Below are 55,077 nucleotides of genomic sequence, written 5' to 3' on the forward strand. Positions count from 1 at the left end.
GAATCCGCGCTATCTGTATCGCCAGCTGTTCGATGACGAGCAGGCGATGGAGCGGTTCCTGGCCGAGGTGTGCAATTCGCCGTGGAACGAGCAACAGGATGCCGGGCGTCCATGGGACGAGGCCATCCGGCTGCGCAGCGCGGAGTTCCCCGAACACGCCGCGCTGATCGCCGCCTACCGCACGCGCTGGGACGAGATGCTGCGTGGCCCGCTGCACGACAGCCTGGCGATCCTGCATGAGCTGCGTGTGCGTGGCATGCGCCTGTACGCCTTGACTAACTGGTCGCAGGAGACCTTCCCGCTGGCTTTCGAGCGCTATCCGTTCCTGCAGGTATTCGAGGGCATCGTGGTGTCCGGGGCGGAGCGCATGATCAAGCCCGACCCGGCGATCTTCCATGTACTGCTGAACCGTTACGGTGTTCAACCGGAACGCGCCGTCTTTATCGACGATGCCCCGCGCAATGTGGCTGCGGCGGCGAAGCTCGGCATGCACGCGCTGCACTTCCGTGATGCCGTGGCACTGCGCGCTGAACTGGTTGCGCTGGGTTTGCTCGACGCCGCATCGACGGAGCTGCGCGAGCATGGCTAAGGTGAATCCCGGCGAGATGCTGCCGCAGGAGCGCCAGCAATGGATACTCGATCGACTGCGTCAGCGCGGTCGCGTGGTGGCGGTGGAGCTGGCGACGGAATTCGCGGTGTCCGAGGATTCGGTCCGGCGCGATCTGCGCGAGCTGGCCGCACAGGGCTTGTGCAAGCGCGTATACGGCGGAGCGTTGCCCTTGTCCGCCGCCGTTGCGCCGCTCAAGCAGCGTCGTCAGGAACATGCCGGTCGCAAGCTGGCGCTGGCGCGCAAGGCAGTGACCCTGGTGCGACAGGGACAGGTGCTGCTGATCGATGCCGGCTCGACCAACGCGGCAATCGCCGCCGCGTTGCCAGCGGATTTCGGCCTGACCGTGGTGACCAATGCACCGGATATCGCACAGATCCTGCTGGAGCGCGAAGGCTTCGAAATCCTGCTGATCGGCGGTCGGATCGATGTGCGGATTGGTGCCGCCGTCGGCGCGCAGGCGGTGCAGGAGATCCAGCGGGTGCGTGCGGATCTGTGTTTTCCCGGCGCCTGCGCGGTCGATGCGAGCGGCGGGTTATGGGGTTTCGACAGCGAGGAAGCGCTGCTGAAGCGGGCGATGGTCGAGGCCAGTGGCGAGACCGTCGTCGTTGCCACCAGTGACAAGCTCGGTACGATGGCGACGCATCGGGTGGCCGGTATCGACGAAGTGCAGCATCTGGTGGTCGAACACGATGTCGGTCGTGCGCTACGCGCAAGTTTCAGCGCTCACGGTCTGGTGGTGCATCGGGCCGATCCGGCCACTGCATGAGATAGGCGTGCGCCGCCTGAGGCTTGCCCGCAGCTCATGAAAAACCCCATGCCAGGAGCGCTGGCATGGGGTTTGGTGCGACATGCAAAGACGAGTTGAGTCGACGCTTATTCCTGCCGCTCCCATGTCTGGCTGCGGCCGAGCAGGGAGAAGCCGATGTAACCGTGCACGTCGAGTTTCTGACCGCCGTCGGCAAGGGTGAGCTTGACCTTGTAGACCTTGCCGCTTTTGGGATCGAGGATCTTGCCGCCATCCCAGACGTCGTCGTCCTTGCTGACGCCCCACATGATGGTCATGCCTTCGATCGGCTTGTCCTTGCGCTCGCCATCGCACTTCCTGCAGATCGGGTGCTGCCCGTCCCGGGCGATTTCCTCCGGGCTCAGGTTGATCACCTTGACGACCTTGGCCTGCAGCTGGCCGTTGGATTCGGTGATCTCGATGATCGATTTTGCCTTGCCGGAAACGTCGTCGATCTGTTTCCAGGTGCCGACCGGCGTGTCGTTGGCGGCGAAGGCGGCGCTGGCACCCAGCAGCAGGCTGGCGGCGATGGCAAGTCGAAACAATGGCTTCATGATGACCTCCCGTACGAAAGCGTATGGATGGAGCCTGCCGGGGCCTGCCGGAAGCGTCAAGCTGCATTGCGCCATGTGCCGCGCGGCTGGCTGACCTGCGTCAGACGGTGTCGTGATGCGGGCTGGCATAATAGGCAGTCCCCTCATCATTCGAGTCCCCATGACACAGGCGAGCGAAGCCCTGGTCCGCCGCATTCTCGGCGAGCTGATCGACACCCATACCGGCGCACCGCTGGCCGAGTCCCTGCGCGCCGTGGGTGTGGACGGTGCGCGCGTGTCGGTGGATCTTCAGCTGGGCTATCCGGCGATGGGCGCGATCGACAGCCTGACCAACCGTGTCCGGCAGGCACTGCAGGCCGACCCGTCGATCGAGTCGGCCGCTGTCTCGATCACCAGCCGTGTCCATGTGCACAAGGTGCAGGGCACGCTGGGGCCGCTGCCGAACGTGAAGAACATCATCGTGGTGGCCTCCGGCAAGGGCGGCGTGGGCAAGTCCACGGTGTCGGCGAACCTGGCGCTGGCGCTGCAGGCCGAGGGAGCGAAGGTCGGCGTGATGGACGCCGACATCTACGGCCCCAGCCAGCCGACCATGCTCGGTGTGCATGGCAAGCCGGCCTCGCCGGATGGCAAGAGCATCATCCCGATGCAGGCGCACGGCATGCCGGTGATGTCGATCGGGTTCCTGGTGGAAGAGGACACGCCGATGATCTGGCGCGGCCCGATGGTGACGCAGGCGATGATGCAGCTGCTCACCGATACACGCTGGGAGCCGCTGGACTACCTGATCGTCGACCTGCCGCCGGGCACCGGCGACATCCAGCTGACGCTGTCGCAGAAGGTGCCGGTGGCCGGCGCGGTGATCGTCACCACGCCGCAGGACATCGCCCTGCTGGATGCGCGCAAGGCGCTGAAGATGTTCGAGAAGGTCGAGGTGCCGGTGCTCGGCGTGGTGGAGAACATGGCCACGCATGTCTGCTCGAACTGCGGCCACGAGGAGCACATCTTCGGCGAGGGCGGCGGCGAGCGCATGTCGGCGCAGTATGGCGTGCCGTACCTGGGCTCGCTGCCGCTGGACATCCGCATCCGCGAGCAGGCCGACGGCGGCAATCCCACGGTGGCGGCGATGCCCGATTCCGACCTGGCCGCGCGCTATCGCGAGATCGCCCGCAATGCCGCCGGCCGGCTGTCGCGGCAGCCGCGCAACAAGTCGCTGGGACTGGGCAAGATCGTGGTGCAGGGCGCTCCTGCTGCATGACGCCGCGGCGCGTACTGTGTCTGTCGGGCAGCCTGCGTCGGATCTCGGCGAATACGGCGGTGCTGCAGGCGGCCAAACAACTGGCGCCGGACACGCTTGAACTCGAGTTGTATGGTGGCCTCGCCAGCTTGCCGCTGTTCAATCCGGACGACGAGATCGAGCCGTTGCCGGCCGTGCAGGCGCTGCGTGGCGCGGTCGGTCGCAGCGACGCGTTGCTGATCGCCTGTCCCGAATATGCGCATGGCATCCCTGGCGCGTTCAAGAACCTGCTCGACTGGCTGGTCGGCAGCCTCGAATTTCCGGACAAGCCGGTGGTGCTGTTGAATGCCTCCGGCCGCGGTTCGTTTCATGCGCAAGCGGCCTTGCGTGAAGTTCTCGTCACCATGTCGGCGAAATTGCTGGAATCGGCCTGCGTCACTGTGCCGCTGCCGGGAGCCGGTTGCGAGGTCGGGGAGATTCTGGGCAACGAGATGCGCTGTGCCGAGTTACGCGTGATGCTGGCGGCATTGGCCACGGAACTGGCCACCGTGTGACATCCCGAAGGGGCTCCATGGACCATGCCGTGGTATTTTGAACATCTTTGGCCCGGCTCATGCCGCGGTCGCAGCCGATTCGAGACTGGAGACAGCGTGAGCATCAAATCCGACAAGTGGATCCGCCGCATGGCCGAAAGCCACGGCATGATCGAACCGTTCGAACCGGGTCAGGTCAAGCTGCGTGACGGCCAGAAGCTGGTGTCCTACGGCACCTCCAGCTACGGCTACGACGTGCGCTGCGCGCGCGAGTTCAAGATCTTCACCAATATCAACTCGACCATCGTCGATCCGAAGGCGTTCGATCCGACCAGCTTCGTCGACGTCGAGGCGGACGTATGCATCATCCCGCCGAACTCGTTCGCGCTGGCGCGCACGGTCGAGTACTTCCGCATCCCGCGCAAGGTGCTCACCATCTGCCTTGGCAAGAGTACTTACGCGCGCTGCGGCATCATCGTCAACGTGACGCCGCTGGAACCGGAATGGGAAGGCCACGTGACGCTGGAGTTTTCCAACACCACGCCGTTGCCCGCAAAAATCTACGCCAATGAAGGCGTGGCGCAGATGCTTTTCCTGGAATCCGACGAAGAATGCGAAACCAGCTACCGGGACCGCGGCGGCAAGTACCAGGGCCAGCAGGGCGTGACCCTGCCGCGAACCTGAGCCGAATCTGCCGGTCGAATCCAGGTGGCTGAACGGCGGACATCAGCCGGCGCCGCCCACGTGACGATCCGGCGTTACACTTCACCCGATTCTTGATCAATGCGTTTGACCCCCAGGAGACCTGCATGATTCGTTTTTCCACATGGCTGACGCGCGCCACCGTCGCGATCATGCTGGGCAGCACGCTGCTGCTCGCCGGTTGCCATTTTGGCGGCACCAAGGGCGAAGTCACCACCGCCTCGATGAAAGGCCAGTTCGACGCCACCATCCAGTCCTACAAGGAAGGTCAGTTCCTGGTCGACGGCGCCGTGCTGTCGGCGGTCGATCTTGGCAGTCATTTCGCCTACCTGAAGGACCAGGGCAAGTTGCCCAAGACCGTGCTGCTCGAGGGCAGCGATGATTCGAAAATCCGCAAACAGCACCTGCAGTACATGGCACGCCTGCAGCTCGATTACGGGTTCCGCACGTATTACGACGACAAGGGCACGCTGAAGGAGATCAATCCGCAGGACACCAAGGCGCGTGCGCTTGAGGATCATCACGAGCGGGCACCGACGGCAGCCCCGCCGGAACAGGATCACATGCCTGTCTCTGCCGGTACCCAGTACTGATCCGGGCAGAGCCGGACGCAACTGTTTCCCATCGACAGCCCGCGGAGCGATCCGCGGGCTTTTTCGTGGACAACCAGGACAGGTGCCGGCGAGGAGCCAGGTCCTCAGTCGAGCTTGCCGGCACCGAGCTTGTGGTCCAGCGGCGTGGCAATCGCCGTGCGCAACGCAATCTCCAGGCTTCGCACCACATCGGCCAGTGCCATGCTGGCGGCACCATGACGCCGTGCTGCCTGTGCAGGCAGGTACGGAATGTGGATGAAGCCGGCACGTACGCCGCGTCGTTTCGCCGCCAGATGCAGCGTGGCGTAGGCGATGTGGTTGCAGACATAGGTGCCGGCGCTGTTCGATATCTCGGCGGGCAGGCCGTGCGCATGAAGCGCCGCGAGCATCGCCTTGATCGGCAACGTACTGAAGTAGGCGGCCGGGGCGCCGGCAATCACCGGTTCGTCCACCGGTTGCGCGCCGGCGTTGTCGGGGATGCGTGCATCCTGCACGTTGATCGCCACCCGCTCGATCGACAGTTGCTGGCGACCGCCGGCCTGGCCGACGCCGAGCACGATCGCCGGCGTCAGCTCGCGCATCGCTGCCTTCAGCGCGCGCAGCGAGCCGGCAAATTCGGTCGGCAACTGCAGCGCACTGATCCGGTGCCCGCCGATGCGCTTGCCATGCAGTGCATGCACGGCCTCCCATGAAGGGTTGATGCTTTCGCCACCGAACGGATCGAAACCGGTCAGCAGGATGCGTGGCAGGGATGTACTCATGCTTGCCTCGTCGATAGTTCAGCGGAACACCAGCAGCCACATCATCACGATGGTGACGGCAAGAATCCACACCGCGCTCCATGCCTGCGCGCGTATCACGCCGTAAGGGTTGCGCAGTTCCAGCAATGCGGCAGGCACCAGGTTGAAGTCGGCCGCCATCGGCGTCAGCAGGGTGCCGCAGTAGCCGCACAGCATGCCCATCGAACCAAGTATGGCGGGATGGGCGCCATGCTGCTGGATCAGCAACGGCAGGCCGATGCCGGCCATCATCACCGGGAACGCGGCGAACGCATTGCCCATGATCACGGTGAACAGCACCATGCCCAGCGCGAAGGCCAGCAGGCAGGCGAAGGAGCTGCCGGTTGGCAGGAATGTGCCGGCCAGCGCGGCAATCGCCGCACCCACGCCGCTTTGCGTGAAGACTTCGCCCAGTGCGGCCAGGAGCAGCGGCAGCAATGCCGCCCAGCCGATTGCGTCGAGCAGGCGCCGACCCTCGGCCACACCGTCAGGCAGCGGCGCACGCGCCACGCGCGCCGCCGCGAACAGTGCCACCACGCAAGCCAGCGCCAGTCCGGTCAGAGTCATCTGCGGCGCGGCGAACAGGCCATGGCCGGCTATCGCCATATGCGCGCCGAACAACGCCACCAGCAAGGTCACCAGTGGAATCAGCAGGGCGGGTACGAACAGCTTGTGGCCGAGCTGGATGGCGGACTGCAGGCGCTGTGCCGGGCTGCTGCTTTCGGTGTGCGCATGGCGATGCAGTTTCGGTGCCAGCAGCGCCAGCGCAATCACCCCGATGCCGGCCAGCTGGGCCGGCAGCGTGTTGCCGGCGGCCTGTTGCACCAGCACGTAATCACCACCGCCGAACAGCGTGCCCAGCACCAGCCAGAACGCGGCGTGCCAGCCATGCCGCTCGCGCAGATTGCGCCAGCCCGTATAGAGCAGGAAGGCGGCGATCAGCCAGTAGGCGTATTCGATGCGCAGCACGCTCAACCTGCCGTTTCGATATGCGCACCGGCGGCACGGCGCTGCAGCCGGCGCTGGTACAGCCACACGCGCACGGACTGGATGACGAAGGCGGCGATCGCAATGGGCAGTGCCCACAGCGCGATCGACAGCGGCGTCAGCTCGATGCCGTGCTGTGCATAGAAGCCCTGGATCAGCAGCACCGCACCAAGCGCGATGAACACGTCCTCGCCGAAGAAGCGGCCGATGTTGTCGGTGGCCGCGGCTACGGCGCGCAATTCATCGCGGTCCGCATCGTCCAGCGTGGGCAGGATTTTTTCCGCCGCGGCTTCGCCCATCGGCGCGAGCAACGGGCGCACCGTTTGTGCAGGGCCGGCCACGCCGGTGAGGCCGAGCATGGCCAGTAGCTGGCGCAGCAGCAGATAGCCGATCAGCAGCCGCGCCAGGGTGAGTCCGTGCAGGTGTGATATCCAGTGTTGCGCGTGCTCGCGCAGGCCGGCTCGCTCCAGCAAGCCGATCGCCGGCAGGGTCAGCACGAACAGCAGCAGCATGCGGCTGGAGACAAAGCTCTTGCCCAGCAGGGCAAGCAGGGCCGGCAGGTGCAAGCCGGCCAGCAGCCCGCTGGTGAGCGCCGCGCACACCACCACGGGGACAGGATTGAAGCGTAGCGCGAAGCCGATGACGATCACCGCGACGCCGAGCAGGGGCCAGTAATTCATGAGCAGTCTCCGTCGCGGCGTGGAGAGGACATCATGCGGCTCCTGGTGCGGCGATCCGCAGGCCAGCTGCGTTGAGCTCGCTGCGTAACCTCTGCGCCAGCTGCACGGCATGGGCGCCATCACCGTGCAGGCACAACGTGTCGGCATGCAGCTGTACACGATGGCCGTCCAGCGTATGCACTTCACCGTCGCGGGCGATGCCGAGTGCCTGTGCCGTTGCCAGCTCGACATCTTCGATCACCGCACCCGCTTCACGACGCGGCTGCAGCGAACCATCGACACGATAGCGGCGGTCGACGAATGCCTCGGCGGCCACCGCCAGGCCGAGTGTCCTGCCAGCCTCGACCAGGGCTGAGCCGGCCAGGCCGAACAAGCACAGCTGCGGGTCGAAGTCACGCACCGCACGGGCGATCGCATTGGCCAGCACGGCGTCGCGTGCGGCCATGTTGTACAGCGCGCCATGCGGTTTGACATGGGTCAGCCGGGTACCAGCGGCGCAGGTGAACGCGTACAGGGCACCGATCTGGTACAGCGTCAGCGCATGCACTTCGGCTGGTGTCACGCTCATTTCGCGGCGGCCGAAGCCCTGCAGATCAGGCAGCGAGACGTGCGCACCGATCGCCACGCCGTGCGCCACCGCCTGGGCCACGGTGTGGCGCATGATCTCCGGATCGCCGGCATGGAAGCCGCAGGCGATGTTGGCCGAACTGAGCAGGGCCAGCAATGCATCGTCGTTGCCCATGCGCCAGGCTCCGAACGATTCGCCGAGGTCGCCGTTGAGGTCGATGCGGCTCATGGTTGTCGATTCATCCGGGTGCGTTCCCGTCAGATTTGCGCAAATCGTTGCGCGATCGTGCCAAGCAGGCGTGTCAGTCGTTGCTGGCGCGCGCTCAGCCGCATCAGCGCCTCGTCCAGCGTGGTCTCGCGGAAGCATACGGTATCGCCGGGCCGACGTTGCGCCAGCCGTGGCAGGTCCGCCGCCGCGACCTGGCCGATCCGCGGGTAGCCGCCTGTCACCGGCGCCTCGGCCAGCAGGGCGATCGGCTGGCCGGATGGCGGCAGTTGCACGGTACCGGGCAGTGCCGCCTCGGAGATCAGTTCCAGCGGTGCCTGCAGCTGCAGCGTATGGCCGTCCAGACGGCCGGCGGTGCGGTTGCTGTCCTTGCTCAGGACAAAGCTGCCGCCAAACAGCAGTCGCTGCGAGGCTTCATCCAGCTGTGCCCAGTGGCTGCCGCGCAGCAGCGCCAGCGGGCGACGGGCAAAGTCGAACCATGGTTGCGGGTCGAGGCTCCAGTCCAGCGTGCGCACCTCGTTGCCGGTCGATGAGCCAGGCAGGGGCGCGGCCGTGCCGACAGGCAGCAGGTCACCCGCGCATAGCGCGCGACCCTGTGCGAAGCCGATGCGGGCATGCAGGTCGCTGCTGCGGCTGCCGAGTAGCGCCGGCACGTCGAAGCCGCCGCGCACGGCGAGGTAACTGCGGCAGCCGCTGGTCATGCCACCGAGATGCAATACGCTGCCTGCAGGCAACTGGCAGGTGGTCCACATGGGCAGCTTGTGCTCGCCGACGCTGGCGGTGATCGGCGCGCCGGTCAGGGCGATCATCGCAGCGTGTTCGAAAAGCAGGCTGGGGCCGGTCAGGGTGCATTCGATCGCAGCCTCGCCCCTGGTATTGCCGACCAGGGCATTGGCAAGCTGCCACGCGGGCAGATCCATGGCACCGGCACGCCCCACGCCCAGCGCGGCATGACCAGGTCGCCCGCCATCCTGCAGGCTGCTCAACAGGCCGGGCTTGATGACGGTGATGTTCATGTTGAATGGATCGCCGCCAGCTGGTGGAACCTGTCTTCGTCGATCGCATGGAAGCGCACGCGATCGCCGGCACTGAGCAGCGAAGGCGTGCTCGCGGTGATGTCGAACAGCCGCAGTGGCGTGCGCCCGATCAGCTGCCAGCCGCCCGGCAGCATCTCGGGATAGATACCGGTCTGGCTGCCACCGATCGCCACGCTGCCCGCCGGCACGCGCTGGCGTGGATCGCCGCGGCGCGGTACCGCCAGTTGCGGGTCCAGTCCGAGCAGGTAGGGGAACCCCGGCGCAAAACCGAGCATGGCGACGCGGTAGTCGGCGCTCGTATGGCGAGCGATCACGGCTCCCGGATCGAGCCTGCACAGCGCGGCGACCTGGGCCAGATCCGGTCCGCATTCGCCGCCGTAGCAGACTGGAATCATCAGCTCGCGCGGCGTGGCGATGACGGGACCAGGCTCGTCCAGCGCAGCGCAGATGGCAGCTTGTACCTGCCGATGCGGATTGCCACCGGACCAGTACTGCGGGTCGAAGCGCAGCAGCACGCTGGCATAGGCCGGCACACATTCCACTTGCGGCAGTCGCCGGCGCAGGCAGGTCGTCGCGGCCTGCACCCGCGCATTGAGTTCGATGTCGATGCGTTCGCCGAAACGCAGAAGCAGGGCATCCTCGGCCAATGCTTCGAACTGGATGCCGGACTCCATGGCAGCGTTATCCGGCTGCGTCGGCGAGCACATGCCGCAACGCATCCAGTCGTGCGCTCAGGCCGGCCTCGTCATAAGGCTGAGCACGGCCGTGACCCCATACCGGACCAGGCCATGCGTCATCGCCCTCATGGCGCGCGATCACATGGACGTGCAGCTGACGCACGATATTGCCGAGCACGCCGAGGTTGAGCTTTTCGCAAGGAGCGACGGTACGCAGGGCGGCCGCCGCATCATTCACTTCCTGCCAGAGCAGGGCTTGTTCATTGGCGGGAAGGTCGGTGATCTCGACCAGCCCGGCATGTCGAGGCACCAGCACCAGCCAGGGGAAGCGTGCGTCGTTCATCAATCGCACATCGCACAGGGCGAGCGATGCGACCAGTCGCGTGTCCGCGTCCAGCCGGGCATCGAGGATGAAACTTGGCTTTCTCATGCGCCAGCCAGGTGTTTGTCGAAAAATGCCAGCGTGCGCTGCAGCGCGAGTCTCGCGCTGGCTTCGTCGTAGCTGGCGCCGACATCACGGTTGAAACCGTGGTCGGCCGGATAGGTGAAGGTCTCCATCTGCGGCAGCGCCTCGCGGTGCTTCGCCACCATGGCCGGCGTGATGTGCTGATCCTTTTCGCCGAAGTGGAACATCACCGGCGCCTTCGGCGTCTCGTGAAGGAACGGCAGGTTGCGCGCGCCGTAGTAGCTCACCGACGGCAGGCCCAGCCGCAGCGCGGACAGCAATGCGACGGTGCCGCCCCAGCAATAGCCGACCGTGCCGATCTTGCCTGCCGAAGCGATTGCCTCGGCGGCGCTGGCGACATCCTCCACGGCGCGTTCCAGTCCCAGCTCGCCGACCAGTTGTTTGCCCTTGGCGTAGCCGGCTTCGTCGTAGCCCAGTTCCACCCCGGTTTCCAGATGGTCGAAGAACGCCGGCGCGATCGCGGTGTAGCCCGCTTCAGCAAAGCGATCGGCCACGCTGCGCATGTGTGCGTTGACGCCGAAGATCTCCTGGATCACCACGATGCCGCCTTTCGGCTTGCCCTGCGGCTGGGCCAGGTAGGCACCGATGCACTGGGTGCGGGTGGTGGGCAGGTTGATCTGATGACCCATGGATCGATCCTCGTGGTTTCGAAGCAGCGATCTTAGCTGCCGCGGCATCGCTCGCGCGCTGACGTATAATCGCCTGTTTCCACGCACGTTTTCACGGTAACCACGCCCATGTCCCAGGCTGCACACAAGATCGGTTTCGTCAGCCTCGGCTGCCCCAAGGCGCTGGTCGATTCCGAGCGCATCCTCACCCAGCTGAAGGTCGAGGGCTACCAGATCGTGCCCAGCTATGGCGAGGCCGATGCGGTGGTGGTGAACACCTGCGGCTTCATCGACGCGGCGGTGCAGGAGTCGCTGGATTCGATCGGCACCGCCCTGCACGAGAACGGCAAGGTGATCGTCACCGGCTGTCTCGGCAAGCGCGAGGCGCTGATCCGCGAAGCCTATCCCGACGTGCTGTCGATCAGCGGCCCGCAGGATTACGCCAGTGTGATGACGGCGGTGCACACGGCGCTGCCGCCGAAGCGCAACAAGTTCATCGACATCGTGCCGGACACGGGTGTGAAGCTGACCCCGAAGCACTATGCCTACCTGAAGATTTCCGAAGGCTGCAATCACCGCTGCAGCTTCTGCATCATCCCGTCGATGCGCGGCAACCTGGTTTCGCGTCCGGTCGACGAGGTGCTGCTGGAAGCCGAACGCCTGGTCAAGGGCGGCGTCAAGGAACTGCTGGTGATCTCGCAGGACACCAGCGCCTACGGTGTGGACCTGAAATACGCCGAACGCCAGTGGCGCGACAAGACCTATCGCACGCGCATGACCGAGCTGTGCGAAGGCCTGTCCGAGCTGGGTGTGTGGTCGCGCCTGCACTACGTCTACCCGTATCCGCACGTGGACGAGGTGATGCCGTTGATGGCTGCGGGCAAGCTGCTGCCGTATCTCGACATCCCGTTCCAGCACGCGAGTCCGCGCATCCTCAAGCTGATGAAGCGCCCGGGCAATATCGACAGGACGCTGGAGCGCATCCAGAACTGGCGCAAGATCGTCCCGGACCTGACCATCCGCAGCACCTTCATCGTCGGCTTCCCCGGCGAGACCGATGCCGAGTTCGAGGAGTTGCTCGACTTCCTGCGCGAGGCCGAGCTCGATCGCGTGGGTGCGTTTGCCTATTCGCCGGTCGATGGCGCCAAGGCTAACGAGTTGCCGGATCCGGTTTCCGAGGAATTGAAGGAAGATCGCCTCGAACAATTCATGGCGGTGCAGGCGGAAATCTCCGCCGCGAAATTGCAGCGCAAGATCGGTCGCACCATCACTGTGCTGGTTGATGAGGCAGGGGCTGACGGTACGGTGGCGCGTTCGGCGGCGGATGCGCCGGAGATCGATGGCACGGTGTTGATTGCCGACGGCCAGACGTTGAAGCCGGGCCAGTTCGTCGACGTGGTGGTCGAGGCCGCCAGTGAGCATGACCTGCATGCGCGGCTCGCCCATCCCAAACTCAAGCTGATGTAGGCCAGCGCGATGCGCTACGTCGCGCCCGCACGCGGCACGGTCGATCCACAGGTGTTTGGCCGCATGCCGCTGCAGGCGTGGCGCGAATACGCCGACCTGCTTGAGGGGCCGCATTGGCCCACGCTCGATGCACTCAATGCCTTGTGGCCGGGGGATGCGCGCACCCGCTTCGTGGCACAGGATCATCAGCTGCTCGCTGATGGCCTTCACTACGAGCAGCGCATCGCCGAGCGCGGACAGATCGCTACCCGCGAAGGCAACTGGCACGATCTCCTCAATGCGCTGGTGTGGCTGCGCTATCCGGCGATCAAGCAGGCGCTGAACCGGCGTCAGATGGCCGAGATCGCCCGGATGGGACCGAAGGACCGCTCGCGCCCGCAATATGCGATGACCCATTTCGACGAGGCCGGCGTCATCGTCGTGCTGCAGGGTCCTGCGCTGCTGGCATTGTGGGACGTACACGACTGGCAAGGCCTGTTCTGGCAGCAGCGACAGGCTTGGCTCGATGGTTCGATCCAGCTGACATTGTTTGGCCATGCGTTGCTGGAGCATGCGTTGAACCCGGACAAGCTGCTGGTGGGCAAGGCGTTGGTGTTCCTGGCGGCGGGTGGCACCGATCTCGGGCAAGCGAGTACCCGTTGCGCCGAAGCGATTGCAGCCGGCCAGCTGCTGAACAACCCTCTGGAATTGCGGCCGTTGCCGTTGGCGGGCATTCCCGGCTGGCACCCCGGCAACGTCGACGAGGCGTTTCATCTTGCGACGGCCTGTTATCAACCGCGGCGTGCCGGACGCGAGTATCCGCCAGCTTCCCCGGTACTCCCCTGAACCTTGCTCAGGCTCCCGATCACGGCTATATACGTGTGCACAGGGGAGAGGGAATGGCGCCGGGGAGTGATGTCATTGAGTATCGCCACGTCTCGGCCGCGCGGGTGGCTCCGTAGCACGCGCCTGATCCGTACTGCCATGAAATGGCTGGCTCTTGGCTTGTTGATCGCCGCTGGCAATGCCGCGGCTTCGAACGAGGCAGTGTCGCCGTCACCGATCCGTTTCGGCATCCTGCCGATCGGCAGCGCGTCCGAATCGCTGGAGCAGTGGCGGGGATTGCTGGAGGAGCTGCAGAGGCGGCTGGGTCACCCGGTGACCACGGTGTCAGTGAGCAGCTACAAGGGGCTCTCCGATGCGATCGGTGCACAACAGGTGGATATCGCGTTTCTCTCCGGCAAGCTTGCGGTGGAGGCGGTAACGCATCAGCACATGCAGGTGTTCGCCCAGTTCGTGCGCAGCGATGGCGCCATGGGCAATGTCGCCATGCTGGTGGTGCGCAGCGACAGCCCCATTCGCAATCTCGACGACCTGCTTGCCACACCTGGCCGCTGGCGCTACGCCCGCAGCGAACACCTCTCGGTCACCGGCTACACCGCGCCGGAAGCCGATGTATTTGCGCCGCGCGGACTCGACTCCGACACCTTCTTCGCCAGCGTGCGGGTGGCCGATCACCAGAGCAACCTGCTGTCCGTGGTCAATGGCGAGGTGGATGTGGCGAGCAGCAACAATCCGGACATGGATCTGTTCCGGCGCCATTTTCCGAATGAGGCGGCCCAGCTCAAGGTGATCTGGCGCTCGCCACTGATCCCGTCCGGCGTACTGGTGTTGCGTGACGGGTTGCCGCCACCGCTGCGCGAACAACTGACTGCATTCATCCTTGCCTACGGCAAGGCCGCCGGTGAAGCGGGCGTACGTGAACGTGCCCAGCTTGCCCGCATTCCCGATCTTGGTGGCTTCATGCCGCAGACCAATCGCGTGCTGCAGCCGTTCGTCGACATGCAATACGCCTTGCTGCGGCAGGAGGCCGAGCATGGCCAGTGGGTGAACCCGCAGGCGCTGCAGGCGCGGCTGGCACAGATCGAGAGCGCTTACCGGCGGGATTCGCGCGGGTTGCTGGGGCATTGAAGCTGGCCTCGACGGCCGGAACCGGAGAGGGCCTGGATCAATTCCGGCGCATTCCGGCGGCCTGGAAATGAACCGACGACAGTGAATTGTCGGTTTCCACTCGCAGCGGGACACTTCTGCCGCTAAAATGCGTATTTCCAGCACGGCTGCTTTCCATGACCCCCCTGATTTTCGTCACCGGCGGTGTGGTGTCCTCGCTTGGCAAGGGCATTGCTGCGGCGTCGCTCGCTTCCATTCTCGAAGCGCGCGGGCTCTCGGTCACCATGATGAAGCTCGATCCCTATATCAATGTGGATCCGGGCACGATGAGTCCCTTCCAGCACGGCGAGGTCTATGTGACCGACGACGGCGCCGAGACCGACCTCGACCTTGGCCATTACGAGCGCTTCGTGCATACCCGCCTGAGCGGCAAGAACTCGATCACCACCGGCAAGATCTACGAGAGCGTGATCCGCAAGGAGCGCCGTGGCGATTACCTGGGCGCCACCGTGCAGGTGATCCCCCATATCACCGACGAGATCAAGCACTGCATCCACGAGGCCACCCGCGGCTTCGACGTGGCGCTGGTGGAGATCGGCGGTACGGTCGGCGACATCGAGTCGCTGCCGTTTCTGGAGGCGATCCGCCAGCTGCGCATCGAGCATGGCCCGGAGAAGGTGGTGTTCATGCACCTCACCCTGGTGCCGTACATCAAGGCCGCCGGCGAGATCAAGACCAAGCCGACCCAGCATTCGGTGAAGGAACTGCGCTCGATCGGCATCCAGCCGGACATCCTGCTGTGCCGTTGCGAGCAGACCCTGCCCGAGGGTGAACGGCGCAAGATCGCCTTGTTCACCAACGTGCCGGAGAACGCGGTGATCAGCGCCACCGACGTGGACATCATCTACAAGCAGCCGTTGTGGCTGCACCAGCAGGGGCTGGACGACATCGTGGTGAAGAAGCTCGGCCTCGATGCGAAGCCGGCGGATCTGTCCGCCTGGCAGCGCACGGTCGACGCGGTGGAGCATCCGAAGCACGAGATCACCGTCGCCATCGTCGGCAAGTATGTCGAGCACAAGGACGCCTACAAGTCGCTTGGCGAGGCGCTGCGGCACGGCGGCATCAAGCAGCTCACGAGGGTGACCCTGGACTGGATCGATTCCGAGCAGGTCGAGGCCGAAGGCGCCGCCAAGGTGCTCGGCAAGGCCGATGCGATCCTGGTGCCGGGCGGCTTCGGCAAGCGCGGTTTCGAGGGCAAGATCCTGGCTGCGAAATATGCGCGCGAGCATGGCGTGCCGTATTTCGGCATCTGCTACGGCATGCACGCGGCGGTGATCGATTTCGCCCGACATGTGGCTGGCCTGGCCCAGGCCGATTCCAGCGAGAACGACCGCAATACGCCGGACCCGGTGATCGCACTCATCACCGAGTGGACCACCGCCAGTGGCGAGGTCGAGCAGCGCACGGATCGTTCCGATCTCGGCGGCACCATGCGCCTGGGTTCGCAGGAGTGCCGCCTGAAGGCCGGCACGCTGGCACGTGAGCTGTACGGGCAGGATGTGGTGCGCGAACGCCATCGGCATCGCTACGAATTCAACAATCGCTACCGCCAGCCGTTCGAGGACAAGGGGCTGGTGATCTCCGGCAAGTCGATGGACGACCTGCTGGTGGAGATGGTCGAGCTGCCGCAACAGCAGCACCCGTGGTTTCTTGCCTGTCAGGCGCATCCGGAATTCACCTCGACACCACGCGACGGGCACCCGCTGTTCATCGGCTTCGTCCGGGCAGCCCGCGAATACCAGGCGGTACGCGAGGGTCACCGCCTGGCGCAGGAGTCGGTCGCATGAAGTTGTGCAATTTCGAGGTCGGGCTGCATCGGCCGCTGTTCCTGATCGCCGGCCCCTGTGTAGTCGAGTCGGAGCAATTGCAGATCGACACCGCCGGCACCTTGAAAGAGATCACCGGCAGGCTCGGCGTCAACTTCATTTTCAAGTCCAGCTTCGACAAGGCCAACCGCTCCTCGGGTGACAGCTTTCGCGGGCCGGGTATGGAAGAGGGGTTGCGCATCCTGGCCGAAGTGAAACGCCAGCTCGGTGTGCCGCTGCTGACCGACGTGCACGAATACACGCCGATGGACGAGGTGGCGTCGGTGGTCGACGTGCTGCAGACGCCGGCCTTCCTGTGCCGACAGACCGACTTCATCCAGAAAGTGGCGCGCGCCGGCAAGCCGGTGAACATCAAGAAGGGCCAGTTCCTCGCGCCGTGGGACATGAAGCACGTGGTGGCCAAGGCCAGGGCGGTCGGCAACGACAGCATCATGGTGTGCGAGCGTGGCGCCAGTTTTGGCTACAACAATCTGGTCTCGGACATGCGTTCGCTCAGCGTGATGCGCGATACGAATTGCCCGGTGATCTTCGATGCAACCCATTCAGTGCAGTTGCCGGGTGGGCAGGGCGCCACCTCGGGCGGTCAGCGCGAATTCGTGCCGGTACTGGCGCGCGCCGCGGTGGCGGTTGGCGTGGCCGGCCTGTTCGCCGAGACGCACCCTGACCCGAGCAAGGCACTCTCCGACGGCCCGAACGCGTGGCCGCTGGGCAGGATGGAAGCACTGCTGGAAACGTTGATGGAACTCGATGCCGTGACCAAGCGGCACGGTTTCCTGGAGCAGACGGTTTCCTGACCTACCGGGCGCAGTAATGCGCTTCTTCACTATCATCACAACAAACGCAACGGACACCGCATGAGCACTCTGATCACCCGCATCCACGCCCGTGAAATCCTCGACTCGCGCGGCAATCCCACGCTTGAGGCAGAAGTGACCCTGGCCGGCGGCGGCTTTGGCCGCGCCGCGGTACCGAGCGGCGCCTCCACCGGTTCACGCGAGGCGGTCGAGCTGCGTGATGGCGACAAGTCGCGATATGGCGGCAAGGGCGTGAAGAACGCGGTGGCGAACGTCAACACGACGATTGCCGATGCGCTCAAGGGTTTCGATGCGGCCGACCAGAAAGGCCTGGATGCCAGGCTCATTGCGCTGGACGGCACCCCGAACAAGGGCAAGCTGGGTGCGAATGCGTTGCTCGGTGTCTCGATGGCGGCAGCACACGCCGTGGCCGCCTCGCGCGATGAGCCATTGTGGAAGTACCTGTCGAACGGCAAACCTGGTGCCTTGCCGGTGCCCATGATGAACATCATCAACGGCGGTGCACACGCGGACAACAACGTGGACGTGCAGGAGTTCATGATCCTGCCGGTCGGCATGCCGAGCTTCGCCGAGGCGCTGCGCGCCGGCGCGGAAATCTTCCACGCGCTGAAGAGCGTGCTGCACGGTCGCGGCCTGAGCACGGCGGTGGGCGACGAGGGCGGTTTTGCACCGAACCTGCGTTCCAACGTCGAGGCGATCGACACGATCCTCGAAGCTGTCAACAAGACCGGTTACAAGATCGGCAGCGAGATCCTGCTCGGTCTCGATGCGGCCAGCTCGGAGTTCTACAAGAACGGCAAGTACGATCTGGCGGGCGAGGGCAAGCAGTACGGCTCGGCCGAGTTTGTCGATCTGCTGGCGAGCTGGGCGAAGCAGTATCCGATCGTCAGCATCGAGGACGGCATGGCCGAGGGTGACTGGGACGGCTGGAAGCTGCTGACCGACGCCATCGGCGACCGCATCCAGGTAGTCGGCGACGACCTGTTCGTGACCAATCCGGTGATCTTCCGCGAAGGCATCGAGAAGCACATTGCCAATTCGATCCTGATCAAGGTGAACCAGATCGGCACGCTGTCCGAGACGCTGGAAGCCATCGCGATGGCGGACAAGGCGAAATATTCGGCCGTGATCTCGCATCGCTCCGGCGAGACCGAGGACACCACCATCGCCGACATCGCGGTGGCCACCACCGCGACCCAGATCAAGACCGGTTCGCTGTGCCGCAGCGATCGCGTGGCGAAATACAACCAGTTGCTGCGCATCGAGGAACAGCTGGGCAGCGCCGCGCGCTATGCCGGTCGCGACGCATTCCCCAACCTGACCCGCTTGCCGGGCTGAGCAGAGTCATCGGCTGCCCATGTTGCGCTGGATCGCCCTGATTCTGATCCTGCTCCTGATCGGACTGCAGCTGAAGCTGTGGTCCGGCAGCGGCAGCATGCATGAGGTGGACAGCCTGCGCGTGGCGGTAAAGAAGCAGACTGACGAGAACGCCAAGCTGCTGCAACGCAATCAAGCCGTCGGCGCCGATGTGCTCGACCTCAAGCACGGCGACCAGGCGGTCGAGGCACGTGCGCGCACCGAACTGGGGCTGATCAAGCCAGGTGAAACTTTCTACCAGGTGGTCGAGCCACCGGCGAACGCGGGCAGTGCTCCGCCAGCGTCAGCCACGTCCACCGGTTCACCATGAGTGCGCCGCTGGTGTGGTGCGTGGTGCCGGCGGCCGGGCGCGGCACGCGTGTTGGCGGAACCTGCCCCAAGCAATATCTGCCGCTGGCCGGGCGTCCGCTGATCGAGCACACGCTGGAACGGCTTGCCGCGCATCCGCAGATTGCTGGCCTGCTGGTAACGCTGGCGCCTGCGGATGCACATTGGTCGGGCACCACCATACTCAATGGGAAGCCGGTGCTTACAGCAATTGGCGGTGCCGAGCGAAGTGATTCGGTACTGGCGGGGTTGGAGGCGTTGCCGGAGACGGTAGCTGCCGACGATTTCGTGCTGGTGCACGATGCGGCAAGGCCTTGCGTACGGCTGGCCGATATCGGCAGGTTGATCGAACTGGCCGGCGCGGCTGGTGGTGGTCTGTTGGGTGCCCCGCTGCGCGACACGCTGAAGCGTGCGGGTGCTGCCGGTCGCAGCGAGTTGACCGAACCGCGCGACCACCGCTGGCGTGCCTTCACGCCGCAGATGTTCCGGCGCGGGCCGCTGTCCGCGGCGTTGCGCGAGGCAGTCCGGCGCGGGGTGGTTCCAAGCGACGAGGCCATGGCGATGGAGCAGGCCGGTTTCGCGCCCTTGCTGGTCGAAGGCGCCGAGGACAATATCAAGGTGACCACGGCAGCGGATTTCGCGCTGGCCGAGTTCCTGCTTGCGAGGACGAGCGCATGAGAACGGGTACATGAAAATCGGCAGCGGCTTCGATGTGCATGCCTTCGGCGACGGTGATCATGTCACGCTCGGCGGCGTGCGCGTGCCGCATCGGCGCGGCCTGGTTGCCCATTCGGACGGTGACGTGGTGATCCATGCGTTGTGCGATGCGATCTTCGGTGCGCTGGCGCTGGGCGACATCGGTACGCACTTTCCGCCCAGCGACGAACGCTGGCGCAACGCCGACAGCCGCCAGTTCCTGCGCCATGCGGCGATGCTGATGGCACAGCATGGCTACGCACTGGGCAATGCCGATGTCACGGTGATCTGCGAAGCGCCGAAGGTCGGCCCGCACGCGCATGCGATGCGCGAAAATCTCGCCTCCGATCTGGACACCGAGATCGGACGTATCAGCATCAAGGCCACCACGACCGAACAGCTCGGCTTCACCGGCCGGGGCGAAGGTATCGCGGCGCAGGCCTGCGTTTTGCTGGAGCGGCGCTGAGCGTCGTCCGTTCCCTCTGAATGCCGGTGCGACCGGCGGAGTGTCATGTCGGAATCCGAACTTGCGGGTGCCCCGTTGCCCTGGGCTTTCGGCGCGCCGCCGTTGCAGGCGAAGTTGCGTAGCGCCGCCGAGGACTTCGTGGTCGAGGAAATCCTTGGTTATGACGCTGACGGCGCGGGCGAGCATGCTTTGCTGTGGGTGGAGAAGCGTGGCGCGAACACCGACTGGGTCGCGCGCGAACTGGCGAAATTTGCCGGCGTGTCGCCCGTCGCGGTGGGTTATGCCGGCCTGAAGGATCGCCATGCCGTCACCCGGCAGACGTTCTCGGTACAGCTGGCCGGGAAACCCGATCCGGACTGGCTGACGTTTCCGCACGCCGAAGTGAAGGTGCTGGCGGCGACGCGGCATTCGCGCAAACTCAAGCGCGGCGCACTGCGCAGCAACCGCTTCGCGCTGGTGCTGCGCGAGGTACAGGGCGATCGCGATGCCGCCGAACAGGTATTGCAGCAGATCGCAGCACGCGGTGTGCCGAATTACTACGGTGAACAGCGCTTTGGCCGCGAGGGTGGCAACGTGGCGCAGGCGCGTGCGATGTTCGCCGGCCGTCGGGTCGACCGCGACAAGCGGTCATTCCTGCTGTCGGCAGCCCGTTCGCAGATCTTCAACAACGTGCTGGCGGCACGGGTCGAGCGGGGCGTGTGGGATGCGCCGCTGGATGGCGAGATCTGGTCGCTGGCCGGCTCGCGCTCGTGGTTTGGCCCGGAGCCATTCACCGATGTGCTGGCCGGACGGCTGGCACGCGCCGACATTCACCCGTCCGGTCCGTTGTGGGGTCAGGGCGAACCGCCGACGCAGGGTGAAGCCGGCGCACTGGAACGTGAGATCGGCGCAGCCTGCAGTGATCTGGCAGAAGGCCTGGCTGCCGCGCGCATGGATCAGGAACGCCGCCCCTTGCGACTGATACCGAAGGATCTGAAGTGGCGCTGGCTGGAGAGCGATGCGCTTGAACTTGCATTCGAGCTTCCCGCCGGTGCCTATGCCACGGTAGTGGCGCGCGAGCTGGCGCAAAACAGAAATGAGTGAAGAGGAGTGAGCAGGGACCGAAAAGCCGGCGCATACCGGCTTTTCGGTCCCTGCTCGTTTCCCGCTTCCTGCTCCTCGCTCTCAGCTTTTCAGCAGTACAACCACCGCGCCGGTGCCGCCCAGTGCCGGCCGCGCGGAGGCAAAAGCGATCACGTCATCGCGCCGGCGCAGCATCCGGTCAGTGAGGTTCTTCAATACTGGTCCGGCCGCTTTCGAGCGCAGTCCCTTGCCGTGCACGATGCGCACGCAGCGTAACCCGTTTTGCCTGGCCTCGGCCAGAAACGCGACGATACTGGCTTGCGCGGCGGCAGCATTCATCTGGTGCAGGTCGATGTCGTCCTGCACGCTGAACTGGCCGCGCTTGAGCTGGCGCAGCAGCTTCGGCGGATAGCCGTCACGCAGGTAACCCAGCTCCTCGCCGACTTCGAGCAGGGCTGGATCGAACGCCATGTCGAGCAATTCGCCCGGCACAGCCGCCTCGTCGGCCTCCAGCATATGCGGATGCGGCGCGGGTTTCGTGGCAGCCGGTGGCGGTGACACCTGGCCGAACCGACGTACATCGCCGATCGCCTCACGGAACAGTCGGCTGTCGTCTTCGTCGATGGGTGCGGGCGCACGGCGCTTCATGCCGGCATGCTAACCAAAGCGCATCCATTACGGTTAATGCGCATCATCCGAACAATGTGAAACCGGCGGCATGCTCCGGTAAACTCGGGAGATACGGTACGCACCCTGCTGTCGTGAACCACGGGGTCATGGGCAAGCGTGTCCGCAGTCCGTTTTCGATGGAGCATCATGCGAGTTCTGGTCAGTAACGATGATGGCGTGGATGCCCCGGGCATCCGCGTGCTTGCCGAGCGCCTCGGTGTGGTCGGGCAGGTGACGGTGGTGGCACCCGATCGCGACCGTTCCGGCGCGAGCAATTCGCTTACCCTCGACGCGCCGCTGCGCGTGCTGCCGATGGGTAACCGCTATTACCGCGTGGCCGGCACGCCGACCGATTGCGTCCATCTGGCGCTGGCGGGGCTGCTGGACGAGGAGCCTGACATCGTGGTGTCCGGTATCAACAACTCGGCGAATCTCGGCGACGATGTGATCTATTCGGGCACGGTGTCGGCGGCGATGGAAGGGCGTTTTCTCGGCCTGCCGGCGATCGCCGTATCCCTGGTCAGCCAGGATCACAAGGGCGTGCACTACGATTCGGCTGCCAGTGCCGTGCTGCTGCTGATGCAGCGCCTGCTGGTCGATCCACTGCCGGCCGACACGATTCTCAATGTCAATGTGCCGGATCGGCCGTGGGCGGAGATCAAGGGCTTCGAAGTGACCCGGCTGGGGCGGCGCCATCGAGCCGCGCCGTGCATTGCACAGACCGATCCGCGTGGCCGGCCGATCTGGTGGATCGGCCCGGCTGGCGAAGTGGACGATGCCGGCCCTGGCACCGATTTCGATGCCGTGCAGCGCGGGTTTGTTTCGGTGACGCCGATCCATGTCGACCTGACGCGGTTCCAGGCGCTGGAGAAAGTCAGCAGCTGGATGCAGGTACTGAGCGACGACATGGCGAGCGGCCAGACCCCCCACGATGAGGCCGCCTGAACCATGAATCTCTATCCATTACCCGCGGCGGAGCTCAAGGGCGAGGGCATGACCTCGCAGCGTGCACGCGATCGCCTCGCGACGAGCCTGAAAGAGGAAGGCATTCGCGATCTGCGTGTGGTCGACGTGATCCGCAACCTGCCACGTCATCATTTCATCGACCAAGCGCTGCATTCGCGCGCTTATGAAAACACCGCATTGCCGATCGGCCATGGCCAGACTATCTCGCAGCCATGGGTAGTGGCGCGCATGACCGAAGCATTGCTCGAGTTCGGGACACCTCAGAAGGTACTGGAAATCGGTACCGGCTCCGGTTACCAGGCAGCGGTGCTGGCTGCGCTGGTGCCACAGGTATTCACGGTGGAACGGATCGAGGAACTGCTGCGCCAGGCGCGTCGCCGCTTCCGCCAGCTCGGCCTGACCAGCGTGCGTTCGCGCTATGACGACGGCAAGCTTGGCTGGCCGGACGAAGCACCGTTCGACGCGATCATCCTCACCGCTGCCGGCGACACCATTCCCACCCGGATACTCGACCAGCTCAGTCCGACAGGGGTGCTGGTGGCACCGGTCGGTTCGCCGAGCCGACAGACGCTGATCCGCATGCGCGGTGACGGGCAGGGCGACTTCATCCAGGAAGAACTCGGGGCGGTCAGTTTCGTGCCGCTGCTTGGCGGGATCGGTTGATGCGCCTGTTCGGGAAACTTTATGCGCGTGCACTGGTGTGGGCACGCGAGCCGAAGGCGCTGTACTACCTGTCCGGACTGAGTTTCGTCGAAGCCTTCATCTTCCCGGTTCCACCGGAAGTGATGCTGGCACCGATGATGCTCGGCAAGCGGCACAAGGCCTTCCATTACGCCAACATCAGCCTGCTGTTCTCGCTGCTCGGCGCCCTGGTCGGTTATGCGCTGGGTCACTGGGCCTTTCAGGCCTTGCGGCCAGCGCTCGATTCGCTGCATCTGCTGGCGCCGATCGAGCAGGGCGTGACGACCCTGAGCGCGCAGATGCACGAGCATCACTGGGGCATGTTCGGCGTGCTGATCCTGGCGGCACTGCAGCCGGTGGTGCCGATGAAATTCGTGACCTGGGCCTGCGGCATCATCGGTGTGCCGGTGCTGCCGTTCCTGGCATGCATCGGACTGGGTCGCGGCAAACGCGTGTGGTTGCTGGCGCTGCTGATCCGCCTCTTTGGCGAACGTGCGGAGCGGATCCTGCACAAGTACATCGAGTGGATCGGCTGGGCCGCGCTGGTGCTGCTGGGCCTGCTGCTGGTGTGGTGGCTCTGGTCGCACTGAGTACCTGGTTCGCTGGAGCAAGCCTGCATGAAAATGATGCGCCGCCTCGTTATGCTGGTACGCATGAATCGATACCTCCCATGGCTGATGGCGACGATGGTCTGCCTGCTCTCCACCGGCTGCACCACGTTGCGCAGCTCGGTGGTGGTCGAGCCGGCACCGGGCAGCAATCCTGGTCGTGGCAGCATGGCGGGAATACCTGCTCGCACGCCGATTCCCGGCGGCAGCTATGAGGTGACCAAGGGCGATACGCTGTATTCGATCGCCTTTCGCAAGGGCGTGGATTTTCGCGATCTGGCGCAATGGAATGGCATTGCCGCGCCATACACGATCTGGCCCGGACAGCGGTTGACACTCTCGCCACCGGGCAAGACCACGGTTGCGCATGTGGCCGGCGCGCCCGCACATGTCACCGCACCGCCAGCACCGGCACAAGGATTCGAGACGGTGACTGCCGTTCCGCCTGTGCCGGCTACGGCCACACATGCCGCAACGACATCGTCAGCACCGTCCGTGCCGTTGTCGGTATCGCCGCGACCGGTGCAACCTGCCGTGACAGCCACCACGACGATAGTGCCGGTGGCTGGCGTGCCAACCCCACCGGTGCCGGCTGTGGCGGCGCCACCGGTTCCAATACCGGTCGCCAGTGGCCCGGCACGTGCCGTCAGCGGGGTGAACTGGCGCTGGCCAGCCGAGGGCAGCCTGATCAGCCGTTTCCGGAGTGGTGATGCGATTCCCGGCATCGAGATTGCCGGCAAGCAAGGCGATCCGGTGCGTGCCGCTGCCGATGGCGTGGTGGTTTACAGCGGCAATGGCCTGGTCGGCTATGGCGAACTGGTGATCATCAAGCACAACGACAGCTTCCTGTCGGCCTACGGCCACAACAGCAAGCGACTGGTGAAGGAAGGCCAGCGGGTCAGTGCCGGCCAACAGATTGCCGAGATGGGCTCGACCGGCGCATCGCGCAACGAACTGGAGTTCCAGATCCGCAAGGACGGCAACCCTGTCGATCCGCTGGGTTATCTGCCTTCGCGTTGAGGTGGTGGCAACGCGGGGTAATCAGCCGCCCGGCAGGATGAATCCGGCGACCACGCGGCGACCTTCGCCCGCCAACAGGTTATAGGTGCGTGCGGCAGCAGCGTTGTCCATGACCTCGATGCCGACACCCTTGCGCAGGAAACCGGCCATGAAGACCGCCGGTGGAAATACCTGGCGTTCACCGGTTCCCAGTATTACCAGCTCCGGCTGCAAGGCCAGCACGGTGTCGACGTGGCCGGCATCCAGCGTGCCTGCGGTGTCGACCGGCCAGTGCTCGACCGCGCGGTCCGGTGCCAGCAGGAAGCTGGCATGGAGTTCACGGTCGATCAGGGTGACGCTGCCGGCGCCGACGCGCCGTACGAACAGGTAGCCTTCGGGACGGTCGAACGACAGGTCCATCGGGCGCCTCTAACGCGGCAGGGCGATTTTCGGCTCGTCGTCGTTGCGGCGGAACAGCACGACAACATGGCCGATCTGGTGGATTTTTTCGGCCCTGGAGCCATCGACGAGTACGTCGATCTGCGCCTGCCGTTCATCCTTGTCGCCGCCGGAAAGCTTCACCTTGACCAGTTCGTGGATATCCAGCGCCAGATTCAATTCCTTGACCACAGCCTCGGAAGCCCCCTTGTTGCCAAGCAGGATGACCGGGCTCAGATCGTGGGCGAGGCTGCGCAGGTAACGGATCTGCGAGGAGGAAAGGGGCATGCGATGGTGCTCGATTCGCGGTAAATGAACGGCAAAGGGTATCATGCGGCATCCCGTTCCCCAATCTGTGACCCCTACGACATGGCCCGCAGCAAAAGCAGCGCAGTCTGGCTGCGCGAACATTTCAAGGATGAATATGTGAAGAAAGCCCAGGCCGAGGGCTTGCGTTCGCGTGCGGTCTACAAGCTGGAAGAGCTGATCGAGCGTGATCACCTGCTCAAGCCGGGCATCAACGTGGTCGATCTCGGTGCGGCGCCAGGCAGCTGGTCGCAGTTGGTGCGCAATCGCCTGGGCGATACCGGCAAGGTGTTCGCGCTGGACATCCTGCCGATGCAGAGCATTGCCGGGGTGGATTTCCTGCAGGGCGACTTTCGCGAGGAAACCGTGCTGCGCGAGCTGGAATCCCGCCTGGAAGGGCTGAAAGTGGATCTTGTACTGTCGGATATGGCCCCCAATATGAGTGGAGTGGCGCTGGCCGACCAGATTCGAGCCATGGCTCTGGCCGATCTGGCGCTGGATTTCAGTCGGCAGTGGCTCAAGCCGGGTGGTTCGTTCCTGATCAAGTTGTTCCAGGGTGTTGGCTTCGACGAATACTTGCGCAGCTTGCGTGCGGACTTCACCCGCGTAACCATGCGTAAACCAAAGGCCTCCCGCGCACGTTCGCGTGAGGTGTATGCGCTGGCGGTGGGTCGCAAACCTGCCGTCGCGTCACCGGGCGAGAACCGTGCATGAATGAAACAGCGAAAAATGTGTTGCTCTGGGTAATCATCGCGGTGGTGCTGTTCGCGGTGTTCCAGAACTTCAACCCACGCAGCGCGTCCTCCTCGGATCTGGCGTACAGCAGCTTCGTGCAGAGTGTGGACAACGGCAGCGTGGCCACCGCCACGATCAGCGCCGACCAGCCGGCCACGATCAGCGGCAAGCTGAAGGACGGCAGCGCGTTCCGCACGGTGGCGCCGATGCTCGGCTTCTCCACCAATGCGGTGGTCAAGCAGATGCAGGACAAGGGCGTCGAAGTCCGCCAGGATCCGTCCGAGGGCTTCTCGCTGATCGGCCTGCTGGTGAGCTGGCTGCCGGTGTTGCTGATCGTCGGCGTGTTCATATGGTTCATGCGCCAGATGCAGTCCGGCGGCGGTGGCCGCGGTGCGATGAGTTTCGGCCGTTCGCGCGCCAAGCTGCAGGGCGAGGATCAGATCAAGGTCAATTTCAGCGATGTCGCCGGTTGCGACGAGGCGAAGGAGGAGGTCGGCGAGCTGGTCGAATTCCTGCGTGACCCGGGCCGCTTCCAGAAGCTGGGTGGCAAGATCCCGCGCGGCGTGCTGATGGTCGGCCCGCCCGGTACCGGCAAGACTTTGCTGGCCAAGGCGATCGCGGGCGAGGCCAAGGTGCCGTTCTTCGCGATCTCCGGTTCCGACTTCGTCGAGATGTTCGTCGGCGTAGGCGCCAGCCGCGTGCGCGACATGTTCGAGCAGGCCAAGAAGCACGCGCCGTGCATCATCTTCATCGACGAGATCGACGCGGTCGGCCGCCATCGCGGTGCCGGCCTCGGCGGTGGTCATGACGAGCGCGAACAGACGCTCAACCAGCTGCTGGTCGAGATGGACGGTTTCGAGGGTACCGAAGGCATCATCGTGATCGCCGCGACCAACCGTCCCGACGTGCTGGACCCAGCGTTGCTGCGTCCGGGTCGTTTCGACCGTCAGGTCGTGGTAGGCCTGCCCGACGTGCGTGGCCGCGAGCAGATCCTCAAGGTACACATGCGCAAGGTGCCGGTCGCCAGCGACGTCAATGCCATGACGATTGCGCGCGGTACACCCGGGTTCTCCGGTGCGGATCTGGCGAATCTGGTCAACGAGGCGGCATTGTTCGCTGCACGCGAGAACGCGCGTGAAGTGCGCATGAGCCATCTGGACAAGGCGCGCGACAAGATCCTGATGGGCACGGAGCGCCGCTCGATGGCGATGAGTGAGGACGAGAAGAAGCTCACCGCCTATCACGAGGCTGGCCACGCCATCGTCGGCCGACTGGTGCCTGAGCATGATCCGGTCTACAAGGTCACGATCATCCCGCGCGGGCGTGCACTGGGCGTCACCATGTATTTGCCCGAAGGCGACAAGTACAGCATCAACCGCGTGGCGATCCAGTCGCAGCTGTGCTCGTTGTACGGCGGCCGCGTGGCGGAAGAGCTGATCTTCGGTGCCGACAAGGTCACCACTGGCGCTTCCAACGACATCGAGCGCGCCACCAAGATGGCGCGCAACATGGCGACCAAGTGGGGTCTGTCCGACGAGCTTGGCCCGATCACCTATGGCGAGGACGAGGATGAAGTATTCCTCGGTCGCTCGGTGACGCAGCACAAGAGCATCTCCAACGAGACCGCCAGCAAGATCGATGAAGTGGTGCGTGGCATCCTCGATCGCGCGTATGCGCGCAGCAAGGAGCTGCTGACCGCGAATCTCGACAAGCTGCACACGATGGCCGAACTGCTGCTGCAGTACGAGACCATCGACGCGCATCAGATCGATGACATCATGGCCGGGCGCGAGCCCGGGCCGCCGGCCGACTGGACGAAGAATGCATCGACTGGCGCAACCCCTCCACCGCCACCGCCCAAGGGTGATGCGGGTTCGGCGGTGGGCAAGGTCGAGCCGGCCACGCAGAATCGTTTCAGGCTGGATGGCTGATCCGGATTTGGACGGCCATAAGCGTCAGGTCGTATCGCGGTGAAAAGAGGGCGGCCACTGGCCGCTCTCTTCATTCATGTCTCGCTGCGTCGTTTCCTGGCTTTGTCGTGCATGACTGGCAAAGCCATGCAGCGGGCCATGTTTGCATTGCCTGGTGAAGCGCGATGAAAAGATTTTTCACGAAAAGTGTTGACGCGTAGGGCCGGAGCCTGAATAATTCCGCTCCTTGCTTCACCGCTTCGATGTTTCAGCATCAAGGCAGTGCAGGCAAACAATTTTTCAGTGCGCCCGTAGCTCAGTTGGATAGAGTACCTGGCTACGAACTAGGTGGTCGGGAGTTCGAATCTCTCCGGGCGCACCATTTTTATAAGGCGAGGCGGGGTGCTTGCACCCCGTTTTGTTTTCACGGAGAAGGTGGTTTCTCTTCGCGGAAACGGTGATCAGGCAGGAAGGTGTGCTTCGATACGGATTGACTGAGCGAAGCGTCACCCGTAACATTTCAAGGCTCCGGTGGCGACACGATCGGGGATTCGAAAACGGGGTATAGCTCAGTCTGGTAGAGCGTTGCGTTTGGGACGCAAAAGTCGGGGGTTCGAATCCCTCTGCCCCGACCAGCGAAACGTTCTACTGCAGTGACTGCGCCTGTAGCTCAACCGGATAGAGCATCGGCCTTCTAAGCCGACGGTTGCAGGTTCGAGTCCTGTCGGGCGCGCCAGTATCGATCGATGGTGGATGTAGCTCAGCTGGTTAGAGTCCCGGATTGTGATTCCGGTTGTCGTGGGTTCGAATCCCATCATCCACCCCAGTTTCAAGCCTGCCAGCTTCAAGTCAGGTTGTCAGGTGCAAGTCAGTTCCAGGGCCGTTAGCTCAGTTGGTAGAGCAGTTGACTCTTAATCAATTGGTCGAAGGTTCGAATCCTTCACGGCCCACCAATCAAGCAAAACGCCGATCGCTTGCGATCGGCGTTTTGCTTTGGGGCACACATCTGACCGGTGTGTCCGTGTCTGCGGTCGGGGAGGCTGCGCTGCTGGCCAGCTTGTGTTGCAGGGCTTTGCAACCGTAAAATGGTCCGCTTTCGTGTAAGGTAATCAGCGACTTGGAAGCGATGGCCGGATTTGTGGGGCTGGGATAAATCAGTTTCAGAATCATGTGGTTGCACAAGTCTTGCGGGGCGACAAGCGAGAGTGGCGGAATTGGTAGACGCACCAGATTTAGGTTCTGGCATCCACGTGATGTGCGGGTTCGAGTCCCGCCTCTCGCACCATCTCTTCGCAATGAAATCAATGATTTATATGTATATAAATCGTTAACACTCTTAATTCTTTTTGTCATATCAGGCCTTGGATCATCAAACGGATTTGAGCGGGCCTCGTAAATTCAAGTAGTTAGCGACTATGGCGTCAGAGCCTAAATCTGACGCGGCAACTACTAGTTTCAAGTGGCTAGCGCGTTCCCGGCCAGAAAAAGAATCTGACGTGGTGAACATGATGAGCTAGCTGGTCTTCCCCCTTTTCCGAGACCACCACACGACTAGCCGAGCTAGGGCCAAAGCTCGTCGATACCTTTCGTGTAAACATACGACTGCTGTTGCAACTTCGAGCGGAGATCGGAGCCTTTGGTAATGTGGCCCGGGAGGGGGCGTATGAGCGATAGCGAGATCAAGAACTCGATCATCAGTATCGATGCAAAGGGCGTTTCCAAAGTCGGCAAGGCACTTATAGAGAAAGTCGCGGATGGAATCGGCGGCCTCTATAGGCCGACACAAATTGTCCGTGTTGCTAAAGCCCAAGCGAAGGCAGATCTCATCACGGCGAACGCTGCGATCGAGGTTGACGAATTCCAACGGCGTGCGATGCAGAGATTTGTAGTGGAAGAGGTGAAGCGACAGTCAAATATTGAAGCAATTACGACGGCCGCGATCCCTCTTCTTGATGAAAGTGCCGAGCCGGAAAAATTGGACGATGACTGGATTTCGAACTTCTTTGAGAAGTCCCGCATCGTGTCGGACACCGAGATGCAAAGTCTTTGGTCAAAAGTCCTTGCTGGTGAGGCGAACGACCCTGGCAAGTACGCGAGGCGAACGGTGAATTTGATTTCGGATCTCGATAAATCTGACGCAGAGCTTTTTTCAGAACTATGCGGTTTCAGCTGGATGGTTAACGAACCCAAGCCACTTGTCTTCGGCACCAGCGATGAGATTTACAGGTCAAAAGGTCTTGATTTCGACACACTTAGTCATCTGGACTCTCTTGGTCTTATCAAATTCGACCCCCTATCTGGTTTTGCAGTGAGGTGCACGATCTCAAAGGTCACGATCACCTACTTTGGTAGACCACTAGGTCTGGGACTCGAATTGGCGGAGGGCCAATTCGAGATAGAAACTGGCAACGTCATGTTTACGAAGGCTGGCCAGCAGTTGGCCGAAATCAGTGGGAGCAAGCCCGTTGAGGGCTTCTATGACCACGTAGTCAAACATTACAAGGATGCCGGCTTGATATTTTCGACCTCCAACTAGGCAACGTAGGGTGAGGTTGAGTACGTTATTTCCGATCCTTACGGCACCCCGGCGGCACCCCGGCGGCACCCCGGCGGCACCCAGTGGCACCTGAAACGGCACCTGTTGCGGCACTTATGCCTCTAAACGTATGATTCGTAGGCTATGAGGTGCGGGTTTAGGTTCTGGCGGTTAACCCCGTGGGGGTTCGAGTCCCCCCTTTCGCACCATGCCCCGTCGGGTTCCCTTAGTTTTTGCGGGCGGCATAGCCGCCATGGCGCCTGTGGCAGGCCCACAACATTCGGTAGTACCAGGAGACGTCATGCAGGTTTCGGTTGAAAACATCGGCACGCTCGAGCGCAAGCTTACGGTGAAGTTTCCCGCGGAGCGGTTCGAGACGCAGGTGAGCGCACGTATTGCGGAAATGGGTCGTACGGTTCGCCTGAAGGGTTTCCGTCCGGGCAAGGTACCGACGACGGTGATCAAGCAGCGTTTCGGCGACCAGGTGCGTGGCGAAGTGCTGTCCGACCTGATTGGCAGCACATTGCGTGAAGCGGTAGAACAGGAAAAGCTGCAGCCGATCGCGAATCCGGCGATCAATACCACCGGTCAGCCGGAAAACGGCGAGATCGCGTATACCGCAACCTTCGAGATCATGCCGGAATTCCCGGTGGTCGATGTCGCTGCACTCGAGATCACCCGCCCGATGGCGGTAGTGACCGATGCCGATATCGACAAGATGCTGGAGACCCTGCGCCAGCAGCGTCGCAGCTTCGACGAAGTCGAGCGTGCCTCGGTCGAAGGCGATTTCGTGATGTTCGAATACGCCGCCGAAGCTGGTGACTACCGTTTTCCGACCGAGGGTCTGGAGCGCGCAGGCAGCGTGCTTGGCTCAGGCACCCTGTTCAAGGCGCTGGACGAAGCACTGACTGGTCGCAAGGCCGATGACAGCTTCGATGCCGAGATTGCGTTCCCGGAAGATTTCCGCAACGACCAGCTCGCCGGCAAGACTGCCAAGGTCAACTTCAAGATCATCAAGGTGCAGGAACCCAAGCTGCCCGAGATCGATGGTGAATTCGCCAAGCTGTTTGGTATCGAGGATGGCGATCTGGAAACCTTCCGCAAGGAAGTTCGCGCGAATCTGGAGCGCGAGCTGAAGGCTGCGCTGATGGGGCGCCTGAAGTCCGAAGTGGCTGAAAAGTTGGCCGATACGCACGCTGAACTGGATGTGCCGAAGCTGATGGTGCAGTCCGAGGCGCGCAATATGGCTGTCGGCAGCGTGCCGCAGGGCCAGCAGCCGCCACCGCAGTTGATCGAGGCTGCCATGCCGATGGCGCGCAAGCGGGTGATCGCCGGTCTGCTGATGGGCGAGATTGCCCGCAAGCAGGAGATCAAGATCGATCGCAAGCGCGTTGCCGAACAGCTCGCCGCGATCGCCTCGACCTACGAGGAACCGGAAAAGGTCATTGAACTCTACAACGGCGACCCCAAGTTGATGTCCGGGCTGCAGAATCGCGTGATCGAGGATCAGGTGGCCGAGTGGGTGGCGGAACATGCCAGGACCACCCAGCTGGACCTGAGCTTCGATGACGTGATGCGCCCAGCCGGTGCCTGATCGATTCAGGCGCCAAGGCCATCGGACCTGATCTGATTCAGGTCCGATGCCATACTGTCAGGCACATCAACCGGAGAGCCGCAATGGCCATGGATCAGATCCAGAACCTCAATTTGATACCGATGGTCGTCGAGCAGACGGCCCGTGGCGAGCGCTCCTACGACATCTACTCGCGGTTGCTGAAGGAGCGGGTGATCTTCCTGGTGGGTGAGGTCAACGACCAGGTGGCCAACCTGCTGGTTGCCCAGATGCTGTTCCTTGAGTCGGAGAATCCGGACAAGGACATCCAGTTCTACATCAACAGCCCGGGTGGTGCAGTCACTGCCGGTCTGGCGATCTACGACACCATGCAGTTCATCAAGCCGCAGGTCAGCACCATGTGCATCGGCCAGGCGTGCAGCATGGGCTCGTTCCTGCTGATGGCCGGGGCCAAGGGCAAGCGCTTCGCGCTGCCCAACTCACGCATCATGATCCACCAGCCTTCCGGTGGTGCGCAGGGGCAGGCGACCGACATCGAGATCCAGGCGCGCGAGATCCTGTATATCCGCGAACGGCTGAACAAGCTGTACGTCGAGCATACCGGCCAGCCGCTGGAAAAGATCGAGCTGGACATGGAACGTGACCGTTTCATGAGCCCGACGGACGCCAAGGCCTATGGCTTGATCGACGAAGTACTCGACAAACGCGCCGGCGAAACGGTGAAATCGGCCTGATTCCAAGGCGTTATCCCAGGTTGAGAAACGGGCTCCGCGTCTGCAGGCAGACGCGGAGCCCTGTGTTATTCTCGTGACGCATTCAGATTTACCAGCGGGATCGAAAGTATGAGCGACGACCGGCAGGGGCGTTCCAGCGACAGCGGCAAGATTCTCTATTGCTCCTTCTGTGGCAAGAGCCAGCATGAAGTGCGCAAGCTGATCGCGGGTCCATCCGTGTTCATCTGCGACGAATGTGTAGAGCTGTGCAACGACATCATCCGCGAGGAACTGGAGGAGAAGGCTGCCTCCGGCCGTACCCAGCTGCCCAAGCCGCGCGAGATCCGCGAATCGCTGGATCAGTACGTGGTGGGCCAGACCCGCGCCAAGAAGGCGCTGGCGGTGGCGGTGTACAACCATTACAAGCGGATCGAGTCGCGCCAGAAGAGTGACGACATCGAGCTGGGCAAGTCCAATATCCTGCTGATCGGTCCGACCGGCTCGGGCAAGACATTGCTGGCCGAGACGTTGGCGCGCCTGCTCAATGTGCCGTTCACCATCGCCGATGCCACCACCCTGACCGAAGCCGGTTACGTGGGTGAGGATGTCGAGAACATCATCCAGAAGCTGCTGCAGAAGTGCGACTACGACGTCGAGAAGGCGCAGTCGGGCATCGTCTACATCGACGAGATCGACAAGATCTCGCGCAAGAGCGAGAACCCGTCGATCACCCGCGACGTGTCGGGCGAAGGCGTGCAGCAGGCGTTGCTGAAGCTGATCGAAGGCACCTTGGCTTCGGTGCCGCCGCAGGGTGGCCGCAAGCATCCACAGCAGGAATTCCTGCAGGTCGACACCAAGAACATCCTGTTCATTTGCGGTGGTGCGTTCGCTGGGCTGGAGAAGGTCATCCAGCAGCGTTCCGAGACCACCGGCATTGGCTTCTCGGCCGAGATCCGCAGCAAGGAGCGCACCGAGAACCTGGGCAAGGTGCTGGCCGACGTCGAGCCGGCCGACCTGGTGCGTTTCGGCCTGATCCCGGAATTCGTGGGGCGTCTGCCGGTGGTGGCCACGCTGGATGAACTGGACGAACCGGCGTTGGTGAAGATCCTCACCGAACCGAAGAATGCGGTGACCAAGCAGTTCAAGAAGCTGTTCGAGATGGAAGAGGTGGAGCTGGAGTTCCGCCCCGAGGCCTTGCAGGCGATTGCCAAGAAGGCGCTCAAGCGCAAGACCGGCGCCCGTGGACTGCGCACCATCCTTGAACAGGTATTGCTCGACACCATGTACGAGCTGCCTTCGCTGGAACACGTCAGCAAGGTGGTGGTGGACGATGCGGTGATTGATGGCCAGGCCGAGCCTTACCTGATCTATCGTGGCAACCTGCAGCAGCGTGTGGCAGGCGAGGGTAGCGGCGCTGCCTGAACGCCTCTGCAGGCTCGGCATGACGACGGCTCCGGCGATTTCGCCGGGGCCGTTCTGTTTTCAGCCCGAAGCCTACCTTGAGTGGGCGCCCAACCGCCTCCACTTGACCTGATGATGTGCCCGGCGCAGTGTCGGGCTGAATCCTGATTCGATTTCCAGAGGAACCCGTTTTCCATGGCCAAGAACGCCTCCCTTCCTGTTGCGCTGGACGCTCTACCGGTATTGCCGCTGCGCGACGTGGTGGTCTATCCGCACATGGTCATCCCCTTGTTTGTCGGCCGCGACAAGTCCATGCGCGCGCTCGAGCGTGCGATGGAAGGCGAGCGGCAGATCCTGCTGGTGGCGCAGAAGAGCCCGGATATCGACGATCCGGAGATTGCCGACCTGCACCAGGTCGGCACGCTGGCCGGCGTGCTGCAATTGCTGAAACTGCCCGACGGTACCGTCAAGGTGCTGGTCGAGGGTCAGTCGCGTGTGTCGGTCGAGGATTTCAAGGAAGAGGACGGCATGCTCACGGCGCGTTCGCGCGTGATCGAACCGGTTTACAACGCCAAGGAGCGCGAGCTTGACGTGGTGTCGCGCACGCTGATTTCACTGTTCGAGCAACTGGTCAAGCAGAGCCGCAAGCTGCCACCCGAAGTACTGGCAAGCTTGTCGGGCATCGACGATCCGTCGCGCGTTGCCGATTCCATTGCCGCACACCTTTCCGTGCGCATGGCCGACAAGCAGAAAGTGTTGGAAACGGCTGACGTGGGCCAGCGACTGGAGCTGCTGATCGGATTGGTCGATGGCGAGATGGATTTGCAGCAGGTCGAGAAGCGTATCCGCGGCCGGGTCAAGTCGCAGATGGAGAAGAGCCAGCGCGAGTACTACCTCAACGAGCAGATGAAGGCGATCCAGAAGGAGCTCGGCGACAACGAAGAAGGTCCGAACGAGATCGAGGAGCTGCAAAAGAAGATCGAGACATCCGGCATGCCCAAGGCCGTGCTGTCCAAGGCCCGGCAGGAATTCAGCAAGCTCAAGCAGATGTCACCGATGTCGGCCGAGGCGACGGTGGTGCGCAACTACCTCGACTGGCTGGTCGGTGTGCCGTGGAAGAAGCGCAGCAAGGTGCGCAAGGATCTGCAGCTGGCACAGGAAGTGCTCGATGCCGATCACTTCGGGCTGGAGAAGGTCAAGGATCGCATCCTTGAATATCTTGCCGTGCAACAGCGCGTGTCGGTCATGAAGGGGCCGATCCTTTGCCTGGTCGGGCCGCCGGGCGTGGGCAAGACCTCGCTGGGGCAGTCGATCGCCAAGGCGACCAACCGGAAATTCGTGCGCATGAGCCTGGGTGGCGTGCGTGACGAGGCCGAAATCCGCGGTCACCGGCGCACCTATATCGGTTCGATGCCAGGTCGCATCGTGCAGAACATCAACAAGGTCGGAGCGAAGAACCCGCTGTTCGTGCTGGATGAGATCGACAAGATGTCGATGGACTTCCGCGGCGATCCGTCGTCGGCACTGCTGGAAGTGCTCGATCCGGAGCAGAACCACGCGTTCAATGACCATTACCTCGAGGTCGATCTCGATCTTTCCGAGGTGATGTGGATCGCCACCGCGAACTCGCTGAACATTCCCGGCCCGCTGCTCGACCGCATGGAGGTCATCCGCATACCCGGCTACACCGAGGACGAGAAGCTCGGTATTGCCCAGAAATATCTGCTGTCCAAACAGCTCAAGGCCAATGGCCTGAAGCCTGAAGAGCTCAGCGTGGACGAGGAAGCGCTGCGCGACATCGTGCGCTACTACACGCGTGAATCGGGTGTGCGCAACCTGGAGCGCGAGATCTCGAAGATCTGCCGCAAGGTGGTCAAGGAGCTGACGCTTGGCGAAGTAAAGAAGGCCAAGGGTAAGGCACCCGCCAAGACAGGCAAGGCCGGGGCAAAGCAGGGCGTTCGCCGGGTCAAGGTGGATTCGGCCAACCTGGATCATTACCTTGGCGTGCGTCGTTTCGATTTCGGGCGCAAGGAGCTGCAGAACGAGGTGGGTCTCGTGACCGGATTGGCCTGGACCCAGGTCGGCGGCGAACTGCTCAGCATCGAGGCCTCGGTGGTAGCCGGCAAGGGCAGGCTGGTGCATACCGGTCAGCTTGGTGACGTGATGAAGGAATCGATCCAGGCTGCCCTGTCCGTGGTGCGCGCACGGGTCGATCGTCTTGGCATCGACTCGGAGTTCCATCAGAAACTGGATATTCATGTGCATGTTCCGGAAGGTGCCACGCCGAAGGACGGTCCGAGTGCCGGCATCGGCATGTGCACTGCACTGGTGTCTGCGCTGACGCGGGTGCCGGTGCGATCCGAGGTGGCGATGACAGGCGAGATCACCTTGCGCGGTCGTGTGCTGCCGATTGGCGGCCTGAAGGAAAAGCTGCTGGCGGCACATCGTGGCGGAATCACCACGGTGATCATTCCCGAGGACAACAAGAAAGATCTGGCTGACATGCCGGCCAACATCACGTCCTCGCTGGAGATTCATCCGGTGCGCTGGATCGACGAAGTACTGGATATCGCGCTGGAGCGCCCTTTGCAGCCAAACCCGGTGAAGGAGGATGCACCGGCTGCGGTAGCCGCCGAGACCGCGGAAGTGCACTCGCGCACGCATTGATCCGGTCGATCGGGTATTCAAGATGGCTCTGCTTCGGCAGGGCTTTCTTGTTTGTGCATCATCGCTAACCAGTGAACTCATGCCGTAGCCCTCTGGCCTTCGTTTTGCAAGCGATTTCTTTCGCCGTGAATCGGCCGGAAACGTTGCTGTGGCTTGTGTTGCGGATTCCTGCAAGGCACTGGTATAAAGGCGCTACCGCAGTCCCGGCGTTACATCAGTCAGCGCAGCGATGCGGGGTTGCGTTACGGCGCCTAGTCAAGAGCCAACCATCCATGCCGACGTTGTCCAGTTCCTGGACGGACCACGTTTGGCGAAACCGAATAAGGGAGTTTTTTCAATGAATAAAACCGATCTGATCAATGCCATCGCCGAAAAGGCCGAGCTGACCAAGGCCGATGCCGGCCGTGCGCTCGAAGCCTTCTTCGAAACCGTGCAGAAGTCGTTGAAGAAGGGCGAGGACGTCTCGGTGGTGGGTTTCGGCACGTTCACCGTGCGCAAGCGCGCTGCTCGTACCGGTCGCAATCCGCGCACCAACGAAGCGATCAAGATCAAGGCTTCGAAAGTACCGGCTTTCAAGGCTGGCAAGACCCTCAAGGATGCCCTAAACTAAGCGGCTGACGCTTGGTTTCGGGTGCTTAGCTCAGCGGTAGAGCGTCGCCCTTACAAGGCGGTGGTCGTAGGTTCGATCCCTACAGCACCCACCAGAAAAATGCGGAGTGGTAGTTCAGTCGGTTAGAATGCTGGCCTGTCACGCCGGAGGTCGCGGGTTCGAGTCCCGTCCACTCCGCCACAGTTCGCAAGGGCGCCCGTGTGGCGCCCTTGTCATTTGAGTCAGACGTATTATTCGCCCGTGTCCTGAACAATCGAACGCGGGCTGTGAGGTGATGGCTGCCTCGCGTGCACCATGCGCATCACGCGCTTTCAACCACGTTGCGGGAAGATTTCGATGCTGCAGGCAATGCGTAACAAGATGCACGGATGGCCAGCCACCATCGTGCTGGGTCTCGCTGTTCTGGCAATGTCGCTGTTCGGCATGGAGAGCTACTTCATGTCGCGCTCGGATTCGTTCGTGGCGAAGGTCGGCAAGCATGAGATCAGCCAGCAGGATTATCAGAACCGGACGAACCAGTTGCGGCAGCAAATGAGCGCCGAACAGGGTGATCATTTCGACGCCAGCATCTTCGAGAAGCCCGAAACGAAGCAGAGCATCGTCGACGGTTTGATCGACCAGCAACTGCTGCTGCAGGCCAACGACGACTGGGGTCTGCGTGTCGCCGACCAGTCGGTGCGCGACTACATTGCCCAGATTCCCGCTTTCCAGGTCAACAATCAGTTCGACGCAAACAGCTATCGCGTATGGCTGCTCAGCCAGCGCAAGACGCCGGATATGTTCGAGGACGATATCCGTGCCTCCTTGGCGACGCAGTTGCTGCCAAGCGCAATCAATGACAGCACCATTATCAGCAATGAGCAGGTTGATCATTTCCTCGGGTTGCTTACCCAGCGCCGTGATGTGCGCTACTTCGTGTTGCCGCGCCCGGCTCTCAGCGACAACCAGGTCAGCGATGCGCAAATCGAAGCTTGGTACAAAGCCCATCTGGCCGACTACATGAATCCCGAGCAGGTCTCGGTGAAGTACATCGAGGTCGATGGCAGCAGCCTCAAGCCGAACGCCACGCCGAGCGACGACGAGCTGAAGAAGCGTTACGAGGAAGAGAAGCAGCGCTTCGTCCAGCCGGAACAGCGCCTCGTTTCGCATATCCTGATCAACGTGCCGGCCAATGCCACGCCGGATCAGCAGAAGGCAGCGCTGGCCAAGGCCGAAAAGATCGCCGCCGAGGCCAACCCCGGTAATTTCGCCAAGCTGGCCGAGCAGGATTCGGAGGATCTGGGTTCCAGGCGCCAGGGTGGCGGCCTGGGCTGGCTGGAAAAGGGCGTGACCAACGCGGCCTTCGATTCGGCTCTTTTCGCACTGCAGAAGGGCCAGATCTCCAAGCCGGTCCTGTCGCCGGATGGTTATCACATCATCTGGCTGCGGGACGTCCGCAGTGGCGAATCCAAGCCGTTTGCCGAAGTGCGCGACCAGCTGGTCAAGGAAGCCTCGGCGGCCGAACGTGACCGCGTGTACAACGAGGTCGCCGGCAAGATGTCCGACAACACCTATCAGAATCCGAGCTCGCTGGAACCGGCAGCAACGGCCCTGAACCTGCCCATCAAGAGCACGGCGTTGTTTTCGCGCAAGGGTGGCGAAGGTCTGGCGGCGAATCCGAAGGTTATCGCTGCGGCATTCAGTGATGACGTGCTGGTACAGGGCAACAATTCCGGTCTGATCGATCTCGGCAACGATCACTCGGTAGTGATTCACGTCGACAAGCACGTGGCGGCCGCTGCCCGCCCGCTGGCCGAGGTGCGTGCCGACGTACAGAAGAAGATTCTCGACGAACGCATTGCCGATGCCGAGAAGAAGCTTTCCGACGAGACCCTGGCACGCCTCGACAAGGGCGAGGCCATGCCGGCCGTGGCGACCGCGATGGGTGCCGAGCTCAAGAGCGTGAAGGAAGCGACCCGCCAAAGTACCGATGTGCCGGCGCCGCTGCTGACGCAGGCGTTTCTGTTGCCACATCCTGCTGCGGACAAGCCGCAGTTTGCCGCGGTGGACATGAAGGATGGCAGCTATGCGCTACTGGCCGTGGACAAAGTGCAGGATGGCGACCTGTCCAAGGTTCCGCCGGAGCAGCGTGACTCGCTGCGTCAGCAGATGAGCCAGGCCTATGGGGCCGAGGCAACGCGCGAACTGCTGGAGCTGCTCAAGGCAAATGCCAAGATCAAGATCAACAAGAACCTGATGTAAAACCTGCAGATTGGGTCTCGATGAACAGAGGGGCGGTCAATGGCCGCCCCTCTTTAATTTTGCCGGAGGCGGAGATCAGATAACAGTCATGCCGAAGATGCTGTAACCAGTATCGACATCGATGATTTCCGCCAGCGTGATCCGTGGACAGGGTTCTCGGGCGGCGTCTGTGATCGCTGGCAGGCTACGTCAGTGACTGCTGCTGATCTGCAGCACTTGACCCGGCTTCAGCGTGTTTCCATGCAGGTGGTTCCAGCGCTGCAGCTGTGTCGTGCTCACAGAATAGCGGTGGGCGATCTGCCACAGACTCTCACCACTCTGCACGGTGTGGGTTTTCTCACGTGTGCGAATAGCGGCTGGGGTGTTCGCTGTCGAGGTTTGTGGTGCCTGGTCGCCGTCACGGTCACGACTGCCGGCAAGGGACGCGCTGACGGTGCTGCTGTTCGCCTGGTCCAGCAAGGCATCGCGGAACTGCCGGGCATGACTGACAGGCAACAGCAGATACGACGAAGCGGAGGTGTCGATCGTGTCGCTGCGGAACGCCGCGTTGAGATCCTTCAGTGCATCCACCGACATGCCAGCGTGATCGGCCGCCAGTGCGATCGGCATGGAGCGGGGCATGGTCACCTGCACCAGATGCTGTTCGCTTGGCAGTGTTGGCAGGCTGACATGGAAGCGGGCCGGGTCACGCACCACGCAGGCCATCGCCAGCAATTTGGTCAGATGTTCACGAGTTACCTTGCGCACTGGCCATTTCGGAACCACCGGCTCATCCGCGGGCATGCCGTGCTGCTGGATGAGTTTCCTCACTGCGAACTCGCCGGCGTTGTAGGCGTAGTCGGTTACCCGCCAGTCCTGGAACTGGTCGTGGTATTGCTTGAGTAGTTTCATCACGGCGTTGGCGGCAGCAGGTACGTCGAGACGGCCGTCGTAATGCCCGTCGACGCGCAATCCCATCGAACCGGCCGTGACGGGCATGATCTGCCACATGCCGGCTGGCAGGTTCCGGCGACCCGGCACCGGACGGAAATGGCTTTCGACCCAGGGCAACAGTACGAATTCACCAGCCACGTTGTACTGCGCAGCCACCTGCTGCACGTAGACCAGTTGCGGCAATACCGCCTGTAACTGGCCCTCGAACTGCTGCGGGTTGTGGGTGTAGCGGTGCGCCCAGCTCAATACGCCGGGATCAGCATCACAATCGGCCATGGCAAAACTGCCGCGCAGCTGATCCCAGGCGTCCGTGGTCTGTGCCGTTATGGCGCCTGCATCGAGCGGAGTGACAGCGGGGGTATCCACGGTTACCGACGGCCGCGGCTCGGCGAGTTGTCGGTGTGGCGTCTGTGGAGGCACCCCGGCGCAGGCGGCCAGCAGGACCGACAACGCCAGCGGTAACATCTGAAGATGGCGCATCTTCATCAGCGGAATCCATCCTTGGCTTCGCGCACGGCGGCGAAACGCGCGATGCGGTCATTGCTGACGCCACGTTGCCGGCACCAAGCTGCAACTTCATCGGTGTCGACGCGCAGAAAAGGATTGGTAGCCAGCTCGCCGGCCAGCGCGACTGGCAAGGTGGGGCGAAGCTGTGCGCGTAGTGTCGCGACTTCCTCCAGTCGCCCGTGCAGCTCCGGATTTTCCGGTTCGACGGTGCGCGCAAAACGTCCGTTGGCCTCGGTATATTCGTGGCCGCCGCAAACCAGGGTTTCTCCGGGCAGTGCCGACAGGCGATCGAGCGATGCAAGCATCTGGGCCGGGCTGCCTTCAAACAACCGACCGCAGCCCAGACTGAACAAGGTGTCGCCACATAGCAGCAGGCCGGCGCCGATGTAGGCGACGTGGCTGAGTGTATGGCCCGGAATGGCGATCACGTCGAAGTGGACCCGTGGTGACGCCAGATCGATCGCATCGCCATCGCGTACCCGCGTGGTAGCTTCGCTGATGCGTTCGTCGTCCGGTGCGTACACCGGCACGGCATGATGCCTGCGCAGCTCGGCAGTGCCGCCGATGTGGTCGTGGTGGTGATGGGTCAGCAGGATGGCGTGCAGTTGCAGCTGGCGTGCAACCAGAGCCTGTTCCACTACCGCGGCATCGCCGGGATCGACGATGATGGCGTTGCCGCCATCATCGTGCAGCAACCAGATGTAGTTGTCGGCCAGGGCCGGTAACGGGACGAGATGCAAGGTTGAGCTCCGCTGCGTTTATAAGGAACATCCGACAAATCGGGTGTTGATCCTTTGGCGAACGACAGACGCAGCCATCCGGGGCGCGCATCAAGCGGCCGACTATAAAGAGGCTCGGCCGGTAGCTCGTTAGAAGATCGTTAATCTGGCGTTTGGTCGTTCAGCTGCGTGCGGCAGTTCCGTTTCGCCTGCTACCACTGGTCGCCAACCGCTACACTTCGAAAACAGATTGGAATCAGGCCTGCTGCATGCTTCAGCGCGATCACGACATCTATGCAAGTGCGCCATTGCGCCGATTGCTGGATGATCAGACGCGGGTAATGGCCACGGACCTGCAGCGCTGTTTCGGTACGCACGGCCTGCTGCTGAGTGCGGCTGCCGGCGACGCCCCCCTTGCGTTGCCATTGCTCGGGTGCTGGACACGCTTATGGGCACGCAACGACCGTTATCGGGGTGATCTGCATGCGGCAACCGACGAGCCGCTGCCATTCGTCGACGACGCGTTCGACCTGGTGTTGTTGCGCCATGCGCTGGAAGTCGTGCCATCTCCATCGGCTCTGCTTGCCGAGGCGATTCGCGTGCTTGCACCAGGTGGCGTCCTGGTGGTGACCGGTGTGCATCCACTCAGCGGCTGGGCGCCATGGTTCTGGTGGCATGCGCGGGGCAGGCAGCAAGTGCTGCAGGTGCCGTTGCAACTCAGCCACAGCCTGCAGCAGGCCGGGCTGCAGATGGAGCGGGCCGAGCGGGTGGGTCGCGTATGGCCTACCGGCTCACCCGCCGTGGGCGGCGTGAATGCATGGGGTGGCGGATATGTGCTGATAGCGCGCAAGCGGCGTCGCATGGCCACGCCGCTGCGAATCAAGGCGGTGCCTGTACGGGTACCGGTCAATAGCCGATTGTCGCCCGGTACGCGGCGCAGTTCGGCGCTGTGACTCTCAATGGAATCCGCGGAAAACAATGAGCGAAGTGGAAGCATTTACCGATGGTGCCTGTCTGGGCAATCCGGGACCGGGTGGCTGGGCTGCATTGCTGCGAGCGAAGGGCAGCGAACGCATGGTGGCCGGCGGTGACCCGGCTACCACCAATAACCGGATGGAGCTGATGGCGGCGATCGGCGCACTGGAGGCATTGAAACGGCCATGCCAGGTAACGCTCACCACCGATTCGCGCTATGTGATGCAGGGCATCGAGGAGTGGGTGCCGAAGTGGCGTGCGAACGGCTGGCGTACCGCCGACAAGAAACCGGTGAAGAACCAGGATCTGTGGCAGCGCCTGTCCGCGGCGGTCAGCACACATCAAGTGCGCTGGAAGTGGGTGAAGGGCCATAACGGTCACGCCGAGAATGAACGGGTCGATCAGGCCGCGCGTGAGCAGGCCGAACTGATGAAGGGTGCGGCATGAGGCAGATCGTTCTCGATACGGAAACCACCGGGCTCGAAGTTCGTCAAGGCCATCGACTGATCGAAATTGCCTGTGTCGAGATGGTCGAGCGCCGCCTTACCGGCCGGCATTACCAGACATATCTCAACCCGGATCGTGCCATCGACGAGGGAGCGCGGCAGGTCACCGGCATCGCCGACGAATTCCTGCTCGACAAGCCGCATTTTGCCGAAGTGGTGGACGAGTTCCTCGCCTTCATTGATGGCGCCGAGCTGATCATCCACAACGCGAGCTTCGATGTCGGGTTTCTCGATGCCGAGCTGGCACGGCTGGATGATGGCCGTGGCCGGATCGTAGATCGCTGCAGTGTGCTCGACACATTGGCGATGGCGCGCGAGCGCTACCCAGGTCAGCGCAACAATCTCGATGCGCTGTGCAAGCGACTGGGCGTGGACAACTCGCGGCGTGATCTGCACGGTGGCCTGATCGACGCGCAATTGTTGGCTGATGTCTATCTGGCGATGACCTCGGGGCAGGAGGCCTTCGATCTGGGTTTTGCTGGCACGACCGAGCAGCGTGACACGGCGGTTATCGCGCCAGTGGTGTTGCATGCACGTCCACGCGTCCTGCGTGCGTCGCCGGAAGAACTGGCCTTGCATGAGCAGAGACTGGACGCGCTGGACAAGAGTGCGGGTGGAGTGAGTGTTTGGCGGGTGGGGTGATTTTTGCTGGAGAAGCACAAGGCGTCGTGTTTTCTACGTAGCAATGTGCGGGGTGGTGGGATTGTTCGGCCCATCCTTGGGCCGAACCCCTTCGTTACGCTACGGGGCCAGCCATTCGGTTGTCCAAATTCGTTCCGGACGAATTTGTCGACTGCGAAGGCAGGATGCCGGAGCGAACGTCGGCGCAGCCGACGGCCCGAAGGGCGAGGCACGGGAGTGCCGGGTAACCGGTGGGTTCTCATCCCCGCCGTCACCATCAGAAAAGCAAAACGCCCCACGAGGGGGCGTTTTGCTTTTCTGGCGGAGAGGGTGGGATTCGAACCCACGGTACGCTTACACGTACGCCTGATTTCGAGTCAGGTACATTCGACCACTCTGCCACCTCTCCAGTGGGTTGCATGGTGCTCATGCGAGCCGGGAATCATACGCGAGAGGACTTGCCGTGACAACAAGCGGTAGTTCCGGCATGCTGCAACAGCTCGCCTTACCTGAAAGCCCATGATCGAATTCGGACACGGAACACATGTCGGTTTGCGCCGCACGCGCAATGAGGATACCTATTACGCCGACGCTTCACTCGGCCTGTTCCTGGTGGCCGATGGCATGGGCGGACACCAGCATGGCGAGGTTGCGTCGGCGCTGGTGCGTGACGCTGTGGTTGATCTGGTCAGTCGCGGGCACAGTCTGATTGAGGCGGTGCACGGAGCGGCCGAAAGGCTGCAGTCGCGCGTTCGCCCCAGCTTCGACGTGCTGCCTATGGGCACCACGATTGCGGCATTGCGGCTGACCGCCGATGGCTATGAAGTCGCCTGGGTCGGCGACAGCCGGATTTACATGTGGAAGCATGAGTTGCGGCAGATAAGCCACGATCACTCGCTGGTGCAGGCGCTGGTCGAGGCAGGTCAGCTCGATCCGGTACAGGCATCACAGCATCCGCAGCGCAATGTGCTTACCCAGGCACTCGGGGTGACCGCAGCGGAGCAGTTGCATATCGGAATGGCGCGCGGTCAGCTCGAGCCCGGCATGGGTTTCCTGCTGTGCAGCGACGGGTTGACGGAGGGCGTCAGCGACGCCTCGATCGCGCGTACGGTCGCGCGTACCGATCTGGCGTCGCAGGAATGTGTCGACCAGCTGTTGCTCAGTGCACTCGATGGCGGCGGCGACGACAACATTACCGTGATCATCGCACGCGCCAGTTGACGTCGTATCGCAGATAGAAAAGACAAGGGCCGCGTACGCGGCCCTTGTCTTTTACGGGTACGGCATTGCTCAGAAGCGATAGGTGCCCGTCAGGCTGACCACATCGCCATGGTCGTCGAAGGTGCCGTCCATGGTGCCTGCACCCAGCAGAGCGGGATTGGTCAGATCGACTCGCGTCTTGCCCACGAACTGGTGCTGGTAGCCGAGGTCGAATGCGAAGTGCTCGCTGGCCTGGTAGCCCACGCCAAGACCGAGCAGTCGCCGGGAGCCGTCGGGAATGCGTGGATCGCGGCTGACGATGTTTGTCGGGGTTTCGTCATAGCCCACGCCGGCACGCAGCGTCCACTGCTCAGTCAGCTTGTAGTCGCCACCGATCGCATACATCATGCTGTCCTTGTACTTCTGTGGCAGGTCGACGATCTGTTGCCCGCTGGACATGAGGGCCAGATTCTCGAAACTGGACCAATCCGTCCATTTTGCGGTTGCAGCGAGGCTGAAGCGGTCATTGATCACATGCAGCCAGTCCAGGCTGGCGAAAGCCGGAGTATTGAGCTGGGCGCTGGCGGAACCGCCGGCAGGATTCAGCGTCGGGCCACCGAACAACGGGGCAAGGCTCAGCAGGCTAATGCCGGTCGCGCTACCGTACAGGTTGTAGGTGCCGGTCAGCGTCTGCTGGACGCGTGAGTGGTAGCTCAGGCCCAAACTGTCCTGCGTGGTGGGCTTCCATTCAAAGCCACCGAAGTAGCCGAAAGCCATCTTCTTTTTGACGTTGACGTTGAGCTGCACGTCGGCGCTCTGCGGTGCAAACAACGGAATGCCGGACAACGCATCGGCGGCGCCCGCTGCGTCGATCATGGAGTTCAGCTGTGCCTTGGTGCGCTGGCCGAGGATGCCCAGGCCGACCGAGAATTCATCGTTGACCTTCAGGCCTGCCGAGAAGCTCACAGCGATCGACTGTAGGCTGGTCTTGGTGCCGAAATAACGGCCCTGCCACGTCGGGTTGTACTCGCTGACCAGGCCGTACGGTACCGTGAGGCTGCCGCCAAGGGTCAGGCGATCATTGACTGGTGCGGCGAAGGCCATGTTCGGGAACGGAATGAACTTGCCGAACCCATTCGGGTTGTTGCCGGTGGTCGGGTTGCCCTGTGAATCCCTGAACTGTCCCTGGAACTCTGCGCTCGGACGGATGCCGGTGCCGGTCACCTGCAGCACGGGTGCGGTGAAGAACGCCATGGCTGCCGGATTGTTGTAAACCGCCGTCGGGTCGTTGGGGAACAGCGAGCCACCCGCATTGGCACGTGCCCAGCCGGCGGCATTGTCCGTAGGCAGCTGGAACGAACCGGCTTCGGCGCGCAGCGGGATCGTCAGTGCGGCAGCCACGGCCAGGGCGAGACTGGCCTGGGTGCCGAAACGGGTAAAGCGTTGCAGGGTATGACGGTTCACGGTGGTTCTCCTGTGATGGCAGTCTGGGGTGGGTGCCCACAGAATGGTCGGTTTCTGATTTGGGACTGATGTGGCTGGGGCAGTCGCCGACAATGTCGGCAGTTACGATGGCTGGTAGTGGATTTCTTAGGAGGCCAGCCTTCCTTCCTTTATCCATTGCTGGTCGTCGAGCGTGCCACCGGGCTCGTGGCGTGGCGTGATGGCCAGCTCCGTGTTGGCGATCGCGGTGTGAAGATCGAGTTGCAGTACCCGTTCGATCAGCTGGATCTGTTCCGGGCTGTCATAAGGGGCGGTGAGTATGGGGGATATCAGCGAGATCAGCCGCGCCAGCAGTTCGGCGTCGTTGATCGCTTCGCCCTTGCTGATGCTGGCGATCAGTTCCTGCATGTCCTCGCCCGCAAGCATGCCGGACAGCGCCTTCAGCGCGAAATGCAGGCGCAGCCCGAGCTCGTGGCGCGGTAGCGCGGGCAGGGCGCGCGAGAAGGCCTCAAAGAATCGTCCGGAGATCGATCGGTAATGCTCCTGCAGATAGCCGTGGATGAAGGGGGAGGGGTCGCTGTAGACCCGGCCGAGCAGACGCATGAAGGCAGGCCCCGACGTGCTGCCATGGCTGAGCCGGAACGCTGGTACGAACAGCATGCCGAGCACGGTCGTGGCATCCAGGCCTTCGGGGTTCAGCTGCTCGCAGGCGCTGAGCAGTTGCAGGCGTTCGCGGTTGAGTCGATCCAGGCGTTGCGACAGCAACTCCTGCATCAACGCCTCCTTGCTGCCGAAGTGATAGTTCACGGCGGCGAGATTGGCGCCGGCTCGTGCCGTGATGTGACGCAACGACATCGCCTCGTAACCCCGGTCGATAAACAGCCATTCGGTGGCTTCAAGCAACCGTTTGCGGGTATCGCTGTGGCCGTGGCGCTGAGTCGTACTCAAATGGTGTGCCCCAGGGTGAGTGTCGGTAATGGCGCTGACACCTGCTTCAAATATTGGATTGAAACGTGTGTATGAACGCTACCGATGGCGTCTCGCTGGGGCAAGTTGCAGTGCACGATCGGCGCGGAAGGCGAGGGGATTCGCAAGAAATAACGTAACGCCAGGACTCGCTGTCCCTTGCCGGACAACGAATAACTAACGAAGCGAAGGCGGTTCCGGAAGAGCCCATGGAATGAGAAGGGCCGGATGATTCCGACCCTTTATGTTGCGCTGCAATGTCAAATATGCCCGGCTGGAAGGGGAGAACGGTTCACTCAGCCTTCTTTTTAGCCAATCGCAGCCAAGTATCAACCACGGTATCGGGGTTCAGCGACAGCGATTCGATTCCCTGTTCCATCAGCCACTCGGCAAGGTCCGGGTGGTCACTGGGGCCTTGGCCGCAGATGCCGATGTACTTGCCCTTGGCACGAGCGGTCTTGATCGCCATCGAAAGCAGCTTCTTCACCGCCGGGTCGCGTTCGTCGAACAGGCTGGCGACGATGCTGGAATCGCGATCGAGGCCGAGGGTGAGTTGGGTGAGGTCGTTGGAGCCGATCGAGAAGCCGTCGAAGATGTCGAGGAATTCATCGGCGAGCAGGGCGTTCGACGGCACCTCGCACATCATGATGACTTTCAGCTCGTGCTCGCCCTGCTTGAGGCCGTTCTTTGCCAACACCTCGATCACTTTGCGGCCTTCGCCCAGAGTGCGCACGAACGGGATCATCACCCAGACGTTGCCGAGGCCCATCACCTCGCGCACGCGCTTGACCGCCTTGCACTCCAGCCCGAACGCTTCGGCGAAGCTCGGGTCGACGTAGCGGCTGGCGCCACGGAAACCGATCATCGGATTCTCTTCGTGCGGCTCGTAATGCGAGCCACCGAGCAGGCCGGCGTATTCGTTCGACTTGAAGTCGGACAGCCGCACGATCACCGGCTTCGGATAGACCGACGCGGCGATGGTGGCGATGCCCTCGGCGAGGCGGTCGACGTAGAACTCGACCGGACCCGGGTAGCCGGCGATGCGCTCGTCGATCTTTGCCTTGGTCTCGGCGTCCTGCTTGGCGTATTCCAGCAAGGCCTTCGGATGCACGCCGATGTGGCTGGCGATGATCATCTCAAGCCGGGCCAGGCCGATACCGGCGTTCGGCAGCATGCCGAAATCGAATGCCCGTTCGGGGTTGGCCACGTTCATCATGATCTTCAGCGGTGCCTCGGGCATGTCACCCAGATCGGCAGTGACGCGCTCGAACTTCAGGATGCCCTCGTAGATCGTGCCGGTATCGCCTTCGGCGCAGGACACGGTGACATCGGCGCCGTCGGGAATCTTGTCCAGCGCATTGCCGGTACCGACCACGGCCGGGACACCCAGCTCGCGAGCGATGATCGCCGCGTGGCAGGTGCGGCCACCGCGGTTGGTGACGATCGCCGAGGCGCGCTTCATCACCGGCTCCCAGTCGGGATCGGTCATGTCGGCGATCAGCACGTCGCCCGGCTGCACCTTGTTCATGTCGGCCAGCGAGCGGATCACGCGCGCCTTGCCGGCACCGATCTTCTGGCCGATCGAGCGGCCCTCGGCCAGCACCTTGCCCTTCTCGCTGAGGTGGAAGCGTTCGAGCTGGGTGGCGTGCGCACGCGACTTCACTGTCTCCGGACGCGCCTGCACGATGTACAGCTTGCCGGTGTTGCCGTCCTTCGCCCACTCGATGTCCATCGGGCGGCCGTAATGCTTTTCGATGATCAGCGACTGGCGCGCCAGCTCCTGCACGTCCTCGTCGTTGATGCAGAACTTGTTGCGCAGTCCGGCCGGCGTGTCCTCGGTCTTCACGCGTTCGCCGGGGGCGCTGGAATAGACCATGCGCAGCTGCTTGGCACCGAGATTCCGGCGCAGCACGGCGGGCTTGCCGGCGTTCAAGGTGGGCTTGAACACGTAGAACTCATCCGGATTGACTGCACCCTGCACGACCATTTCGCCGAGGCCGTACGAGCCGGTGACGAACACCACGTCGCGGAAGCCGGACTCGGTGTCCAGCGTGAACAGCACGCCGGAAGCGCCGACGTCGGAGCGCACCATCAGCTGCACGCCGGCGGAGAGGAACACATCCTCGTGCTTGAAGCCCTGGTGCACCCGATAAGCAATGGCGCGGTCGTTGTACAGCGAGGCGAAGACTTCCTTCACCTTGTGCAGCACGTCGTCGATGCCGACCACGTTGAGAAAGGTTTCCTGCTGGCCGGCGAACGACGCGTCCGGCAGATCCTCGGCCGTGGCGGAGGAGCGTACGGCGACGGCGATATCGTCGGCACCGGCGTCCTTGCACAGCTTGATGTAGGCCGTGCGGATCGCCTGTTCGAGTTCGGCGGGCAGGGCGGTGTCGACGATCCAGCCGCGGATCTCCTTGCCGGCCGCCACCAGGGTGTCGACGTCGTCGACGTCGAGCGAGGCGAGGCGATCCTGGATGCGCTTGGCCAGACCGCTCTTCTCCAGATACTGCTGGAACGCATCCGCGGTGGTGGCAAAACCGCCCGGCACGGAGACACCGAGCTTGGCCAGGTTGCCGATCATCTCGCCGAGTGAGGCGTTCTTGCCGCCGACCTTGCCCAGGTCAGTCATGCGCAGCGAATCGAGCCAAAGCACCAAATCGTTCAAGGGTGTCTCCTCAAGGGCTTTCAATGGATAACGGTATGGATGCATCAGGCAGACCCGAAGCGGGCCGCAAAGGACTGGTATTGTCCGCTGCCGATGATGCGCAGCACAAGAAGACCATTGCTCCGGGATGCCATTCCAACGGCATACCAGTCAGCCAACGGTCAATCGGCGACAGCGTTTTGCGCTTGGGTTATGGTGCAGGTGAACGCATTCCAGCAACCAGGCTCCTGTATGCAGCGAACGGTTTTCTTCATCTCCGACTCCACTGGTATTACCGCAGAGACGATCGGTAACAGCATCCTGGCCCAGTTTGAGGGCGTGCAGTTCGACAAGCATCGGTTGCCATTCACCGACAACGTCCACAAGGCGGAGGCGGCCGCGTTGCGCATCAAGACCAACTATGCGCAAAGCGGACAACGCCCGATCGTGGTCAATACCATGGCCGAGCGTGCGCTGTGCGACATCGTTGCCACCAGCGGTGCACTGATGCTGGACGTGTTTGCACCGTTCATCGGTCCATTGGAAGAGGAGCTGGCGACCAGGCGTTCGGGTGCGGTCAATCGCTCGCACGGCATGGTCGATTACGACAAGTACGAGGCACGCATCAACGCAACCAACTATGCGCTTTCCCACGATGACGGCATGGACGTGGATTATTCCCAGGCCGATTTGATCCTGGTCGGGGTGTCGCGTTCGGGCAAGACGCCGACCTGCCTGTACATGGCCTTGCATTACGGCGTCAGTGCCGCCAACTATCCGCTGACCGACGAGGACCTGGAGAAACTCGAGCTGCCGATACGCCTGCGTCCCTATCGGGACCGGCTGTACGGGTTGACCATCGATCCGCAGCGGCTGGCGCAGATCCGCGAGCAGCGTCGTGCCGGCAGCCGCTATGCGACCCTGAAGCAATGCCGCTGGGAGCTGGAGCAGGCGGACCGCCTGATGCGTCAGGCCGGCATTCCCAGCCTCAACACCACGCACGTGTCGATCGAGGAGATCGCGAGCAAGATCTTCGACCGCTTCGGTATCGAGCGGACCATGTTCTGATTGTCGATGGAGTTGCCGCACCTGTCATGAGCGCTGTACTGGATAATCGCAACAGCTTGTTGCCGGGACGTTTCGAGTTCCTGATGGGACTCTACGCGGAGAACTATCATCGGCTGACACGGCTGTTCGCGCCGCAGCAACTCGCGCCAGGTCGCTATGTCTCCGACGTCGACGATGGACTCGACGTCCACCTGCATGTGCAGGAATGCCATCCGTATACGCTGGAACTCGAGCTTACCTACGACTTCGTCGATACCCATACGGGCCAGCGCGCGCCATCCGCGCAGTTGCGCATGTATACCGATGCGCATGTGGCCGAGGCGCTGCATTGCCATCCGGGGCGACACCTGTGGCAGGTGCTGGGGCCGTTTACTCCGGTGCACACGGTGTTCCAGCATCGCTTGCGCATGAACGGATTTCTCTCGCGCTGGCTGGAATATCTGGTGGAGCAGGGGCATTCCACCGGCACCTTGCGACAGGAAGAGTGATCCACGCATTCGTGCGATATGACCAAACAGCGGACAACAAAAAACCCGCGCAAGGCGGGCTTTCCGTTGAGTGGCGGAGCGGACGGGACTCGAACCCGCGACCTCCGGCGTGACAGGCCAGCATTCTAACCAACTGAACTACCGCTCCACATTTCCTGCAGCTACAACTTCCAGCTTCAACCTGTTTCGCATCGCTGCGATTGCGGGCCAACTTGGCGTCCCCACGGGGATTCGAACCCCGGTCGCCACCGTGAAAGGGTGATGTCCTAGGCCTCTAGACGATGGGGACTTATCAAGTTGGTGGAGCCAGGCGGGATCGAACCGCCGACCTCCTGCATGCCATGCAGGCGCTCTCCCAGCTGAGCTATGGCCCCGCCGCTGGAAGCCAGAAAGAATAGGTCGGGGTCGGATATCCGTCAAGCTTTTTTTCACAAATGGCGGGCGGCAGGATCAATGTTCGTCGATGGCTGCAGCAGATCGCCACGCAAGATGTCGATCGTGGTTCGTTTAAGCTGCAATGATCCTGCGCTTGACGAGTTGATGCATGCACGAAATCGGTTTCATTCGCGATCTTGCCATGGTGATGCTGGTGGCTGGCGCCACCACGATCCTGTTCCAGCGCCTGCGTCAGCCGGTGCTGCTGGGTTACATCCTGGCTGGCGTGCTGATTGGTCCGCATACGCCAGGCATGCTGGTGGCCGATCCGCGCGCGATCGATGACATCTCCAATCTGGGCGTGGTGTTGCTGATGTTCACGCTGGGATTGGAGTTCAGCGTGCGCAAGCTGCGCGAGGTCGGCATCGGCGTGCTGGCCGTGGCGGTAGGCGAGGTCGGCCTGATGTTGTGGATCGGCGTCGGCATCGGTGGCCTGTCCGGCTGGAAGGGCATGGATGCGCTGTTTCTCGGTGCGATCGTTTCGCTGTCGTCGACCATGGTGGCCACCCGTACCCTCCGGGAAGGTGGTCAGCGGCATCGGCGCTTTGCCCAGCTCGTGGTGGGCCTGCTGGTCGCCGAGGACATGCTGGCGATTGTCATGCTGACCCTGCTGACGGCGGTGGCGATCGGTGGTTCGGTACAGGCGGAGGCGGCGTTCACGCTGATCGGCCATCTTGGGCTGTTCGTGGTGGTGGGGATGATCGTCGGCCTGCTGCTGCTGCCGCGGCTGGTCGATTACGTGGCCGGTTTCGGTCGTGATGAAACGCTGTTGGTCAGTGTGCTGGGCATCTGCTTCGGCGCCAGCCTGCTGGCGGCCTGGATGGGTTTCAGCGTGGCGCTGGGAGCGTTCCTGGCAGGTGCGGTGGTGGCCGAGTCGCGCAGTGTGGGGCGCGTGCTGCACCTGGTCGAGCCGTTGCGCGACATGTTCGCGGCGCTGTTTTTCGTGGCGATCGGCTTGAAGATCGATCCCTCGATGCTGGTGCACTACGCGCTGCCGGCGCTGTTGATCGCGGTCGCCGTGATTGTCGGCAAGACGCTGGCATGCAGTCTGGGCATCTTCGTGGTCGGTCACGATGCGCGCACGGCGCTGCGCTCGGGCCTGGGCATGGCGCAGATCGGCGAATTCTCGTTCGTGATCGCCACGCTCGGGCTCTCGCTTGGCGTGATCAGCGATTTCATCTATCCGATCGCGGTGGCGGTGTCGGTACTGTGCATGGCCGCATCGCCCTATCTGACGCGATCGGCGGACGGTCTGGCAAACGGTCTCAGCCGGGTGACGCCGCGTTCGGTCCGGCTGCTCGCGACCAGTTACAGCGGCTGGCTGGAAAATCTCAAGCCGGTCAACGAGAACGCGGCGATCGCAGCCATCTTCCGCCGGTTGCTGTGGCACATCGCTATCAATGTGCTGCTGGTGGTGGCGCTGTTCATGGCCGGTGCCTATGTCAATGCGCACAACTGGAGCTGGTTCACGACGTTCGGGATCAACCGCGACCTGCGGCATACGCTGATCTGGGCCTGCGCCCTGTTCCTGTCCTTGCCGATGCTGATTGCGGTGTACCGCAAGGCCGAGGCGCTGGGCATGTTGCTGGCCGAGATCGGCATACGAGAACGATTTGCGGGGTCATACACCCAGGCCATCCGCAACGTGCTGGCCCGGATCATTCCGCTGGCGACCCTGCTCGGGCTGGCCGTACTGGTGAGCGTGCTGGGCTCGACTATTCTGCCGCCGCGCAGCATCGCGCTGTCGCTGGTGGTGATCGGCGTGCTGCTGGCGGTCGTCCTGTGGCGCAGTCTGGTGCAGATGCACGCACGCCTGCAGGCGGCGTTGAAGGAAACCCTTAACAAACCCGGGCCATCCACGGGTGGTCACGACTGATCGGCCGGTCACGGTAACGTTGCAATGAACCTTTATGCTGACTGACGGTCGGAGCCTTGCAACGTTGCCAAGACCGGACAAGCACCGCACAATGCGTGGCCTGCCTCCATCGGGGGGGCCCGGCCGGCAACGCCGGCATATCCAAACACGAGGGAGTTCCGAATGAAGCAATTTCTGCGTCCCACGCTGACGGCGGCCGCGATGGCCGTGGCGCTGGGCATGACTGCGGGCGCATACGCTCAGGCTGCCAAGACCAGCACCGCCGCCACGGGCACGGTTGACAAGGCCAAGGCGAGCTATGTGGTGGGTTGGGAAATCGCTTCCCAGGTTCCGCCGATCATGCGTGATGAACTGGACGCTGCTGCCGTCGGCCGTGCCGTGCAGGCCGCGCTGTCCGGTCAGAAGCCGACCATGAGCGAAGCCGAAGCCAAGCAGGTGCATGACGCGTTCATGGCCAAGATCCAGGCCAAGTACCAGGCCGAAATGACCAAGCTCGGCGTCAAGAACAAGGCTGACGGCGAAGCCTTCCTGGCCAAGAACAAGACCGCTCCGGGCGTGAAGACCACCGCTTCGGGCTTGCA

Annotated in this window: 54 protein-coding genes and 12 tRNA genes (2 of these 66 only partly in view); 45 read left to right on the forward strand and 21 right to left on the reverse strand. The window is 62.9% G+C overall.

Annotation, left to right across the window (positions count from 1 at the left end; all coding sequences use genetic code 11):
- Both ACYVKM_RS07570 and ACYVKM_RS07575 read left to right on the forward strand, forming a co-directional pair.
- Positions 1-589: the 3' portion of an HAD family hydrolase gene (locus ACYVKM_RS07570; RefSeq protein ID WP_460877003.1), read on the forward strand. Its footprint begins 74 nt before the window's first position; 589 of the gene's 663 nt are visible here — the last part of the coding sequence; its start codon lies off the left edge, out of view; its stop codon occupies positions 587-589.
- On the forward strand, positions 582-1,376 hold the full coding sequence (locus tag ACYVKM_RS07575) for a DeoR/GlpR family DNA-binding transcription regulator (protein ID WP_460877004.1): 795 nt from the start codon (positions 582-584) through the stop codon (positions 1,374-1,376). The genes ACYVKM_RS07570 and ACYVKM_RS07575 overlap by 8 nt, the downstream gene beginning before the upstream one ends.
- A gap of 107 nt (positions 1,377-1,483) precedes the next feature.
- On the opposite strand, the gene ACYVKM_RS07580 is transcribed toward ACYVKM_RS07575, so the two are convergent.
- Complete coding sequence (locus tag ACYVKM_RS07580) at positions 1,484-1,948, reverse strand: DUF2147 domain-containing protein (protein WP_460877005.1); 465 nt, start codon at positions 1,946-1,948, stop codon at positions 1,484-1,486.
- Positions 1,949-2,108: 160 nt separating this feature from the next.
- On the opposite strand from ACYVKM_RS07580, the gene apbC reads away from it, so the two are divergent.
- The 4 genes from apbC to ACYVKM_RS07600 all read left to right on the forward strand — a co-directional run bounded on the left by apbC (position 2,109) and on the right by ACYVKM_RS07600 (position 5,010).
- Complete coding sequence (gene apbC, locus ACYVKM_RS07585; protein WP_460877006.1) at positions 2,109-3,203, forward strand: iron-sulfur cluster carrier protein ApbC; 1,095 nt, start codon at positions 2,109-2,111, stop codon at positions 3,201-3,203.
- Entirely contained in the window at positions 3,200-3,736 is a 537-nt protein-coding gene (locus ACYVKM_RS07590) for an NADPH-dependent FMN reductase (protein WP_460877007.1), read from the forward strand. The genes apbC and ACYVKM_RS07590 overlap by 4 nt, the downstream gene beginning before the upstream one ends.
- Positions 3,737-3,832: 96 nt before the next feature.
- Positions 3,833-4,399, forward strand: a complete 567-nt coding sequence (dcd, locus tag ACYVKM_RS07595; RefSeq protein WP_460877008.1) for a dCTP deaminase — start codon at positions 3,833-3,835, stop codon at positions 4,397-4,399.
- A gap of 125 nt (positions 4,400-4,524) precedes the next feature.
- Positions 4,525-5,010: a hypothetical protein gene (locus ACYVKM_RS07600; protein ID WP_460877009.1), complete on the forward strand. Its 486-nt coding sequence runs from the start codon at positions 4,525-4,527 to the stop codon at positions 5,008-5,010.
- A 104-nt stretch (positions 5,011-5,114) separates the two neighbouring features.
- Here the strand turns inward: ACYVKM_RS07600 and pcp are convergent, their stop codons facing one another.
- From pcp to ACYVKM_RS07640, 8 genes are read right to left on the reverse strand one after another with little or no spacing between them, the layout of a single operon-like run.
- Positions 5,115-5,771, reverse strand: coding sequence for a pyroglutamyl-peptidase I (pcp, locus tag ACYVKM_RS07605; protein ID WP_460877010.1), 657 nt, complete (start codon positions 5,769-5,771; stop codon positions 5,115-5,117).
- An 18-nt stretch (positions 5,772-5,789) separates the two neighbouring features.
- Entirely contained in the window at positions 5,790-6,758 is a 969-nt protein-coding gene (locus ACYVKM_RS07610) for a 5-oxoproline transporter, DUF979 family subunit (RefSeq protein WP_460877798.1), read from the reverse strand.
- A 2-nt stretch (positions 6,759-6,760) separates the two neighbouring features.
- Positions 6,761-7,456, reverse strand: a complete 696-nt coding sequence (locus ACYVKM_RS07615; RefSeq protein ID WP_460877011.1) for a DUF969 domain-containing protein — start codon at positions 7,454-7,456, stop codon at positions 6,761-6,763.
- Positions 7,457-7,487: 31 nt separating this feature from the next.
- The gene (locus ACYVKM_RS07620) at positions 7,488-8,252 is read right to left on the reverse strand and encodes a LamB/YcsF family protein (protein ID WP_460877012.1); all 765 of its coding nucleotides are present in this window, start codon (positions 8,250-8,252) and stop codon (positions 7,488-7,490) included.
- 29 nt (positions 8,253-8,281) lie between these two features.
- Positions 8,282-9,265 carry a 5-oxoprolinase subunit C family protein gene (locus tag ACYVKM_RS07625; protein ID WP_460877013.1) on the reverse strand — a complete coding sequence of 328 codons (984 nt, stop codon included), beginning with the start codon at positions 9,263-9,265 and terminating at the stop codon, positions 8,282-8,284.
- Positions 9,262-9,960 (reverse strand): 5-oxoprolinase subunit PxpB, encoded by a 699-nt coding sequence (pxpB, locus tag ACYVKM_RS07630; RefSeq protein WP_460877014.1) that lies wholly within the window; start codon positions 9,958-9,960, stop codon positions 9,262-9,264. The genes ACYVKM_RS07625 and pxpB overlap by 4 nt, the downstream gene beginning before the upstream one ends.
- Before the next feature lie 7 nt (positions 9,961-9,967).
- Entirely contained in the window at positions 9,968-10,393 is a 426-nt protein-coding gene (locus ACYVKM_RS07635; protein WP_460877015.1) for an HIT family protein, read from the reverse strand.
- Positions 10,390-11,058: a dienelactone hydrolase family protein gene (locus ACYVKM_RS07640; RefSeq protein WP_460877016.1), complete on the reverse strand. Its 669-nt coding sequence runs from the start codon at positions 11,056-11,058 to the stop codon at positions 10,390-10,392. Before ACYVKM_RS07640 ends, ACYVKM_RS07635 begins: the two co-directional genes overlap by 4 nt.
- A 108-nt stretch (positions 11,059-11,166) precedes the next feature.
- Here ACYVKM_RS07640 and rimO point away from each other — a divergent pair, with 108 nt between their 5' ends.
- The 10 genes from rimO to truD all read left to right on the forward strand — a co-directional run bounded on the left by rimO (position 11,167) and on the right by truD (position 21,083).
- The gene (rimO, locus tag ACYVKM_RS07645; RefSeq protein WP_460877017.1) at positions 11,167-12,504 is read left to right on the forward strand and encodes a 30S ribosomal protein S12 methylthiotransferase RimO; all 1,338 of its coding nucleotides are present in this window, start codon (positions 11,167-11,169) and stop codon (positions 12,502-12,504) included.
- A 9-nt stretch (positions 12,505-12,513) separates the two neighbouring features.
- Positions 12,514-13,329, forward strand: coding sequence for a DUF3025 domain-containing protein (locus ACYVKM_RS07650; RefSeq protein WP_460877018.1), 816 nt, complete (start codon positions 12,514-12,516; stop codon positions 13,327-13,329).
- Between the two features lie 138 nt (positions 13,330-13,467).
- Positions 13,468-14,454, forward strand: a complete 987-nt coding sequence (gene phnD / locus ACYVKM_RS07655; RefSeq protein ID WP_460877019.1) for a phosphate/phosphite/phosphonate ABC transporter substrate-binding protein — start codon at positions 13,468-13,470, stop codon at positions 14,452-14,454.
- Between the two features lie 155 nt (positions 14,455-14,609).
- Positions 14,610-16,280, forward strand: a complete 1,671-nt coding sequence (locus ACYVKM_RS07660; protein WP_460877020.1) for a CTP synthase — start codon at positions 14,610-14,612, stop codon at positions 16,278-16,280.
- Positions 16,277-17,113: a 3-deoxy-8-phosphooctulonate synthase gene (gene kdsA, locus ACYVKM_RS07665; RefSeq protein ID WP_460877021.1), complete on the forward strand. Its 837-nt coding sequence runs from the start codon at positions 16,277-16,279 to the stop codon at positions 17,111-17,113. Before ACYVKM_RS07660 ends, kdsA begins: the two co-directional genes overlap by 4 nt.
- Positions 17,114-17,173: 60 nt before the next feature.
- Positions 17,174-18,472, forward strand: a complete 1,299-nt coding sequence (eno, locus tag ACYVKM_RS07670; RefSeq protein ID WP_460877022.1) for a phosphopyruvate hydratase — start codon at positions 17,174-17,176, stop codon at positions 18,470-18,472.
- A gap of 19 nt (positions 18,473-18,491) precedes the next feature.
- Positions 18,492-18,821 carry a cell division protein FtsB gene (ftsB, locus tag ACYVKM_RS07675; protein ID WP_460877023.1) on the forward strand — a complete coding sequence of 110 codons (330 nt, stop codon included), beginning with the start codon at positions 18,492-18,494 and terminating at the stop codon, positions 18,819-18,821.
- Positions 18,818-19,516 carry a 2-C-methyl-D-erythritol 4-phosphate cytidylyltransferase gene (gene ispD, locus ACYVKM_RS07680; RefSeq protein ID WP_460877024.1) on the forward strand — a complete coding sequence of 233 codons (699 nt, stop codon included), beginning with the start codon at positions 18,818-18,820 and terminating at the stop codon, positions 19,514-19,516. Before ftsB ends, ispD begins: the two co-directional genes overlap by 4 nt.
- Positions 19,517-19,526: 10 nt before the next feature.
- Positions 19,527-20,000, forward strand: a complete 474-nt coding sequence (gene ispF / locus ACYVKM_RS07685; RefSeq protein WP_460877025.1) for a 2-C-methyl-D-erythritol 2,4-cyclodiphosphate synthase — start codon at positions 19,527-19,529, stop codon at positions 19,998-20,000.
- A 45-nt stretch (positions 20,001-20,045) separates the two neighbouring features.
- Positions 20,046-21,083 (forward strand): tRNA pseudouridine(13) synthase TruD, encoded by a 1,038-nt coding sequence (gene truD / locus ACYVKM_RS07690; protein WP_460877026.1) that lies wholly within the window; start codon positions 20,046-20,048, stop codon positions 21,081-21,083.
- An 81-nt stretch (positions 21,084-21,164) separates the two neighbouring features.
- Here truD and ACYVKM_RS07695 read toward each other — a convergent pair whose 3' ends face one another.
- The gene (locus tag ACYVKM_RS07695) at positions 21,165-21,710 is read right to left on the reverse strand and encodes a Smr/MutS family protein (protein ID WP_460877027.1); all 546 of its coding nucleotides are present in this window, start codon (positions 21,708-21,710) and stop codon (positions 21,165-21,167) included.
- A 168-nt stretch (positions 21,711-21,878) separates the two neighbouring features.
- Between ACYVKM_RS07695 and surE the strand changes: the two genes are divergently transcribed.
- Genes surE through ACYVKM_RS07715 form a run of 4 tightly spaced genes read left to right on the forward strand, consistent with a single transcriptional unit; the run spans position 21,879 to position 25,006 of the window.
- Positions 21,879-22,676: a 5'/3'-nucleotidase SurE gene (surE, locus tag ACYVKM_RS07700; protein ID WP_460877028.1), complete on the forward strand. Its 798-nt coding sequence runs from the start codon at positions 21,879-21,881 to the stop codon at positions 22,674-22,676.
- A gap of 3 nt (positions 22,677-22,679) precedes the next feature.
- Positions 22,680-23,360, forward strand: a complete 681-nt coding sequence (locus ACYVKM_RS07705; protein WP_460877029.1) for a protein-L-isoaspartate(D-aspartate) O-methyltransferase — start codon at positions 22,680-22,682, stop codon at positions 23,358-23,360.
- The gene (locus ACYVKM_RS07710) at positions 23,360-23,968 is read left to right on the forward strand and encodes a YqaA family protein (protein ID WP_460877030.1); all 609 of its coding nucleotides are present in this window, start codon (positions 23,360-23,362) and stop codon (positions 23,966-23,968) included. The genes ACYVKM_RS07705 and ACYVKM_RS07710 overlap by 1 nt, the downstream gene beginning before the upstream one ends.
- A gap of 51 nt (positions 23,969-24,019) precedes the next feature.
- Positions 24,020-25,006 carry a peptidoglycan DD-metalloendopeptidase family protein gene (locus tag ACYVKM_RS07715; protein ID WP_460877799.1) on the forward strand — a complete coding sequence of 329 codons (987 nt, stop codon included), beginning with the start codon at positions 24,020-24,022 and terminating at the stop codon, positions 25,004-25,006.
- A 21-nt stretch (positions 25,007-25,027) separates the two neighbouring features.
- Here ACYVKM_RS07715 and ACYVKM_RS07720 read toward each other — a convergent pair whose 3' ends face one another.
- Entirely contained in the window at positions 25,028-25,405 is a 378-nt protein-coding gene (locus tag ACYVKM_RS07720) for an Mth938-like domain-containing protein (protein WP_460877031.1), read from the reverse strand.
- A 9-nt stretch (positions 25,406-25,414) separates the two neighbouring features.
- Positions 25,415-25,711 carry a ribosome assembly RNA-binding protein YhbY gene (gene yhbY / locus ACYVKM_RS07725; protein ID WP_460877032.1) on the reverse strand — a complete coding sequence of 99 codons (297 nt, stop codon included), beginning with the start codon at positions 25,709-25,711 and terminating at the stop codon, positions 25,415-25,417.
- A gap of 81 nt (positions 25,712-25,792) precedes the next feature.
- Between yhbY and rlmE the strand changes: the two genes are divergently transcribed.
- The 17 genes from rlmE (at position 25,793) to ACYVKM_RS07810 (ending at position 40,115) form a co-directional block, all read left to right on the forward strand.
- Positions 25,793-26,443 carry a 23S rRNA (uridine(2552)-2'-O)-methyltransferase RlmE gene (gene rlmE, locus ACYVKM_RS07730; protein WP_460877033.1) on the forward strand — a complete coding sequence of 217 codons (651 nt, stop codon included), beginning with the start codon at positions 25,793-25,795 and terminating at the stop codon, positions 26,441-26,443.
- Positions 26,440-28,395, forward strand: a complete 1,956-nt coding sequence (ftsH, locus tag ACYVKM_RS07735) for an ATP-dependent zinc metalloprotease FtsH (protein WP_460877034.1) — start codon at positions 26,440-26,442, stop codon at positions 28,393-28,395. Before rlmE ends, ftsH begins: the two co-directional genes overlap by 4 nt.
- Positions 28,396-28,679: 284 nt before the next feature.
- Positions 28,680-28,756, forward strand: a tRNA-Arg gene (locus ACYVKM_RS07740).
- Positions 28,757-28,932: 176 nt separating this feature from the next.
- A tRNA-Pro gene (locus ACYVKM_RS07745) sits at positions 28,933-29,009 on the forward strand.
- Positions 29,010-29,033: 24 nt separating this feature from the next.
- Positions 29,034-29,110: transfer RNA gene (locus tag ACYVKM_RS07750), tRNA-Arg, on the forward strand.
- Between the two features lie 13 nt (positions 29,111-29,123).
- Positions 29,124-29,200: transfer RNA gene (locus ACYVKM_RS07755), tRNA-His, on the forward strand.
- A gap of 51 nt (positions 29,201-29,251) precedes the next feature.
- Positions 29,252-29,327 (forward strand) — tRNA-Lys (locus ACYVKM_RS07760).
- A 246-nt stretch (positions 29,328-29,573) separates the two neighbouring features.
- Positions 29,574-29,659 (forward strand) — tRNA-Leu (locus ACYVKM_RS07765).
- A 378-nt stretch (positions 29,660-30,037) separates the two neighbouring features.
- Positions 30,038-30,910, forward strand: coding sequence for a DUF2806 domain-containing protein (locus ACYVKM_RS07770; protein WP_460877035.1), 873 nt, complete (start codon positions 30,038-30,040; stop codon positions 30,908-30,910).
- 301 nt (positions 30,911-31,211) lie between these two features.
- Positions 31,212-32,504: a trigger factor gene (gene tig / locus ACYVKM_RS07775; RefSeq protein ID WP_460877036.1), complete on the forward strand. Its 1,293-nt coding sequence runs from the start codon at positions 31,212-31,214 to the stop codon at positions 32,502-32,504.
- An 83-nt stretch (positions 32,505-32,587) separates the two neighbouring features.
- Complete coding sequence (clpP, locus tag ACYVKM_RS07780; RefSeq protein WP_460877037.1) at positions 32,588-33,217, forward strand: ATP-dependent Clp endopeptidase proteolytic subunit ClpP; 630 nt, start codon at positions 32,588-32,590, stop codon at positions 33,215-33,217.
- A 108-nt stretch (positions 33,218-33,325) separates the two neighbouring features.
- On the forward strand, positions 33,326-34,618 hold the full coding sequence (clpX, locus tag ACYVKM_RS07785; protein WP_077440358.1) for an ATP-dependent Clp protease ATP-binding subunit ClpX: 1,293 nt from the start codon (positions 33,326-33,328) through the stop codon (positions 34,616-34,618).
- 174 nt (positions 34,619-34,792) lie between these two features.
- Positions 34,793-37,264: an endopeptidase La gene (lon, locus tag ACYVKM_RS07790; protein WP_460877038.1), complete on the forward strand. Its 2,472-nt coding sequence runs from the start codon at positions 34,793-34,795 to the stop codon at positions 37,262-37,264.
- A gap of 337 nt (positions 37,265-37,601) precedes the next feature.
- On the forward strand, positions 37,602-37,874 hold the full coding sequence (locus ACYVKM_RS07795; protein ID WP_007511239.1) for an HU family DNA-binding protein: 273 nt from the start codon (positions 37,602-37,604) through the stop codon (positions 37,872-37,874).
- 19 nt (positions 37,875-37,893) lie between these two features.
- Positions 37,894-37,968: transfer RNA gene (locus ACYVKM_RS07800), tRNA-Val, on the forward strand.
- A gap of 9 nt (positions 37,969-37,977) precedes the next feature.
- A tRNA-Asp gene (locus ACYVKM_RS07805) sits at positions 37,978-38,054 on the forward strand.
- A 156-nt stretch (positions 38,055-38,210) separates the two neighbouring features.
- On the forward strand, positions 38,211-40,115 hold the full coding sequence (locus tag ACYVKM_RS07810) for a SurA N-terminal domain-containing protein (RefSeq protein WP_460877039.1): 1,905 nt from the start codon (positions 38,211-38,213) through the stop codon (positions 40,113-40,115).
- Positions 40,116-40,304: 189 nt separating this feature from the next.
- Here the strand turns inward: ACYVKM_RS07810 and ACYVKM_RS07815 are convergent, their stop codons facing one another.
- Complete coding sequence (locus tag ACYVKM_RS07815) at positions 40,305-41,324, reverse strand: LysM peptidoglycan-binding domain-containing protein (protein WP_460877800.1); 1,020 nt, start codon at positions 41,322-41,324, stop codon at positions 40,305-40,307.
- A gap of 209 nt (positions 41,325-41,533) precedes the next feature.
- A complete protein-coding gene (gene gloB / locus ACYVKM_RS07820) occupies positions 41,534-42,295 on the reverse strand; it encodes a hydroxyacylglutathione hydrolase (protein ID WP_460877040.1) in 762 nt (253 codons plus the stop codon).
- A gap of 248 nt (positions 42,296-42,543) precedes the next feature.
- Between gloB and ACYVKM_RS07825 the strand changes: the two genes are divergently transcribed.
- The 3 genes from ACYVKM_RS07825 to dnaQ are packed head-to-tail and all read left to right on the forward strand — an operon-like array spanning position 42,544 to position 44,397.
- Positions 42,544-43,227, forward strand: a complete 684-nt coding sequence (locus tag ACYVKM_RS07825) for a class I SAM-dependent methyltransferase (RefSeq protein ID WP_460877041.1) — start codon at positions 42,544-42,546, stop codon at positions 43,225-43,227.
- A gap of 25 nt (positions 43,228-43,252) precedes the next feature.
- Positions 43,253-43,696 (forward strand): ribonuclease HI, encoded by a 444-nt coding sequence (gene rnhA, locus ACYVKM_RS07830; RefSeq protein WP_460877042.1) that lies wholly within the window; start codon positions 43,253-43,255, stop codon positions 43,694-43,696.
- Positions 43,693-44,397: a DNA polymerase III subunit epsilon gene (dnaQ, locus tag ACYVKM_RS07835; protein ID WP_460877043.1), complete on the forward strand. Its 705-nt coding sequence runs from the start codon at positions 43,693-43,695 to the stop codon at positions 44,395-44,397. The genes rnhA and dnaQ overlap by 4 nt, the downstream gene beginning before the upstream one ends.
- 298 nt (positions 44,398-44,695) lie before the next feature.
- On the opposite strand, the gene ACYVKM_RS07840 is transcribed toward dnaQ, so the two are convergent.
- Positions 44,696-44,785 (reverse strand) — tRNA-Ser (locus tag ACYVKM_RS07840).
- 110 nt (positions 44,786-44,895) lie between these two features.
- Between ACYVKM_RS07840 and ACYVKM_RS07845 the strand changes: the two genes are divergently transcribed.
- The gene (locus tag ACYVKM_RS07845; RefSeq protein WP_460877044.1) at positions 44,896-45,597 is read left to right on the forward strand and encodes a PP2C family protein-serine/threonine phosphatase; all 702 of its coding nucleotides are present in this window, start codon (positions 44,896-44,898) and stop codon (positions 45,595-45,597) included.
- 69 nt (positions 45,598-45,666) lie between these two features.
- On the opposite strand, the gene ACYVKM_RS07850 is transcribed toward ACYVKM_RS07845, so the two are convergent.
- The 3 genes from ACYVKM_RS07850 to ppsA all read right to left on the reverse strand — a co-directional run bounded on the left by ACYVKM_RS07850 (position 45,667) and on the right by ppsA (position 50,650).
- Positions 45,667-47,040 carry an OmpP1/FadL family transporter gene (locus tag ACYVKM_RS07850; RefSeq protein WP_460877045.1) on the reverse strand — a complete coding sequence of 458 codons (1,374 nt, stop codon included), beginning with the start codon at positions 47,038-47,040 and terminating at the stop codon, positions 45,667-45,669.
- Positions 47,041-47,166: 126 nt separating this feature from the next.
- Entirely contained in the window at positions 47,167-47,967 is an 801-nt protein-coding gene (locus tag ACYVKM_RS07855; protein WP_460877046.1) for a TetR/AcrR family transcriptional regulator, read from the reverse strand.
- Positions 47,968-48,277: 310 nt separating this feature from the next.
- Positions 48,278-50,650 (reverse strand): phosphoenolpyruvate synthase, encoded by a 2,373-nt coding sequence (ppsA, locus tag ACYVKM_RS07860; protein WP_460877047.1) that lies wholly within the window; start codon positions 50,648-50,650, stop codon positions 48,278-48,280.
- A gap of 231 nt (positions 50,651-50,881) precedes the next feature.
- On the opposite strand from ppsA, the gene ppsR reads away from it, so the two are divergent.
- Both ppsR and ACYVKM_RS07870 read left to right on the forward strand, forming a co-directional pair.
- Positions 50,882-51,697: a posphoenolpyruvate synthetase regulatory kinase/phosphorylase PpsR gene (gene ppsR / locus ACYVKM_RS07865; RefSeq protein ID WP_460877048.1), complete on the forward strand. Its 816-nt coding sequence runs from the start codon at positions 50,882-50,884 to the stop codon at positions 51,695-51,697.
- 26 nt (positions 51,698-51,723) lie between these two features.
- Complete coding sequence (locus ACYVKM_RS07870; RefSeq protein ID WP_460877049.1) at positions 51,724-52,185, forward strand: DUF1249 domain-containing protein; 462 nt, start codon at positions 51,724-51,726, stop codon at positions 52,183-52,185.
- 71 nt (positions 52,186-52,256) lie between these two features.
- Here the strand turns inward: ACYVKM_RS07870 and ACYVKM_RS07875 are convergent.
- The 3 genes from ACYVKM_RS07875 to ACYVKM_RS07885 all read right to left on the reverse strand — a co-directional run bounded on the left by ACYVKM_RS07875 (position 52,257) and on the right by ACYVKM_RS07885 (position 52,559).
- A tRNA-Asp gene (locus ACYVKM_RS07875) sits at positions 52,257-52,333 on the reverse strand.
- A 65-nt stretch (positions 52,334-52,398) separates the two neighbouring features.
- Positions 52,399-52,474: transfer RNA gene (locus ACYVKM_RS07880), tRNA-Glu, on the reverse strand.
- 9 nt (positions 52,475-52,483) lie between these two features.
- A tRNA-Ala gene (locus tag ACYVKM_RS07885) sits at positions 52,484-52,559 on the reverse strand.
- Between the two features lie 170 nt (positions 52,560-52,729).
- Between ACYVKM_RS07885 and ACYVKM_RS07890 the strand changes: the two genes are divergently transcribed.
- The gene (locus tag ACYVKM_RS07890) at positions 52,730-54,496 is read left to right on the forward strand and encodes a cation:proton antiporter (RefSeq protein WP_460877050.1); all 1,767 of its coding nucleotides are present in this window, start codon (positions 52,730-52,732) and stop codon (positions 54,494-54,496) included.
- Between the two features lie 162 nt (positions 54,497-54,658).
- Positions 54,659-55,077 carry the 5' portion of an FKBP-type peptidyl-prolyl cis-trans isomerase N-terminal domain-containing protein gene (locus ACYVKM_RS07895; protein ID WP_460877051.1) on the forward strand. 337 nt of this gene lie beyond the right edge of the window, so 419 of the gene's 756 nt are visible here — the first part of the coding sequence; it begins with the start codon at positions 54,659-54,661; its stop codon lies off the right edge, out of view.

The organism is Rhodanobacter koreensis (genome assembly GCF_054782855.1).

Bases quoted from the DNA above. Each gene is read 5' to 3' on its own strand.
- ACYVKM_RS07815 (WP_460877800.1), bottom strand. From the start codon at position 41,324: ATGGCCGATTGTGATGCTGATCCCGGCGTATTGAGCTGGGCGCACCGC.
- ACYVKM_RS07810 (WP_460877039.1), top strand. From the start codon at position 38,211: ATGCTGCAGGCAATGCGTAACAAGATGCACGGATGGCCAGCCACCATC.
- rnhA (WP_460877042.1), top strand. From the start codon at position 43,253: ATGAGCGAAGTGGAAGCATTTACCGATGGTGCCTGTCTGGGCAATCCG.
- eno (WP_460877022.1), top strand. From the start codon at position 17,174: ATGAGCACTCTGATCACCCGCATCCACGCCCGTGAAATCCTCGACTCG.
- phnD (WP_460877019.1), top strand. From the start codon at position 13,468: ATGAAATGGCTGGCTCTTGGCTTGTTGATCGCCGCTGGCAATGCCGCG.
- ACYVKM_RS07890 (WP_460877050.1), top strand. From the start codon at position 52,730: ATGCACGAAATCGGTTTCATTCGCGATCTTGCCATGGTGATGCTGGTG.
- ACYVKM_RS07620 (WP_460877012.1), bottom strand. From the start codon at position 8,252: ATGAGCCGCATCGACCTCAACGGCGACCTCGGCGAATCGTTCGGAGCC.
- ACYVKM_RS07590 (WP_460877007.1), top strand. From the start codon at position 3,200: ATGACGCCGCGGCGCGTACTGTGTCTGTCGGGCAGCCTGCGTCGGATC.
- ACYVKM_RS07705 (WP_460877029.1), top strand. From the start codon at position 22,680: ATGAATCTCTATCCATTACCCGCGGCGGAGCTCAAGGGCGAGGGCATG.
- ACYVKM_RS07600 (WP_460877009.1), top strand. From the start codon at position 4,525: ATGATTCGTTTTTCCACATGGCTGACGCGCGCCACCGTCGCGATCATG.
- rimO (WP_460877017.1), top strand. From the start codon at position 11,167: ATGTCCCAGGCTGCACACAAGATCGGTTTCGTCAGCCTCGGCTGCCCC.
- ACYVKM_RS07715 (WP_460877799.1), top strand. From the start codon at position 24,020: ATGCTGGTACGCATGAATCGATACCTCCCATGGCTGATGGCGACGATG.
- ACYVKM_RS07870 (WP_460877049.1), top strand. From the start codon at position 51,724: ATGAGCGCTGTACTGGATAATCGCAACAGCTTGTTGCCGGGACGTTTC.
- kdsA (WP_460877021.1), top strand. From the start codon at position 16,277: ATGAAGTTGTGCAATTTCGAGGTCGGGCTGCATCGGCCGCTGTTCCTG.
- ACYVKM_RS07710 (WP_460877030.1), top strand. From the start codon at position 23,360: ATGCGCCTGTTCGGGAAACTTTATGCGCGTGCACTGGTGTGGGCACGC.
- ACYVKM_RS07695 (WP_460877027.1), bottom strand. From the start codon at position 21,710: ATGAAGCGCCGTGCGCCCGCACCCATCGACGAAGACGACAGCCGACTG.
- yhbY (WP_460877032.1), bottom strand. From the start codon at position 25,711: ATGCCCCTTTCCTCCTCGCAGATCCGTTACCTGCGCAGCCTCGCCCAC.
- clpP (WP_460877037.1), top strand. From the start codon at position 32,588: ATGGCCATGGATCAGATCCAGAACCTCAATTTGATACCGATGGTCGTC.
- ftsH (WP_460877034.1), top strand. From the start codon at position 26,440: ATGAATGAAACAGCGAAAAATGTGTTGCTCTGGGTAATCATCGCGGTG.
- ACYVKM_RS07845 (WP_460877044.1), top strand. From the start codon at position 44,896: ATGATCGAATTCGGACACGGAACACATGTCGGTTTGCGCCGCACGCGC.
- ACYVKM_RS07615 (WP_460877011.1), bottom strand. From the start codon at position 7,456: ATGAATTACTGGCCCCTGCTCGGCGTCGCGGTGATCGTCATCGGCTTC.
- pxpB (WP_460877014.1), bottom strand. From the start codon at position 9,960: ATGGAGTCCGGCATCCAGTTCGAAGCATTGGCCGAGGATGCCCTGCTT.
- ACYVKM_RS07575 (WP_460877004.1), top strand. From the start codon at position 582: ATGGCTAAGGTGAATCCCGGCGAGATGCTGCCGCAGGAGCGCCAGCAA.
- ACYVKM_RS07635 (WP_460877015.1), bottom strand. From the start codon at position 10,393: ATGAGAAAGCCAAGTTTCATCCTCGATGCCCGGCTGGACGCGGACACG.
- surE (WP_460877028.1), top strand. From the start codon at position 21,879: ATGCGAGTTCTGGTCAGTAACGATGATGGCGTGGATGCCCCGGGCATC.
- ispD (WP_460877024.1), top strand. From the start codon at position 18,818: ATGAGTGCGCCGCTGGTGTGGTGCGTGGTGCCGGCGGCCGGGCGCGGC.
- ACYVKM_RS07640 (WP_460877016.1), bottom strand. From the start codon at position 11,058: ATGGGTCATCAGATCAACCTGCCCACCACCCGCACCCAGTGCATCGGT.
- ACYVKM_RS07770 (WP_460877035.1), top strand. From the start codon at position 30,038: ATGAGCGATAGCGAGATCAAGAACTCGATCATCAGTATCGATGCAAAG.
- ACYVKM_RS07825 (WP_460877041.1), top strand. From the start codon at position 42,544: ATGCTTCAGCGCGATCACGACATCTATGCAAGTGCGCCATTGCGCCGA.
- dnaQ (WP_460877043.1), top strand. From the start codon at position 43,693: ATGAGGCAGATCGTTCTCGATACGGAAACCACCGGGCTCGAAGTTCGT.
- apbC (WP_460877006.1), top strand. From the start codon at position 2,109: ATGACACAGGCGAGCGAAGCCCTGGTCCGCCGCATTCTCGGCGAGCTG.
- rlmE (WP_460877033.1), top strand. From the start codon at position 25,793: ATGGCCCGCAGCAAAAGCAGCGCAGTCTGGCTGCGCGAACATTTCAAG.
- ppsR (WP_460877048.1), top strand. From the start codon at position 50,882: ATGCAGCGAACGGTTTTCTTCATCTCCGACTCCACTGGTATTACCGCA.
- ACYVKM_RS07795 (WP_007511239.1), top strand. From the start codon at position 37,602: ATGAATAAAACCGATCTGATCAATGCCATCGCCGAAAAGGCCGAGCTG.
- ACYVKM_RS07580 (WP_460877005.1), bottom strand. From the start codon at position 1,948: ATGAAGCCATTGTTTCGACTTGCCATCGCCGCCAGCCTGCTGCTGGGT.
- ftsB (WP_460877023.1), top strand. From the start codon at position 18,492: ATGTTGCGCTGGATCGCCCTGATTCTGATCCTGCTCCTGATCGGACTG.
- ACYVKM_RS07720 (WP_460877031.1), bottom strand. From the start codon at position 25,405: ATGGACCTGTCGTTCGACCGTCCCGAAGGCTACCTGTTCGTACGGCGC.
- ispF (WP_460877025.1), top strand. From the start codon at position 19,527: ATGAAAATCGGCAGCGGCTTCGATGTGCATGCCTTCGGCGACGGTGAT.
- truD (WP_460877026.1), top strand. From the start codon at position 20,046: ATGTCGGAATCCGAACTTGCGGGTGCCCCGTTGCCCTGGGCTTTCGGC.
- clpX (WP_077440358.1), top strand. From the start codon at position 33,326: ATGAGCGACGACCGGCAGGGGCGTTCCAGCGACAGCGGCAAGATTCTC.
- lon (WP_460877038.1), top strand. From the start codon at position 34,793: ATGGCCAAGAACGCCTCCCTTCCTGTTGCGCTGGACGCTCTACCGGTA.
- ACYVKM_RS07625 (WP_460877013.1), bottom strand. From the start codon at position 9,265: ATGAACATCACCGTCATCAAGCCCGGCCTGTTGAGCAGCCTGCAGGAT.
- ACYVKM_RS07650 (WP_460877018.1), top strand. From the start codon at position 12,514: ATGCGCTACGTCGCGCCCGCACGCGGCACGGTCGATCCACAGGTGTTT.
- tig (WP_460877036.1), top strand. From the start codon at position 31,212: ATGCAGGTTTCGGTTGAAAACATCGGCACGCTCGAGCGCAAGCTTACG.
- ACYVKM_RS07660 (WP_460877020.1), top strand. From the start codon at position 14,610: ATGACCCCCCTGATTTTCGTCACCGGCGGTGTGGTGTCCTCGCTTGGC.
- pcp (WP_460877010.1), bottom strand. From the start codon at position 5,771: ATGAGTACATCCCTGCCACGCATCCTGCTGACCGGTTTCGATCCGTTC.